44 protein-coding genes (2 of these 44 only partly in view) are annotated in these 57,265 nt (G+C 73.1%); 10 read left to right on the forward strand and 34 right to left on the reverse strand.

From position 1 onward, the window contains the following. The 4 genes in view from ACFZCP_RS09735 to ACFZCP_RS09750 are tightly spaced (at most 55 nt apart) and all read right to left on the reverse strand, a layout consistent with a single transcriptional unit that may run on beyond the window. A protein-coding gene (locus ACFZCP_RS09735) for a tetratricopeptide repeat protein (protein ID WP_391425679.1) crosses the window boundary here: on the reverse strand, positions 1-52 show its start. 2,210 nt of this gene lie to the left of the window's left edge; 52 of the gene's 2,262 nt are visible here — the first part of the coding sequence; it begins with the start codon at positions 50-52; the stop codon falls past the left edge of the window. Continuing rightward, positions 49-1,740, reverse strand: coding sequence for a trypsin-like peptidase domain-containing protein (locus ACFZCP_RS09740; RefSeq protein ID WP_391425681.1), 1,692 nt, complete (start codon positions 1,738-1,740; stop codon positions 49-51). Before ACFZCP_RS09740 ends, ACFZCP_RS09735 begins: the two co-directional genes overlap by 4 nt. Positions 1,741-1,795: 55 nt before the next feature. After that, the gene (locus ACFZCP_RS09745) at positions 1,796-2,287 is read right to left on the reverse strand and encodes a TIGR03668 family PPOX class F420-dependent oxidoreductase (protein WP_391425683.1); all 492 of its coding nucleotides are present in this window, start codon (positions 2,285-2,287) and stop codon (positions 1,796-1,798) included. Positions 2,288-2,304: 17 nt separating this feature from the next. Then, positions 2,305-2,955, reverse strand: a complete 651-nt coding sequence (locus ACFZCP_RS09750) for a phosphoribosyltransferase family protein (protein ID WP_391425684.1) — start codon at positions 2,953-2,955, stop codon at positions 2,305-2,307. A 172-nt stretch (positions 2,956-3,127) separates the two neighbouring features. Here ACFZCP_RS09750 and ACFZCP_RS09755 point away from each other — a divergent pair, with 172 nt between their 5' ends. After that, positions 3,128-3,895 (forward strand): polysaccharide deacetylase family protein, encoded by a 768-nt coding sequence (locus ACFZCP_RS09755; RefSeq protein WP_391426186.1) that lies wholly within the window; start codon positions 3,128-3,130, stop codon positions 3,893-3,895. An 11-nt stretch (positions 3,896-3,906) separates the two neighbouring features. On the opposite strand, the gene ACFZCP_RS09760 is transcribed toward ACFZCP_RS09755, so the two are convergent. Beyond that, complete coding sequence (locus ACFZCP_RS09760) at positions 3,907-4,920, reverse strand: DUF2278 family protein (protein ID WP_391426189.1); 1,014 nt, start codon at positions 4,918-4,920, stop codon at positions 3,907-3,909. A gap of 231 nt (positions 4,921-5,151) precedes the next feature. On the opposite strand from ACFZCP_RS09760, the gene ACFZCP_RS09765 reads away from it, so the two are divergent. After that, positions 5,152-5,553 (forward strand): SRPBCC family protein, encoded by a 402-nt coding sequence (locus ACFZCP_RS09765; RefSeq protein ID WP_391426190.1) that lies wholly within the window; start codon positions 5,152-5,154, stop codon positions 5,551-5,553. 274 nt (positions 5,554-5,827) lie between these two features. Here ACFZCP_RS09765 and ACFZCP_RS09770 read toward each other — a convergent pair whose 3' ends face one another. The 6 genes from ACFZCP_RS09770 to ACFZCP_RS09795 form a co-directional block, all read right to left on the reverse strand. Beyond that, positions 5,828-6,298 carry a VOC family protein gene (locus ACFZCP_RS09770; RefSeq protein ID WP_391425686.1) on the reverse strand — a complete coding sequence of 157 codons (471 nt, stop codon included), beginning with the start codon at positions 6,296-6,298 and terminating at the stop codon, positions 5,828-5,830. Between the two features lie 410 nt (positions 6,299-6,708). Continuing rightward, positions 6,709-7,860, reverse strand: a complete 1,152-nt coding sequence (locus ACFZCP_RS09775) for an XdhC/CoxI family protein (RefSeq protein WP_362684968.1) — start codon at positions 7,858-7,860, stop codon at positions 6,709-6,711. A gap of 48 nt (positions 7,861-7,908) precedes the next feature. Continuing rightward, a complete protein-coding gene (locus tag ACFZCP_RS09780) occupies positions 7,909-9,366 on the reverse strand; it encodes a solute carrier family 23 protein (protein WP_391425688.1) in 1,458 nt (485 codons plus the stop codon). Between the two features lie 207 nt (positions 9,367-9,573). Beyond that, on the reverse strand, positions 9,574-11,958 hold the full coding sequence (locus ACFZCP_RS09785) for a molybdopterin cofactor-binding domain-containing protein (protein WP_391425689.1): 2,385 nt from the start codon (positions 11,956-11,958) through the stop codon (positions 9,574-9,576). A gap of 1 nt (position 11,959) precedes the next feature. After that, complete coding sequence (locus ACFZCP_RS09790; RefSeq protein ID WP_391425691.1) at positions 11,960-12,541, reverse strand: 2Fe-2S iron-sulfur cluster-binding protein; 582 nt, start codon at positions 12,539-12,541, stop codon at positions 11,960-11,962. Continuing rightward, complete coding sequence (locus tag ACFZCP_RS09795) at positions 12,541-13,434, reverse strand: FAD binding domain-containing protein (protein ID WP_362684956.1); 894 nt, start codon at positions 13,432-13,434, stop codon at positions 12,541-12,543. The genes ACFZCP_RS09790 and ACFZCP_RS09795 overlap by 1 nt, the downstream gene beginning before the upstream one ends. Positions 13,435-13,781: 347 nt before the next feature. Between ACFZCP_RS09795 and ACFZCP_RS09800 the strand changes: the two genes are divergently transcribed. The 3 genes from ACFZCP_RS09800 (at position 13,782) to ACFZCP_RS09810 (ending at position 17,158) form a co-directional block, all read left to right on the forward strand. Further along, positions 13,782-15,455, forward strand: a complete 1,674-nt coding sequence (locus ACFZCP_RS09800; RefSeq protein WP_391425693.1) for a PucR family transcriptional regulator ligand-binding domain-containing protein — start codon at positions 13,782-13,784, stop codon at positions 15,453-15,455. A 151-nt stretch (positions 15,456-15,606) separates the two neighbouring features. Next, positions 15,607-16,389: a hypothetical protein gene (locus ACFZCP_RS09805; RefSeq protein WP_391425695.1), complete on the forward strand. Its 783-nt coding sequence runs from the start codon at positions 15,607-15,609 to the stop codon at positions 16,387-16,389. Positions 16,390-16,498: 109 nt separating this feature from the next. Next, positions 16,499-17,158 (forward strand): tetratricopeptide repeat protein, encoded by a 660-nt coding sequence (locus ACFZCP_RS09810; RefSeq protein ID WP_391425698.1) that lies wholly within the window; start codon positions 16,499-16,501, stop codon positions 17,156-17,158. A 169-nt stretch (positions 17,159-17,327) separates the two neighbouring features. Here ACFZCP_RS09810 and ACFZCP_RS09815 read toward each other — a convergent pair whose 3' ends face one another. Continuing rightward, positions 17,328-18,110 carry an FCD domain-containing protein gene (locus ACFZCP_RS09815; protein ID WP_391425700.1) on the reverse strand — a complete coding sequence of 261 codons (783 nt, stop codon included), beginning with the start codon at positions 18,108-18,110 and terminating at the stop codon, positions 17,328-17,330. A 1,182-nt stretch (positions 18,111-19,292) separates the two neighbouring features. Between ACFZCP_RS09815 and ACFZCP_RS09820 the strand changes: the two genes are divergently transcribed. Beyond that, positions 19,293-20,336, forward strand: a complete 1,044-nt coding sequence (locus ACFZCP_RS09820) for a DUF2637 domain-containing protein (protein WP_362684941.1) — start codon at positions 19,293-19,295, stop codon at positions 20,334-20,336. A 150-nt stretch (positions 20,337-20,486) separates the two neighbouring features. On the opposite strand, the gene ACFZCP_RS09825 is transcribed toward ACFZCP_RS09820, so the two are convergent. From ACFZCP_RS09825 to ACFZCP_RS09835, 3 genes are all read right to left on the reverse strand, one after another. Beyond that, positions 20,487-20,936 (reverse strand): ATP-binding protein, encoded by a 450-nt coding sequence (locus ACFZCP_RS09825; RefSeq protein ID WP_391425702.1) that lies wholly within the window; start codon positions 20,934-20,936, stop codon positions 20,487-20,489. Positions 20,937-21,264: 328 nt separating this feature from the next. After that, positions 21,265-23,007: a pyruvate dehydrogenase gene (locus ACFZCP_RS09830; RefSeq protein WP_391425704.1), complete on the reverse strand. Its 1,743-nt coding sequence runs from the start codon at positions 23,005-23,007 to the stop codon at positions 21,265-21,267. A gap of 69 nt (positions 23,008-23,076) precedes the next feature. Then, positions 23,077-24,753, reverse strand: coding sequence for a protein phosphatase 2C domain-containing protein (locus ACFZCP_RS09835; RefSeq protein WP_391425706.1), 1,677 nt, complete (start codon positions 24,751-24,753; stop codon positions 23,077-23,079). 463 nt (positions 24,754-25,216) lie between these two features. Here ACFZCP_RS09835 and ACFZCP_RS09840 point away from each other — a divergent pair, with 463 nt between their 5' ends. Together ACFZCP_RS09840 and ACFZCP_RS09845 are read left to right on the forward strand one after the other, a co-directional pair. Beyond that, positions 25,217-26,206: a helix-turn-helix domain-containing protein gene (locus ACFZCP_RS09840; RefSeq protein ID WP_391425708.1), complete on the forward strand. Its 990-nt coding sequence runs from the start codon at positions 25,217-25,219 to the stop codon at positions 26,204-26,206. 36 nt (positions 26,207-26,242) lie between these two features. After that, complete coding sequence (locus tag ACFZCP_RS09845; RefSeq protein WP_362684926.1) at positions 26,243-26,725, forward strand: DUF456 domain-containing protein; 483 nt, start codon at positions 26,243-26,245, stop codon at positions 26,723-26,725. 245 nt (positions 26,726-26,970) lie between these two features. On the opposite strand, the gene ACFZCP_RS09850 is transcribed toward ACFZCP_RS09845, so the two are convergent. From ACFZCP_RS09850 to ACFZCP_RS09865, 4 genes are all read right to left on the reverse strand, one after another. Further along, positions 26,971-28,185, reverse strand: coding sequence for a GDSL-type esterase/lipase family protein (locus tag ACFZCP_RS09850; RefSeq protein WP_391425710.1), 1,215 nt, complete (start codon positions 28,183-28,185; stop codon positions 26,971-26,973). Positions 28,186-28,619: 434 nt separating this feature from the next. After that, positions 28,620-29,120, reverse strand: coding sequence for a methylated-DNA--[protein]-cysteine S-methyltransferase (locus ACFZCP_RS09855; RefSeq protein ID WP_391426192.1), 501 nt, complete (start codon positions 29,118-29,120; stop codon positions 28,620-28,622). A 41-nt stretch (positions 29,121-29,161) separates the two neighbouring features. Further along, entirely contained in the window at positions 29,162-30,580 is a 1,419-nt protein-coding gene (locus ACFZCP_RS09860; protein ID WP_391426194.1) for an AlkA N-terminal domain-containing protein, read from the reverse strand. A gap of 290 nt (positions 30,581-30,870) precedes the next feature. Further along, positions 30,871-33,654, reverse strand: coding sequence for a SpoIIE family protein phosphatase (locus tag ACFZCP_RS09865; protein ID WP_391425713.1), 2,784 nt, complete (start codon positions 33,652-33,654; stop codon positions 30,871-30,873). 297 nt (positions 33,655-33,951) lie between these two features. Here ACFZCP_RS09865 and ACFZCP_RS09870 point away from each other — a divergent pair, with 297 nt between their 5' ends. Continuing rightward, entirely contained in the window at positions 33,952-35,112 is a 1,161-nt protein-coding gene (locus tag ACFZCP_RS09870) for a LuxR family transcriptional regulator (protein ID WP_391425715.1), read from the forward strand. On the opposite strand, the gene ACFZCP_RS09875 is transcribed toward ACFZCP_RS09870, so the two are convergent. The 11 genes from ACFZCP_RS09875 to rsgA all read right to left on the reverse strand — a co-directional run bounded on the left by ACFZCP_RS09875 (position 35,064) and on the right by rsgA (position 48,120). Beyond that, positions 35,064-36,308: an MFS transporter gene (locus ACFZCP_RS09875; RefSeq protein ID WP_391425717.1), complete on the reverse strand. Its 1,245-nt coding sequence runs from the start codon at positions 36,306-36,308 to the stop codon at positions 35,064-35,066. The genes ACFZCP_RS09870 and ACFZCP_RS09875 overlap by 49 nt on opposite strands. 44 nt (positions 36,309-36,352) lie before the next feature. Next, positions 36,353-37,231, reverse strand: coding sequence for an isocitrate lyase/phosphoenolpyruvate mutase family protein (locus ACFZCP_RS09880; protein ID WP_362684914.1), 879 nt, complete (start codon positions 37,229-37,231; stop codon positions 36,353-36,355). A gap of 48 nt (positions 37,232-37,279) precedes the next feature. Further along, a complete protein-coding gene (locus ACFZCP_RS09885) occupies positions 37,280-38,524 on the reverse strand; it encodes an ATP-grasp domain-containing protein (protein ID WP_391425719.1) in 1,245 nt (414 codons plus the stop codon). Next, positions 38,521-39,873 (reverse strand): ATP-grasp domain-containing protein, encoded by a 1,353-nt coding sequence (locus ACFZCP_RS09890; RefSeq protein ID WP_391425721.1) that lies wholly within the window; start codon positions 39,871-39,873, stop codon positions 38,521-38,523. Before ACFZCP_RS09890 ends, ACFZCP_RS09885 begins: the two co-directional genes overlap by 4 nt. After that, positions 39,863-41,059: an aminotransferase class I/II-fold pyridoxal phosphate-dependent enzyme gene (locus ACFZCP_RS09895; RefSeq protein ID WP_391425723.1), complete on the reverse strand. Its 1,197-nt coding sequence runs from the start codon at positions 41,057-41,059 to the stop codon at positions 39,863-39,865. Before ACFZCP_RS09895 ends, ACFZCP_RS09890 begins: the two co-directional genes overlap by 11 nt. 56 nt (positions 41,060-41,115) lie before the next feature. Then, on the reverse strand, positions 41,116-41,838 hold the full coding sequence (locus ACFZCP_RS09900; RefSeq protein ID WP_391425725.1) for a TSUP family transporter: 723 nt from the start codon (positions 41,836-41,838) through the stop codon (positions 41,116-41,118). Beyond that, entirely contained in the window at positions 41,835-42,635 is an 801-nt protein-coding gene (locus tag ACFZCP_RS09905; RefSeq protein ID WP_391425727.1) for a fumarylacetoacetate hydrolase family protein, read from the reverse strand. The genes ACFZCP_RS09900 and ACFZCP_RS09905 overlap by 4 nt, the downstream gene beginning before the upstream one ends. Positions 42,636-42,638: 3 nt before the next feature. Next, on the reverse strand, positions 42,639-45,515 hold the full coding sequence (locus ACFZCP_RS09910; protein ID WP_391425728.1) for an FAD-linked oxidase C-terminal domain-containing protein: 2,877 nt from the start codon (positions 45,513-45,515) through the stop codon (positions 42,639-42,641). Further along, positions 45,505-46,194 (reverse strand): 2OG-Fe dioxygenase family protein, encoded by a 690-nt coding sequence (locus tag ACFZCP_RS09915; protein ID WP_391425730.1) that lies wholly within the window; start codon positions 46,192-46,194, stop codon positions 45,505-45,507. Before ACFZCP_RS09915 ends, ACFZCP_RS09910 begins: the two co-directional genes overlap by 11 nt. Positions 46,195-46,320: 126 nt before the next feature. Continuing rightward, positions 46,321-46,527 carry a hypothetical protein gene (locus ACFZCP_RS09920; protein WP_391425732.1) on the reverse strand — a complete coding sequence of 69 codons (207 nt, stop codon included), beginning with the start codon at positions 46,525-46,527 and terminating at the stop codon, positions 46,321-46,323. Positions 46,528-47,007: 480 nt separating this feature from the next. Beyond that, on the reverse strand, positions 47,008-48,120 hold the full coding sequence (rsgA, locus tag ACFZCP_RS09925; RefSeq protein ID WP_391425734.1) for a ribosome small subunit-dependent GTPase A: 1,113 nt from the start codon (positions 48,118-48,120) through the stop codon (positions 47,008-47,010). A 502-nt stretch (positions 48,121-48,622) separates the two neighbouring features. Between rsgA and ACFZCP_RS09930 the strand changes: the two genes are divergently transcribed. Next, positions 48,623-50,761: a SpoIIE family protein phosphatase gene (locus tag ACFZCP_RS09930; RefSeq protein WP_391425736.1), complete on the forward strand. Its 2,139-nt coding sequence runs from the start codon at positions 48,623-48,625 to the stop codon at positions 50,759-50,761. Between the two features lie 57 nt (positions 50,762-50,818). Here ACFZCP_RS09930 and ACFZCP_RS09935 read toward each other — a convergent pair whose 3' ends face one another. From ACFZCP_RS09935 to ACFZCP_RS09950, 4 genes are all read right to left on the reverse strand, one after another. Then, on the reverse strand, positions 50,819-51,250 hold the full coding sequence (locus ACFZCP_RS09935) for an SWIM zinc finger domain-containing protein (protein ID WP_391425738.1): 432 nt from the start codon (positions 51,248-51,250) through the stop codon (positions 50,819-50,821). A gap of 424 nt (positions 51,251-51,674) precedes the next feature. Beyond that, positions 51,675-54,047, reverse strand: a complete 2,373-nt coding sequence (locus ACFZCP_RS09940) for a hypothetical protein (RefSeq protein WP_391425739.1) — start codon at positions 54,045-54,047, stop codon at positions 51,675-51,677. After that, positions 54,044-56,191, reverse strand: coding sequence for a hypothetical protein (locus ACFZCP_RS09945; RefSeq protein ID WP_391425740.1), 2,148 nt, complete (start codon positions 56,189-56,191; stop codon positions 54,044-54,046). The genes ACFZCP_RS09940 and ACFZCP_RS09945 overlap by 4 nt, the downstream gene beginning before the upstream one ends. Positions 56,192-56,261: 70 nt before the next feature. Beyond that, positions 56,262-57,265 carry the final stretch of a hypothetical protein gene (locus ACFZCP_RS09950; protein ID WP_391426196.1) on the reverse strand. 1,843 nt of this gene lie beyond the right edge of the window, so 1,004 of the gene's 2,847 nt are visible here — the last part of the coding sequence; the start codon falls outside the window, past its right edge; its stop codon occupies positions 56,262-56,264.

Consider the following 57,265-nt stretch of genomic DNA (forward strand, 5'->3'; position numbering starts at 1 on the left):
AGCCGGTGCCCATGATGCGGCCCGCGCAGCCGGGCCGGATGCACGAGGTCATGAGGCGCCCTCCTTCCCGGGTGCGGTGCCGGAGCAGAATGCGATGAACGCGTCGACGGCGCTCTCCGCCCGGTCGACGTCGCAGGGGGTCTGCCGCAGTCGGGACAGGGCGTCTTCATAGAGCCGGTAGGCCTCGATGACCGTCTCGCCCCGGCCGTCGGTCCGCTCCCTGCACAGCGGCCACTCGGCGGTGATGCGGCCGAGGAGTTCCCCGCGGCGGCGCAGCCGGGCGTCGAGGGCGGCGAGTGCCTGTTCCAGGCGCTGCCTGCGGCGCTCGGCGGCGTCCTCGAAGGTGAACATCAGGTCGGCCCGCCGGGGTTCGCGCTCGCGTTCGGGGGTGTGGGCGACCCAGGCGCGCAGCATCCGGGTGCGTCGTACGCCGGCTTCGGCCTGGTCGAGCAGGGGCCGGGAGCCGGGGTCCGGCAGGACGCGGTCGCGTCGCTCGTCGAGTGCGGGCCCCAGTTCGTCGACGATGTGGTCGAGTTCCTGGTGCAGCCGGGTCCAGCGGGTGCGCAGCGGGCTCTGCACGAAGGAGTCGGCGGCCCGGGCCGCGCGGCCGCCGCGGCGGCGGAAGACCAGGAGCAGACGGGCCCCCTGGCGGGCGAGCCGGTCCAGCATGCCGAGCAGGGCGTCGGGTTCGGCGGACTGGTCGATGCCGACCAGGACGGCGGCGAGCGGGATGCGCAGGGTGCCGAGCCGTTCGGGCCGGGGATCGCCGCGGATGCCCAGTCGCCCGGCGATCCGGTCGAGCACCTGGTCGGCCGTCATTCCCTTGACGTCCAGGGCGAGGTCGTGGCCGCCGGCCGGGGGCACGGTCTCGGGCGGGTCGTGGCTGAAGGCGCTGGTGTTCTGCTGGGTGCGCAGTTCGCGGTCGGCCAGGGTGATGGCACGGGTGAGCGTCCAGGCGCGGTGGCTGCGGGCGGGCACGACGGTGACGAGGACCGGCCAGCCCTCGCCCCGGAACCAGGAGGCGAGGTCGGTGGCGAACGGCACGTCGAGCCGGCCGGTGGCGCCCGTCGCGCCGGTGCGCAGCGCCGGGTCGACGGCTTCGGCGCCCTCGGCCCAGGCCGCGATCTGCGGCAGATGGCTCAGGATGGTCTCGGTGGGGCTCATGTAGCTGAAGACGGAGCCCGGACCCTCGTCGACGCTGAGGACGACGCCGATGACCTCGTCGGTGGCGTGGTCGACCACTCCCCCACCGCTGAAGCCGGGGGCGGCGCGTTCGTCCGGGGTCTGCGGGCGCAGTTGCACCTGGCTGTCCCGGCCGCGGGCGGCGACCAGGGTGGCGCCGTGCCAGCGGCCGCCGTCGTCGCCCTCGGGGAAGCCGTACATGCTGACCGGCCCGTGCGGCGCGGCGAGCCGGTAGAGCCGGGTGGTGTGCTCGGCGGGCAGCGGCTCGGCCAGCCGGAGCAGGGCCAGGTCGCCGCTGCGGTCGCCGAAGGCGTCCCTGCGCTGCGGTACGTGCTCGTCCGCGCCGGCGGTGGCGGCGATGCCGGGTACGCCTGCCACGCCGACGAAGTGGACGACGTAGGGCCGGCCGGGGCGCACGACATGGGCCGCGGTGAGGACCCGGTCGGGGGCGAGCAGCACCCCCGCGCCGAGGACCTGCCCGTCCGGCTCCTCGATGCGGGCGATCCAAGGTGGTGTCCGTAACCGCGACTTGACGGCTCGCTCCCCCGTGCGCGTCATGTCACCCGAGGTTACTCCGCGTGGCCTTCCGGTACTACTGGTGTGCACGGGGTTGTCACGGGGTGCCGGGGCGGTGATCGCCGTCCCGGGCGGCCCCACGGGCCTCCCATCCGGTCCACCGCCGCACCGTGACGGCGATCACCGCCCCGGCCGGCGGACGGTCCCGGTACTGCGGGTACTTCGCGCTCAGCAGTCCCACGGCGCTCTCGTACGCGTGCCGTACGGCGGGGTCGTCCGCTGCGGGCGGCAGGATGCGGGCCTCGCCGTCGACGCGGACCCACCACAGGCGGTCCCAGTTCTCGTCGTAGGCGTCCGCGAGCAGGCAGACCGGCGGGTGTGCCGCGATGTTGCGGAGCCGGGCGAGGCGGGTGGTGGTCTTGGGCTTGTGGTCGACGGCGGTCACGAGCCGGTCGGCGCCGTCGGCGGTGTGCACGGCGAAGACCACCGGCACCTGGTGGGGGCGGCCCGCCGGGCCGACGGTGGCGAGCCGGGCGACGCGGGCCGCGGTGAACCGGCGTCGTGCCTCCTCCTCGGCCAGTTCGGGCATCCTCGCTCCCCGGCCGTTCAGCGGGTGTGCAGCGCGTGGAGGACGTCGAGCACGTCGGCGTCGGTGAGCTGCTCGAATTCGTCGTACCACTGGCCGACGGCGCTGAAGGCGGCGGGCCGGTGCGGGCAGATGACCAGGTCGGCCTCGGCGGCGAGCCGGTCGAGGGAGTCGGGGGCACCGACCGGGACGGCCAGGACGATCCGGGCCGGGGCCCGGTTGCGCAGGTGGCGCAGGGCGGCGCGGGCGGTGGCGCCGGTGGCCAGGCCGTCGTCTACGACGATCACGGTACGGCCGGTCGGGTCCAGGGGCGGCCGGTCGCCGCGGTAGCGCTGCTCGCGCCGGGCCAGCTCGCGCCGTTCGCGCTCCACGACGGGGGCGAGCCGCTGCTCGGTCAGGCCCAGGTGGTCGAGGGTGTCCGGGTCGAAGAGGGGCGCGTCGCCCGGGGCGAGGGCTCCGACGGCGAACTCCTCGTGGTGCGGGGCGCCGATCTTGCGGACCACGAGGACGTCGAGCGGGGCGCCGAGGGCCCGTGCGACGGGTGCGGCGACGGCGATGCCGCCGCGGGGCAGGGCCAGGACAAGAGGGTCGGGCAGTTCACCCCGCCCGCTCAGGTCGCTCAGCAGGCCGGCCAGTACCCGTCCGGCCTCGGCACGGTCCCGGAAGCGCATGGGCTCGTCCTCTCTGCGGGGTCCTCTCCTCCCCCGTACCTCCATGGTGCTACGGCCTCCGGCCGGTCGCCGGGACATCCATGGGGCCTCGAACAGATGACCTATACACACTGTGTATAGTTCCGGCATGCCTTCTCCGACGTCGACCGGGACGAACCCGGCACCCAAGAAGATGCACCGAGGGCGCCGCAGGTTGCGTCCGGCCGTGCTCGCCGCTGCCGCCGCCTGCCTGGCGCTGACCGCCACCGGCTGTGCGCAGGTCGACACCACCGCACCCAGCTCGGTGCGCGCCGAGGCGGCGCACGGGGCACCGGCCCGGTTCGGGACCGTCGACTGCCGCGAGGCCAAGTGCATCGCGCTCACCTTCGACGCCGGGCCCAGCGAGAACTCCGCGCGGCTGCTGGACATCCTGAAGGAGAAGAAGGTCCCGGCCACCTTCTTCCTGCTCGGCAAGCGGCACATCGCGAAGTACCCGGAGCTGGTCAAGCGGATGGCGGCCGAGGGCCACGAGGTCGCGAACCACACCTGGGACCACAAGATCCTCACCCGGATCTCCGACGCCGAGATACGCGAGGAGCTCAAGCGGCCGAACGACGCGATAGAGCGGCTCATCGGGCGCAGGCCCACCCTGATGCGCCCGCCGCAGGGGCGCACCGACGCCGACGTGCACCGCATCGCCAAGGAGCAGGGCATGGCCGAGGTGCTGTGGAGCGTGACCGCGAGCGACTACGCGACCACCGACTCCGCCTTGATCAAGAAGCGGGTCCTGGAGCAGTCGTCCCGGGACGGGATCATCCTGCTCCACGACATCTACCAGGGCACCGTGCCCGCCGTACCCGGCATCATCGACGCCCTCAAGGCACGCGGATACGTCTTCGTGACGGTGCCTCAGCTGCTGGCGCCCGGCAAGGCGGAGCCGGGGAAGGTGTACCGGCCCTGACGCGCCGCGGCTCAGAACACCACGGACCAGCCCTCACGCGCGGCCTGTTCGGCGGTGTACGAGACGCCGTGCACCTTGAGGCCCGCCGCATCGAGGAGGGTGATCTCGCCGCCATGATTGCCGAGTCGGCTGCCGTCGGCGAGGGGGACGGCGCGAGAGTCGCCCGGCGCCAGGGGTGCCGCGGCGGGTACCGGCGCACCCCCGCCCTCACGGGCGACGACGCGCCAGCCGGTCAGGTCGACCGGCGCGGGCGAGGCGTTGAGGAGGGTCACGGTCTCCGCCTCGGGTGCGGGGCCCGTGGGGTTGACGAGCGCCGCCACGATCCGCACGGGCCGCGTGCCGGGCTCGGGCCGGGTGCCGTCGACCCCGCCGAGGGGGCGGCCGGTGGTGTCGTCGGTGTGCCAGGACTGGCTCTGGAAGGCGAGGAAGATCCCGACCCAGCGGGACTGGCCGGGGAAGTGCAGCAGCAGCCCGCCGTCCTGCCAGACCCCGTCGTCGCCGATGAAGCGCCCGCTGTTGCCCTGGTTCATGTGGATGTCGTGGACCCCGTTGCCGGGCAGGAACCCGAACACCTTGTCCTTGACGTGCGGTTCGGGGCCGAAGCGGGCGCCGAAGAGGTGCAGGCGTGCGTCCGCGTCGTCCACCGCGCGCCGCACATAGTGGTCGAGGAGGTCCGCGAGATCGTTGTCGGGGCCCACGACGTCCGGCGGCAGCGTGCGCAGGCCGGCCGGATCGAAGAGGTTGCCACGCACGAAGTCGAGGTTCGGGCCGCCTGGACCGGGCAGCAGCGGGTTCCAGCCGCTGGACAGCTCCTCCAGGCGGCCGGTCACCGGGTGCCGGAAGTCGTCGGCGACCAGGTAGAGCAGGTCGGCGGGTGCCTGCTGGGAGAGCACATTGACCGCGGCGCGGTAGTGCGTTCCGTGGTCGTCGGTGAGGTGGATCTGGTAATGCGGGGTTTCCTGCGCGCCCTCGCGCCGGGTACCGATGGCCCGGGCCGTCAGGACGCCGTAGGTCTTCAGTGGCATGTTGATCAACTCCCCCTGCGGGCGGGCGAATTGTCCGCCCATGGCAGGAAAGGTAAAGGGGCGACCGTCGTTCCTCCGCCTGGCGCACCGAGTGTTTCCGGATACGACTTCTCACGGACGTCCGGCTGCACCGAGTGGGTGATCCCGGGGCGAAGGCGCAGGTGACCGGCGCCCATTCCCTACGATCGTGCCGTGCCCACCTTCTCTTTCGAACGCACGGCCCCGCTTCCTATGGAAGAGGCGTGGCGTCGGCTCACGGAGTGGCCCCGCCACGGTGCCGTGGTTCCGCTGACCCGGGTCACCGTGATCACTCCTGCGCCGACCCGGGAGGGCACGCGCTTCGTGGCCCGTTCGGGCCTCGGCCCCCTTGCCTTCAACGATCCCATGGAAGTCACCATCTGGCATCCGCCGCTGGACGGCGAGCCCGGGCTGTGCCGGTTGGAGAAACGCGGCCGGATCGTCCTCGGCTGGGCCGAGATCGAGGTCGGGCCGGGGCCCGGCGGACGTACGCGGGTGGTGTGGCGGGAGGAGCTGCGCATCCGCTTCCTGCCGCGCCTGCTCGACGGCGTTTTGGAGGGCACGGCCCGCACGGTGTTCGGACGGGCGGTGAACCGCCTGCTCAGGCAGGCGTGATGGCCTCCGGAGCCGTGTGCGCAGGTTCGCATCCTGACAGGGTTCACGATCGCCCACGTCATGGTGCGGTCCCCTTCGCGGTACTGGGACGAACGCAGGTGAACGGCCCTGCCACGAGGCGTCGGGACCCATCAGCAGACCTGGTGGGCGAGTGGTACGTCGTGGTCGCGGACAAGGCCTACGACCACGACTACCTGCCCGATGACTTTGCCGAAGCGGCTCGCCGCTGCCCGTGCCGCGCGACGACGGCGCACGTGCGGAACGCGGTGGCGGGTCAGGCCGGGGCGTCGGTGTCCTGCCCGGAGGCCGCGAACGCCTCGGGGCCCTGCTCCACCGCCGCCGGGTCCATCCACATGACCTGCCAGCCGTGGCCGTCGAGGTCGAAGAAGCTGCGCGAGTACATGAAGCCGTGGTCCTCGGCGCCGTCCGCCTCGGAGCCGCCCGCCGCGAGTGCAGCGGCGCTGACAGCATCGACCTCATCGCGGGATGACACGCTGAAGCAGTACAGCGCCAGCGTGTGCGTGGTGGGATCGGCCATCGGCAGTTTCGCGAACTCCGCGAACTTCTCGCGGCCGAGCAGCATGACGAAGGCATGCTCGCCGACCAGCATGCAGGCGGCGGTCTCGTCGGTGAACATCGGGTTGAAGCTGAATCCGAGCTTGGCGAAGAACGCCTTGCTGCGCTCGAGGTCTGCCACGGGGATGTTCACGAACAGCATGCGGCCGGGGTGGGCGGGATGGGTCATGGTGGGTCTCCAGTCGGTGGCTCGATGGCGAACGTTCTGGTAGACCGGCACGGTCGGCGGAACTCATCGGTGGATCTCGGCCCACTCGCTGCCCAGTTCTTCTACGTCCTCGGGCGGCTCACAGCAGGCGCCCACGGGTGCCACCGCCCGATGCAACGACGGTACATGGACCCGACGTCCAGTGGCCGGTCAACGGTTGTGAAGCCGGATACACGACCGGGAAGCGCCACATCGTGGGCCACCCTGTTTCAGGACAGGGCGCGGCCTCATTCCCGCAAGTGGAATGGGGAGGAAGTCGTCGGTTGGCTACCCAAAGAAAATTGCACAAGGATGTGATCAATCATCCTCGTGCAACACCCTTCGAGCTGCCGCTCTCTGCATTCCCCACCTGCGTTCCGGGGCCCCGGCCCTCAGGCCACCGACCCGATCAGCCCCGCCGGACGCGAGGCCGGGTCGTGGTGGATCGGGGTGTGGGCACCGGTGAGGGCCACCCCGCTGCCGCCGCGCCGGTTCGCGACGATCTCCGCGGCGATCGACAGCGCCGTCTCCTCCGGCGTACGGGCGCCGAGGTCGAGGCCGATCGGGGACCGCAGTCGGGCCAGTTCGAGTTCGCCGAGCCCGACCGCGCGCAGGCGGTCGTTGCGGTCGAGGTGGGTGCGGCGGGAGCCCATCGCCCCGACGTAGGCGACCGGCAGGCGCAGGGCCAGCTGGAGGAGCGGCACGTCGAACTTGGCGTCGTGGGTGAGGACGCACAGGACCGTTCGGCCGTCGACCTCGGTGCGCTCCAGGTAGGTGTGGGGCCACTCGACGACGATCTCGTCGGCCTCGGGAAAGCGGGTGCGGGTGGCGAACACCGGACGGGCGTCGCACACCGTGACGTGGTAGCCCAGGAACTTGCCGACCCGCACCAGGGCCGAGGCGAAGTCGATCGCACCGAAGACGATCATCCGGGGAGCGGGGACGGAGGACTCCACCAGGACGGTGAGCGGCGCGCCGCAGCGCGAGCCCTGCTCGCCGATCTCCAGGGTGCCGGTGCGGCCCGCGTCCAGGAAGGCGCCGGCCTCGGCGGCCACCGTGCGGTCCAGCTCCGGGTGGGCGCCGAAGCCGCCCTCGTGGGAGCCGTCGGGCCGCACGAGCAGAGCCCGGCCCATCAGCTCGGACGGTCCCGTCACGACCCGCGCGACCGCCGCCGCCTCCCCACGCGCGGCGGCGGCCAGCGCGGCCGCGACCACCGGCCGGGCGGGACCGTCCGCCCGGACCGGCGTGACGAGGATGTCGATGATGCCGCCACAGGTCAGGCCGACGGCGAAGGCATCCTCGTCGCTGTACCCGAAGCGCTCCAGGACGGTCTCGCCGTCCTCCAGCGCCTGTCGGCACAGCTCGTACACGGCACCTTCCACACACCCGCCGGAGACCGAGCCGATGGCCGTGCCGTCGGCGTCCACCGCGAGGGCGGCGCCGGGCTGGCGCGGGGCGCTGCCGCCGACGGCCACCACGGTGGCCACGGCGAAGTCACGGCCCTGCTCGACCCACCGGTTGAGCTCTTCGGCGATGTCCAGCATCTCTCGGTCTCCTAACGGGGTGGTGGGGAAGGGGGTTCGGCGCGGCGGCTAGTGCACGCCGAGCCAGCCCTCGATGGGATGGAGCGCGAAGTACACCAGGAAGATGACCGTGAGCCCCCACATGAAGGCCCCGATCTCGCGGGCCTTGCCCTGGGCGGTCTTGATGGCCACGTAGGAGATGACGCCCGCGGCGACACCGGAGGTGATGGTGTACGTGAACGGCATCAGGACGACGGTCAGGAAGACCGGGACGGCGGTCGCCCGGTCGGCCCAGTCCACGTGCCGGGCGTTCATCAGCATCATGGCGCCGATGACGACCAGGGCGGCGGAGGCGACCTCCTGGGGGACGATCGCGGTGACCGGGGTGAAGAACAGACAGGCCGCGAAGAACAGACCGGTGACGACCGAGGCGAGACCGGTACGGGCGCCCTCGCCGACGCCCGTCGCCGACTCGATGAAGACGGTCTGGCCGGAGCCGCCCGCCACGCCGCCGATCGCACCGCCGGCACCGTCGATGAACAGCGCCTTGGACAGGCCCGGCATGCGGCCCTTGTCGTCGGCCAGTTCGGCCTCGGTGCCGACGCCGATGATGGTGGCCATCGCGTCGAAGAAGCCGGCGAGCACCAGGGTGAAGACGATCATGCCGACGGTCATCGCGCCGACCTTGCCCCAGCCGCCGAACTCGACGTGGCCGAAGAGCGAGAAGTCGGGCATCGAGACCGCGCCGCCGTGCAGTTCGGGGGCGCCGTTCGCCCACTGCTTGGGGTCGATGACGCCGGTGGCGTTGAGGACCGCGGCGACGACGGTGCCGGAGATGATGCCGATGAGGATGGCGCCGGGGATGTTCCGGGCCTGGAGCATGAAGATCAGCAGAAGGGTGCCGGCGAAGAGCAGCACCGGCCAGCCGGTGAGCTGGCCCGCGGGGCCGAGGCTGACCGGGGTGGCCTTGCCCTGGTGCACGAAGCCGGACTTGTAGAAACCGATGAGGGCGATGAACAGACCGATGCCCATGGTGATGCCGTGCTTGAGCGCGAGCGGGATCGCGTTCATGATCATCTCGCGCAGGCCGGTGACGACCAGCAGCATGATGACGACGCCGTACATCACGCACATGCCCATGGCCTGCGGCCAGGTCATCTGCGGGGCGACTTGCGAGGACAGCACGCCGGAGACGGAGAGGCCGGCGGCGAGGGCCAGTGGCACCTTGCCGACGAAGCCCATCAGAAGTGTGGTGAAGGCGGCCGCGAACGCGGTCGCGGTGATCAGGGCCTTCTGGCCCATCGTGTCCCCCGCCGCGTCCTTGCCGGACAGGATGAGGGGGTTGAGCAGGAGGATGTAGGCCATCGCCATGAAGGTGGTGATGCCGCCGCGGACCTCTCGCGAGACCGACGATCCTCTTCTGGATATGTGGAAGTACCGGTCGAGCCAGGACCGCCCTGCCGGGACGCGACTGCCATCGCCCGCGTCGTCGGCTGCGGTCCTGGGCTCCACTGACTGCTGGGTCATGGTGCCATCTCCCAAGGTTCACAGGGGCACCCGTGCAACCGCCCTGACGGTCACGGGATTTGGGAATGGACGACCCGGGGGACGGCCCGAGACGAACGAATTTCCTGGTACTTCAAGGACCGCGAGCGGAGCGGAACTCAAAGGGGTTCCTCCGGGCGGCGCGGCGGAGTGTGTGACGTTCCCTGCGCCGCCCGGAGAGCTGGGGTGTTACGCGGTCCCCGTCAGGTGCTCGGGCCGCACCGGAGTGCGGTTGAGCTCCAGCCCGGTCGCGTTCCGGATCGCCGCGAGGACGGCCGGGGTGGACGACAGGGTCGGGGCTTCGCCGATGCCGCGCAGCCCGTACGGGGCGTGGTCGTCGGCGAGTTCGAGGATGTCGACCGGGATGGTCGGCGTGTCGAGGATGGTCGGGATGAGGTAGTCCGTGAAGGAGGGGTTCCTGACCTTCGCGGTCTTCGGGTCGACGATGATCTCCTCCATCACCGCCACGCCCAGGCCCTGGGTCGTACCGCCCTGGATCTGGCCGATGACGGAGAGCGGGTTGAGCGCCTTGCCGACGTCCTGGGCGCAGGCCAGCTCGATGACCTTGACCAGGCCGAGTTCGGTGTCGACCTCGACGACCGCGCGGTGCGCGGCGAAGGAGTACTGGACGTGTCCGTTGCCCTGGCCGGTGTGCAGGTGGAAGGCCTCGGTGGGCCGGTGCCGCCACTCCGCCTCGATCTCGACGCTCTCGCCCTCCAGGACGTCGGCCAGGTCGCCGAGGACCTCGCCGCCGTCGGTGACGACCTTGCCGCCCTCCAGCAGGAGTTCGGCGGTGGCCCAGGCGGGGTGGTAGGTGCCGAACTTGCGGCGGCCGATCTCCAGGACCTTCTCGCGGACGAGTTCGCAGGTGTGCTTCACGGCGCCGCCGGTGACGTACGTCTGCCGGGAGGCCGAGGTCGAACCGGCGCTGCCCACCTGGGTGTCGGCCGGGTGGATGGTCACCTGGGTGACGCCCAGCTCGGTGCGGGCGATCTGCGCGTGGACGGTGACACCGCCCTGGCCGACCTCCGCCATCGCGGTGTGCACGGTGGCGACCGGCTCGCCGCCGACGACCTCCATGCGCACCTTGGCGGTGGAGTAGTCGTCGAAGCCCTCGGAGAAGCCGACGTTCTTGATGCCGACCGCGTAGCCCACACCGCGTACGACGCCCTCGCCATGCGTGGTGTTGGACAGACCGCCGGGCAGCTGCCGAACGTCGGCGCCCTCGCTGGACTCCCACTGGCGCTCGGGCGGCATCGGCATCGCCTTGATGCGGCGCAGCAGTTCGGCGACCGGGGCCGGGGAGTCGACCGGCTGCCCGGTCGGCATGATGGTCCCCTGCTCCATGGCGTTCAGCTGCCGGAACTCCACCGGGTCCATGCCGAGCTTCTTCGCCAGCTTGTCCATCTGGGCCTCGTAGGCGAAGCACGCCTGGACCGCGCCGAAGCCGCGCATGGCGCCGCAGGGCGGGTTGTTGGTGTAGAGGGCGATGGCCTCGATGTCGACGTCCTCGACGACGTACGGGCCGACGGCCAGCGAGGACGCGTTGCCGACGACCGCCGGGGAGGCGGACGCGTAGGCGCCGCCGTCCAGGACGATCCGGCACTTCAGGTGCGTGAGCTTGCCGTCCTTGGTGGCACCGTGCTCGTAGTACAGCTTCGCCGGGTGGCGGTGGACGTGCCCGAAGAACGACTCGAACCGGTTGTAGACGATCTTGACGGGCTTGCCGGTGCGCAGCGCCAGCAGGCAGGCGTGGATCTGCATCGACAGGTCCTCGCGGCCGCCGAACGCGCCGCCGACGCCGGCCAGCGTCATGCGCACCTTGTCCTCGGGCAGGCCGAGGACCGGGGCGATCTGCTTGAGGTCCGAGTGCAGCCACTGGGTGGCGATGTAGAGGTGGACGCCGCCGTCCTCCTCGGGCACGGCGAGGCCGGACTCGGGGCCGAGGAAGGCCTGGTCCTGCATGCCGAAGGTGTACTCGCCCCGGACGATCACGTCCGCCCGCTTCGCGGCCTCGTCCGCGTCGCCGCGGACGATGGGCTGGCGGTGCACGATGTTCGGGTGCGGGACGTGGCCGATGTGGTGGTCGTCGCGGCCCTCGTGGACGAGGATCGCGTCCGGCGCGGTGGCGGAGGCCTCGTCGGTGATGACGGGCAGTTCCCGGTACTCCACCTTGATCTTGGCGGCGGCGCGGCGGGCCGTCTCCGGGTGGTCGGCGGCGACGATCGCGACCGGCTCGCCGTGGTGGCGCACCTTGCCGTGGGCGAGGACCGGGGTGTCCTGGATCTCCAGGCCGTAGTTCTTCACCTCGGTGGGCAGGTCGTCGTAGGTCAGGACCGCGTAGACGCCGGGCGTGGCCAGGGCCTCGCCGGTGTCGATGGAGACGATCTCGGCGTGCGCGACGGTGGAGCGCAGGATCTGGCCCCAGAGCATGTCCTCGTGCCACATGTCGGACGAGTACGCGAACTCGCCAGTGACCTTGAGGGTGCCGTCCGGGCGGAGCGTGGACTCGCCGATGCCGCCCTTGGTCTGTGAGCCCTGCGTGATCTTCGTAGGAGCGCCGTTGGCCGGCATGTCAGACCCCCTCGGACTGGCGTGCGGCCGCCAGGCGGACCGCGTCCATGATCTTCTCGTAGCCCGTGCAGCGACACAGGTTGCCCGACAGTGCCTCGCGGATGTCCGCGTCGGTCGGGTTCGGGTTGTTCTCCAGCATCTCGTCGGCCGCCACCAGCAGACCCGGGGTGCAGAAGCCGCACTGGACGGCGCCGGCGTCGATGAACGCCTGCTGGATCGGGGAGAGTTCGGTGCCCTCGCCGGTCTGCGAGTCGGTGCCCTTGGCCTGCCATCCCTTGGCCGCGTCGAGCGAGGTGCCGCAGGCGCCGGTCGCGCAGCCGCCCTCGGCGCGCTGCTTGGCGAAGTCCGCGAGGCCCTCGACGGTGACGACCTCGCGGCCCTCGACCTGGCCGGCCGCGACGAGGCAGGAACAGACCGGGACGCCGTCCAGGCGGACCGTGCAGGAGCCGCACTCGCCCTGCTCGCAGGCGTTCTTGGAGCCGGGCAGGCCGAGCCGCTCGCGCAGGACGTACAGCAGGGACTCGCCCTCCCAGACGTCGTCTGCTTCCTGCGGACGTCCGTTGACGGTGAAGTTGACACGCATTACGCAGCTCCCTCCGAGGCGCGGCGGGTGCCGCGGTACGACTCCCAGGTCCAGGTGAGCGTCCGGCGGGCCATGACGCCGACCGCGTGACGGCGGTAGCTGGCGGTGCCCCGGACGTCGTCGATCGGGTTGCAGGCGGCGGAGCACAGGTCCGCGAACTGCTTGGCGACCGACGGGGTGATGATCTTTCCGTTGTCCCAGAAGCCGCCCTCTTCGAGCGCCGCGTTCAGGAAGTCCTCGGCCGTCTTGGCCCGCACGGGCGTCGGGGCGGCGGAGCCGATGCCGGTCCGGACGGTGCGGGTCTCGGGGTGCAGGGCGAGGCCGAACGCGCACACCGCGATGACCATGGCGTTGCGGGTGCCGACCTTGGAGTACTGCTGCGGGCCGTCCGCCTTCTCGATGTGCACGGCGCGGATCAGCTCGTCGGGCTGGAGCGCGTTGCGCTTGACGCCGGTGTAGAACTCGTCGATCGGGATCAGGCGGGTGCCGCGGGCCGCCGACTCCGCCTCGACCTGTGCGCCTGCCGCGAGGAGGGCGGGGTGGGCGTCACCGGCGGGCGAGGCCGTGCCGAGGTTGCCGCCGACGCCGCCGCGGTTGCGGATCTGCGGGGAGGCGACCGTGTGCGAGGCGAGCGCGAGACCAGGCAGCTCGGCACGGAGATTCTGCATGATCCTGGTGTACGGGACGGAGGCACCCAGCCGGACGGTGTCCTCGCCGACCTCCCACTCGGTGAGGTCGCCGATGCGGTTCAGGTCGAGCAGGTACTCGGGCCTGCGGTGGTCGAAGTTGATCTCGACCATCACATCGGTGCCACCCGCAATCGGCACAGCGGTGGGGTGCTCGGCCTTAGCGGCGAGCGCCTCCTCCCAGCTGGCGGGGCGAAGGAAGTCCATGACCGGCTCTCTTCTTCTTCGTCTCGTGGGTCGTACGTATTGAGCCAATCCGTGTGCGGCGGGCCCGGCTCGTTCATGTCCTGTTAACGCGGAGTGGACTTAGTACACCGCTCCGTGCTCCGGCGAGGTCAGTCACCGAAACCATGAAGGAGTTGGCTGGCCACGGTGACCATCTTGTAGATTCGTATGAACGGAGGTCATCGGTAACCTCTCCGTTTTCCTCGGGAAACGCAGGACACAGCCCCGACGACCCCGGAGTACGGCCTGTGCGCCTCCGCGCCGGGTCCCTCCCCCGTCACCCATCAAGATTCATCGTAGGTTTCGAGACATAGAACGGCGGCGACGAAATGCGGCTTCGCGCACTTCTGGACACCGATGCGCTGGGCCTGCGGCTGCTCGGCGGCGAGGACGAGCTGGACCGATCGGTACGCGGGGTGATGACCACCGACCTGCGCGACCCGAGCCGCTACCTCTCCGGTGGCGAGCTGGTGCTGACGGGCCTGGCCTGGCGCCGGGACGCGGACGACTCCGAGCCGTTCGTGCGCATCCTGGTCCAGAGCGGGGTGGCGGCGCTGGCGGCCGGCGAGGCGGAGCTGGGCGATGTGCCGGACGACCTGGTGCTGGCCTGCGTACGGCACCGGCTGCCACTGTTCGCGGTGCACGAGTCGGTGGCCTTCGCGACGATCACCGAGCACGTCGTGCGGCAGGTGTCCGGCGAGCGGGCCGGGGACCTGGCGGCCGTGGTGGACCGGCACCGCAGGATGATGACCTCGGGACCGGCGGGCGGCGGCCCGGACGTGGTCCTGGACCTGCTCGGCTCCGACCTGGACCTGCGGGCCTGGGTGCTCTCCCCCACCGGCCGGCTGATCGCCGGCCCCAAGGTCGCGGGCCCGGCCCTGCCGCCGGAGACCTGCGCGAAGCTCGCCGCCGAGCACTTGGCGGCCGCCCGCACGGGCCGCCGCGGACCTCACCGGGTGCTGCTGGGCGGCGCCCCCTACGCCCTCTTCCCGATCCGCTCCTCCGGCCGCTCCCCGCAGGCCGCCCGGGACGTCCGGGAGACGGTCCTGTCGGACTGGCTGCTGGCCGTCGAGGCGGACGCGGGCGACTGGCCGGACGAGCGCCTGGACCTGCTCCAGGGCGTGACCCAGCTGATCGCGGTCGAGCGGGACCGCCGGGACGCGGCGCGCACGGTGCGGCGCCGGCTCGCCCAGGAGGTGCTGGAGCTGGTGCAGACGGGCGCCGCTCCCGCCGAGATCGCCGCACGCCTCAGGGTGGCCGCGCCGGTGCTGCTGCCCGGGCTCGGGGCGGCCCCGCACTGGCAGGTGGTCGTGGCCCGCGTCGAGTGGGAGGGCAGCGACGAGGAGGCCGGCCCGGTCGCCCAGGCGCTGCTGGAGGAGGTCCTGGTCGATCCGCAGGCCACCGGCCCGGAGCCCCTGGACCGTATCGCCGTCGCGCACACGGGCGACGAGGCGATCGCCCTGGTACCCCTGCCCGCGGTCTCCACCGAGCACGACGGCTCGGAGACCGGCCTGCTGGCCGACGCGCTCCTGCAGGCGGTCCGCGAGCCGCTGTCGGCGGGCCTGAACGACGACGGGCGGCTCACCCTCGGCGTGAGTGCGGCCGTGCACTCCGCGGAGGGGCTGCGCGGCGCGCTGGAGGAGGCCCGGCACGCCCGCCGGGTGGCGGCGGCCCGTCCCGGCCGCGTGTGCGCGGCCGGCCACCAGGAACTGGCCTCGCACGTCCTGCTGCTCCCGTTCGTCCCGGACGACGTCCGCCGCGCCTTCACCGCCCGTCTGCTGGACCCCCTGACGGACTACGACCGCCGCCACCGGGCCGAGCTGATCCCGACCCTGGAGGCGTTCCTGGACTGCGACGGCTCCTGGACCCGCTGCGCCACCCGGCTCCACCTGCACGTCAACACGCTGCGCTACCGGGTCGGCCGTATCGAGCAGTTGACGGGACGGGACCTGTCGCGCCTGGAGGACAAGCTGGACTTCTTCCTGGCACTGCGCATGAGCTGAGCCGACACGGGTGTGGGGCGGCGAAACCAAGTCACGCCAATGCCCCACTACTTTGTGAAATCTTTCACCCACCCCCTTGGCCCGGCCCGGGCATTGGTGCTGGAATGCCGCCACCACTCAACAGCTCGATGGCGTGCTCGGGGAGGGCAACGTGGCGCATTCCGCCATGTCTGGTAACGGAACGACCGCCGGTGACGATCCTCTCCAGACCGCGGTGTGGCGGTTGCGCTCACGGGCCTGCTGGGCGGATGCGGCGGCCCTGCTGCCACCCGACACCCCGACGGCCTCGCTGCAGCGGGCCGCGCTCCTGGTCGAACGGTGCCTGTACACCGAGCGGGGCTGGGAGGAGGCCGAGGACGCACTGCGTACGGCCGAGGCGCTGGCACACACCGACGAGGAGCGCGGGGCCGCCGCCTGCGAGCGCGGTCAACTCGCCTACGCCGCCACGCTGCACACCGTCCGGGACCGGGCGGACGAGGCGCGGGCCGCGCTCGGACGGGCGGCGGCGCTGATCCCTCCGGGAGGTGCGACACGGGCGTTGCTGGACTTCCGCAGGGGGCTGCTGGCCGAGAACCTCACCCGCTCGCCGCAGGCGGCCCGCGCCGCCTACCGCCGGGCCCACGCGGGCGCCAGCGCGCACGCCGACCCGCTGCTCCTCTCCTTCACCTGGCGCCATCTGGCCGGACTCGCCCTACGGGACGGCGAGTTGGCCGAGGCTCGGCACGGATTCGCCGAGTCCCTGAGGATCCGGGAGGAGCTGGGCTATCTGGTGGGTACGGCCCCCGCGCTCGCGTCCTTGGCGGACACGGAGTCCGAGCCGGAGGCGTCGCGGCTGCGGGAGGAGGCCGGGCGGCTGTTCCGCCTGCTCGGGGGTGTCCCCACATGGCTGGCCCGCCAGTTGTCACCGCCGGCGGCCGGGGCGGCGACGGCCTAGCACCCGGGGCGAGGACGGTCCGGGAGCCGCGCCCGGGACATTCCCGGCTGCCCCCGGGAGCGCGGAGTTACCCTCGGCACGGTCATCGTCCGACGGGGAGGGGCAGGACATGCACGAGCAGGACTGGACCGGGCCTGCGGGAGAGCTGTTCGAAGCGGCGATGTTCGGCGGGGACGCGTCCGCGCTCGACAGGTCCGACGACCTGCTCGACGGGGTCGAGGCGCAGCTCGCCATGGCACGGGGCAAGGTGCTGCACGTCCGCTTCCTGAACGACCGCGAGGAGGACGGCCGGGAACTCGTGCTGTTCGAGCGCGCGGCCGAGCTGTACCGGCGTCTGGGGGACGTGTCGGGCGAGGCGAACGCGTTGTTCTGGGTCGGCTGCTGGCACCAGGTGGTCAAGGGCGACGGCGCCACCGGCATGCCGTACTTCGAGCGGTCGTACGCGCTGGCGCGGTCCGTCGACGACCGGATGACGATGTCCTACGCGATACGCCATCTCGCCTTCGCCGACAAGGACGCGGGCCGCTTCGACCAGGCGCGTGAGCGGTTCACCGCATCGGTGGCACTGCGCCGGGAGATCGGCTTCAGGCCCGGGGAGGCGGCCGGCCTGGTGGCGCTGGCCTACCTCGCGGCCGAGACCGGCGACCCTTCGACGGCGCTCCGCCGACTCGACGAGGCAGAGTCGGTCGCCGAGAGCTGCGGCGCCAAGGCCGTGTCGGGGTGGATCGAGGAGGCCCGCACGCACATCGGCGCCCAGAAGCCTAGGTGAAGACGCGGGCCACCACCCCTCACCGAGCCCCGGCAGCACTGCCATGGCAACGAGCCCAGGCACTGGAGGGGCGCGGGGAACTGCGCGAGCGGCCACGGCGGACCGCACCCGGCGGACGGGCCGCACCGGCAGACGCACCGCGCCCGGCGGCCCTCCCGGCAGGACCCGCTCAGCGCGCGCCCGCGAAGTGCTCGCCCACCAGCTTCCGCACGATGTCGAGATCCTGCGCGATCAGCGCCTCCAGCAACGCCGTGTGTTCCGCCGCGTCCGCCACCAGGTCCGCGCGGCCGTGCCGGACCGGGCCGTCCACGGGCGGCCACTGGGACCGCCGGTGCAGATCCTCCGCGACCTGCACCAGCTGCGCGTTGCCCGACAGGGTGAGCACCGCCCGGTGGAAGGCCCGGTCGGACTCCGCGTACGTCGCCGCGCAGCCGGTGGAGGCCGCACGTACCGTCGCCTCCGCGAGAGGCCGCAGCTCGGCCCATCGCTCGCCCGGCACCGTGTGGGCGAGCCGCAGCATCACCGGGACCTCGATCAGGGCCCGCACCTCGGCCAGCTCGGCCAGCTCCCGAGCCCCCCGCTCGACGACCCGGAAGCCGCGGTTGGGCACGACCTCGACCGCGCCCTCCAGAGCAAGCTGCTGCATGGCTTCGCGCACCGGCGTCGCCGAGACCCCGAAGCGTTCGCCGAGGACCGGCGCCGAGTAGACCTCCCCCGGCTGCAGCTCACCCGCCACCAGCGCCGTCCGCAGCGCGTCCAGGATCTGTCCGCGCACCGACGAGCGCTGCACGACGGCCCGCGGCCGTGGGATCGGCTGCTCGGCGTGCGTGTGCTCGCCCCGTGCGCCCGGCACGGCAGTGTCCCACTCCCGGGCCACGTCCCGCGCACGCTGCTGCGCAGGCACCCGGGCGGCGCCCTGTGCCCCGGCGGGGCTGTGCACGCCCTGCTTCACGGGGTCCTCCTCCGACCGGTCGGCACTTGGGTCATTAACGGCGGGTTGTCACTTGTCCGTCAAGCACCTTAGGCGCACAAGACGGCGGTTCAAACTCCCCGAAGAGAAGGTAAGGCTAGGCTTGCCTCTGAGATTTCACCCCCTCCTGGCGATCGGCGATCCGCCGTGCCCGCCACGGCCTGACCGCCCACCGCCGCGCATGCCCGACCCGCCGGAATCCATCCGGGCCCGGCCATGGTCGCCCTCGATCCGGTGGAGCCCAGGCCCGCAGGTGAGAGATGAGTCACCGCCGACGGGGCCCGCGGCGGGCGGCAGCGGCTCGACACCCTTACCGCCCGGGACGAGGCACAGCTGCTGTGCGACCACGGACCCCGAACCCACTCGGACCACCCGGACCCACCCGAACGTCGCCGCGGCCCTCGGGCCTCGGGCCGCACCGCCACACCCCACCGGCCGACTCGTCTCCCGAACACCGCGCGCCGAACACCGTCCGCCGAAGACCGTCCGTGGAACACCGTCCATGGTTGCCGCGCCGTCGGGCCACCCCCGGCCGCTCGCGGCGGACACGGAGACACGGAGACGCGGGCCCGGAGACGCGGACACGGAGACGAAGGCGCCGGCACGAAGACCCGGGCACGGAACCGCGAGGCGGACTCGTGGGCGCGGAGACGCGGACGCGCGCCGCTACGTGTGCCGCGCGCGCATCCGAGAGGCGCCTGCGCCCCACCTACCCCAACACCCGCACACCCGCACACCCGCACACCCGCACACCCGCACACCCGCACACCCGCACACCCGCACACCCGCACGACGATCACATGACCAATCCCGCAACGGTTGCCAAACTCCCGGCGCTGACTGCTTCTTGACGCTGTCTCAGGTCATGAACACGCCTCCGGTTCCTCTAGGATCTTCGGGGCCGGACCACCCACCCCGGACAACCCCCGGACTGGTCATTCACCATTCCCCCACCCGTCGCGGGAACTTTCCGAGGAACCATCCGTACGGGTAGTCTTATTCGAACTCAACTCCCGCCCCTCACGCGGCAGTTCGAGCAGAACGTCGTCGTGGGCATCCCCTTGCATATTTATGACGGCCTCTTGCCCCGAAACCCCCTGAGGGTCCTCGGGAGTGGGCCACTATGGCGGGCGTTACGCCCTATCCCAATGCAAGGGACCCCTGATGAGACTGACCGACATATCGCTGAACTGGCTGCTTCCCGGCGCCGTACTGCTCCTGGGCATGCTGGCGGCGGTGGCGGTGCTCGCGCGCGGCAAGCGCTCCTCCGGGGAGAACGCGAGCGCGGACGACTCCTGGGAGCGCAGCGAGGAGCGTCGCAGACGCAAAGAGGCCGTCTACGGCACCGCCTCCTACGTGTTGCTGTTCTGCTGTGCGGCCGTGGCGGCCGCGCTGTCCTTCCACGGCCTGGTCGGCTTCGGCGAGCAGAACCTCGGGCTGACCGGCGGATGGCAGTACCTGGTGCCGTTCGGCCTGGACGGCGCGGCGATGTTCTGCTCCGTCCTCGCCGTGCGCGAGGCAAGCCACGGTGACGCGGCCCTCGGTTCCCGGATACTGGTCTGGATGTTCGCGGCGGCCGCGGCCTGGTTCAACTGGGTGCACGCGCCGAGGGGCGCGGGTCACGACGGCGCCCCCCAGTTCTTCTCCGGCATGTCGCTGTCCGCGGCCGTCCTGTTCGACCGCGCGCTGAAGCAGACCCGCCGTGCCGCCCTGCGCGAGCAGGGACTGGTGCCGCGTCCGCTGCCGCAGATCCGCATCGTGCGCTGGCTGCGGGCTCCCCGCGAGACCTACCGGGCCTGGTCGCTGATGCTCCTGGAGGGCGTGCGCAGCCTGGACGAGGCCGTCGAGGAGGTCCGCGACGACCGTCGGCAGAAGGAGGAGGCGCGGCAGCGCCGGCGCGACCAGCAGCGGGTGGAGCGTGCCCAGCTGAAGGCCATCAGCCGGGGCCACCGCGGTTTCGTCGGCCGCACGGGCGCCCGCCAGGTCGAGATGCAGGCCGTGGAGCGCGGCCCCGCGCAGGCCACCGCGGAGCCTGCCATATCCGCGCCGGAGCCACTGCCCGTACGCTCTCGGCCGTCCCTTCAGCCGGTTCGCAAGGGGACTGAGCAGGTCACCGTCGACCTCACGGCCGAGGACGACACGATGGCCCTGCCGCGCCTGGACTCCCTGGAGCGCAAGCTCAAGGACCTGGAGCAGCAGTTCGGCTAGGCGCCCTGCGCCTGGGCCGGCGCCTCACCGCGGTTCCGCCGTGGCCGGCCGCCCGGTTCCCCGCGCCCCTTCGGGGCGCTCGACGTACCCCGGGGCGGGGGCGTGACCACACGGGTCACGCCCCCGCCCCGTTGCCGTCTCGGGTCCGCCTCAGGCGGCCTCGGCGCCGAGTTCGAACCACACCGACTTGCCCACCCCGTGCGGCCGTACGCCCCAGGCGTCCGCGAGGGACTCGACCAGGACCAGCCCCCGGCCGTGGGTGCCGTCCCCCGTGTCCGGTGCGCACGGGCGCGGCCTGCGGGCCACGAAGTCCCGTACCTCCACGCGCAGTCCGTGCGACGAGACGACGGCGGTCAGCACGGCGTCTTCGTCGGTGTGCACCAGCGCGTTGGTGACGAGTTCGCTGGTGAGCAGTTCGGCTATCTCCGAGCGGCCGGGCTTGCCCCAGTGCCGCAGCAGTTCGCGCAGTTCCCGGCGCGCCTCGGGCACCGCCCTGAGGTCCGCCCGTCCCAGCCTGCGCCTGAGCTGGGACGCGTACGCCCGATCCGTGATGGTGTCGGTCTCTTCCCCCGCCTTCGCCGAGGACGCCTCGACGGCCACGGGACCGCCCCCTCGCGCCTGCCTCTTCATGGCCCCCGCCCGCACGTTGCCGAACCTGCCCCTCCTGGTCGAACACGTTCACGGGAATCCATGCCCAACGCTCTTGTGGGCACGCATGCCCCCCCGCCGACGGCCGTCTGTTCGGCCACACCCGTACGGCCCCCCGGCCGGCCCCGTGGCACCCCCGCACCCGCCCCGGACCCGCCAGGACCGCCGTACCACGCCACGGGCGTCCCATCCCGGCAGGGCGCGGCCGTCCGCCGGCGGTGGTCGACGGGCCGTCACACGGCGTGAATCTGGCCGGAAACCACCGCTCCGGTCGGCTCGTTCAGGGCCGGGGGACGTTGCGCAGATTGGAGCGGGCCATCTGGACCATGCGGCCGACGCCGCCGTCCAGCACCATCTTCGAGGCGGACAGCGCGAACCCGGTGACCATCTCCTTGCTGATCTTCGGCGGGATGGACAGGGCGTTGGGGTCGGTGACGATGTCCACCAGGGCGGGACCCTTGTGCCGGAACGCGTCCTTGAGCGCCCCGGCGAGCTGCTTGGGTTTCTCCACCCGCACCCCGTGGGCACCGCAGGCCCGTGCGACGGCGGCGAAGTCGGGGTTGGTGTTGGCGGTGCCGTACGAGGGCAGTCCGGCCACCAGCATCTCCAGCTCCACCATGCCGAGGGAGGAGTTGTTGAACAGCACGACCTTGACGGGAAGGTCGTACTGCACCAGCGTCAGGAAGTCGCCCATCAGCATGGAGAATCCGCCGTCGCCGGACAGGGAGACGACCTGTCGGCGCCGGTCGGTGAACTGGGCGCCGATCGCCATGGGCAGCGCGTTCGCCATCGAGCCGTGCGAGAAGGAGCCGATGATCCTGCGGCGGCCGTTGGGCGAGATGTAGCGGGCGGCCCACACGTTGCACATGCCCGTGTCGACGGTGAAGACCGCGTCGTCGGCGGCGACCTCGTCCAGCACGGCGGCCACGTACTCCGGATGGATGGGCACGTGCTTCTCGACCTTGCGCGTGTACGCCTTGACCACGCCCTCCAGCGCGTCGGCGTGTTTCTTCAGCATCTTGTCGAGGAAGCGCCGGTCGGTCTTCTCCCGCACCCGCGGGATCAGACAGCGCAGCGTCTCGCGGACATCGCCCCACACGGCGAGGTCGAGCCGGGAGCGGCGGCCGAGCACCTCGGGCCGCACGTCGATCTGGGCGATCTGCACGTCGTCCGGCAGGAAGGCGTTGTACGGGAAGTCGGTGCCGAGCAGGATCAGCAGGTCGCACTCGTGGGTGGCCTCGTAGGCCGCGCCGTAGCCGAGCAGCCCGCTCATGCCGACGTCGTACGGGTTGTCGTACTGGATCCACTCCTTGCCGCGCAGCGCATGCCCCACGGGCGACTTGATCCGCCCGGCGAACTGCATGACCTCGGCGTGTGCGCCGGCCGTGCCGCTGCCGCAGAAGAGGGTGACCCGGCCGGCCTTGTCGATCATCTCCACGAGCCGGTCGAGCTCGGCGTCACCGGGCCGGACGGTGGGCCGGGAGGTGACGAGGGCACTCTCCAGGGGCTTGTCCGGGGCGGGTTCGGCGGCGATGTCGCCCGGCAGCGACACCACGCTCACCCCGCTCTGGCCGACCGCGTGCTGGATGGCGGTCTGCAGCAGCCGTGGCATCTGCTTCGGGCTGGAGATCAGCTCGCTGTAGTGGCTGCACTCCTGGAACAGCCGGTCCGGGTGGGTCTCCTGGAAGTAGCCGAGGCCGATCTCGCTGGAGGGGATGTGCGAGGCGAGGGCGAGCACGGGGGCCATGGAGCGGTGGGCGTCGTACAGGCCGTTGATGAGGTGCAGATTGCCGGGGCCGCAGGAGCCGGCGCAGGCGGCCAGCTTCCCGGTGACCTGGGCCTCCGCGCCGGCCGCGAAGGCGGCGGTCTCCTCGTGGCGCACATGGATCCAGTCGATGGCGGCGTTGCGGCGGACGGCGTCCACAACCGGGTTCAGGCTGTCCCCGACGACGCCGTAGAGGCGGCGCACGCCGGCGCGGACGAGGATGTCGACGAACTGTTCGGCGACGTTCTGTTTGGCCATGGCGGTCGTCTGCCCCTTCGATGTCCCGGGATGCGCGTCTCCCGTTCCATCAATCCACAGGGGCCGCGGTTACGCCTCCCACACGGCCGCCGCCGTACGGTCGTCGGCGTAGCCCTTGACCCGTACCTGGGCGTCCGCGAGGAACGCGGCCAGGCCCGGCGCCGCGCGGCGGGACCAGCGGCGGGCCAGGTAGGCACAGAGGGCGGCCTCCCCGCGCAGCGGATCGGCCAGGCCGCCGGTGCACATCACCAGCACATCACCCGGACGGGCTACCGAGGCGCGGAAGCGGAACGGCTCCCGGGGCGGTTCGGGGGCAGGCTCGTACGGGCTCGGCGGGGTCGGGATGCCGAGGTCCATGGTGAGCCGGTCGCCCTCCGGGGTCTCGGCGGGCGGCGAGCCGAAACCGAGGACGGGTCCGCCGGCCTCGGCGGCGGACACGCGCGGCTCGACGTCCTGCCACTCGCCGTCCCGCAGCCGGAACAGGCCCCCTTCGCCCGCGCCGAAGAACACCCGGGTCCGGCAGTCCGGGTCGGCGGGCAGCAGCAGGCAGCGCAGGCTCGCCGTGTACTCCTCGGCATCCAGGCCCTGTTCGAGCGCGCCGGCGCGCAGTCGGCCGAGGCTGCGGTCCGTCAGGCGGTGCAGTCCGGACTTCAGCTCGCCGCGCCGGGCGGCCCGGATGTCCGCGACCAGGCTTCGATGGCTGCGGCCCACGGCCCGTCCGATCAGCCGACAGGCCTCGGCCGCGGCCAGATGCGCGCCCGGTGCGGCCCGCGCGCCGGTCGCCATCGCGACGAGCAGCAGCGCCTGCTCCCCCGTCCCGAACCGCGCGGTGAGCAGTGCGTCCCGGCGCGGCTCGCCCCGGTACCGCCCCGAGTCCCCACGCAGCGACACCGCCCGCAGCGTGCAGGCCCCGTACCGGGCGCCGTCCAGGACGGTGTCGGCGACCAGTTCACCGAGGTCGTCGGGGTCGGCGGCGGGCAGTGCGGTGGGCTCGGGGTCGTAGGTCGGGGGGCCGGAACCGACGTAGTCGAGGGAGGAGGGCGGCGGGGGCGGGGGCGGCGGTGAGGACAGGGCCGCTGAGGGCGGGGCGGCTGGTGCGGGGGGCCGGTCCGCGGGGGGCGGGGCGGGGAATCCGTCCGCATGCGGCGGTGGGGAGGGCCGGTCCACGCGGGGCGGGGCGGCTGGTGCGGTGAGCCGGTCCGCACGGGGCGGGGCGGGGAATCCGTCCGCATGCGGCGGTGGGGAGGGCCGGTCCACGCGGGGCGGGGCAAAGGGCCTGCCCGCAGCGGGCGGGGCCTGCATCCGGTCCCCGTCCTCGGCCGGCGGGGGCGGGAAGGTCGCCGAGGACCCGGGCTCGTCGGCCGGAGGTTCCCAGGGGGCGCGCTGCCGGGGCGGTGCCGTGCCCGGGGGTGGTGCGGTGCCCTGTCCGGCCGGAGGCGGCGCGGCGTCCCGTCCCGTCGCGGCGGGCGGCGTCGCCGGTGACGCCGGTGACGCCGGTGACGCCGGTGACGCCGCCCGCTGCAGGGGGACCGCGGGCTCCCTGCGCGGTTCCGCACGCGGATCCCGGGGAGACGTGCCCCCCGTTGACCCGCCGGGCCGCCCCGTCACGGCGTTCCTCGCCGAGGTGAAGCGGTCGTCCAGGGAATCGGACCCGGCCGTGGGGCCGGTGTCCTCGGTGGCGTCGTCGTACAGCTGGCCCCACCAGTCGTCCTCGTGACGGGCGGGGCTGCCCCCCTGCTGGCTCATGCCCCTAATTGTCCACCGCACGGGCCGGTTGGAAACGGGGCATGGGGAAAATCCGGCGCACGAGCCCGCGTCGAACGACGTATCGGGGGACAGCCCGAACTCCCGTACGGGAGAAGGATGATGGCCGCCGGACGGCCCCACCCCCCACGGGAGGACCGCCCGGCGACATCCGGGGTGACCCGGCCCCGCATCCCCTTCGCGCGCGCCCGCGCACGTCCGGGCCCGAGTCACCGGCTCGCGCGACCGGTGCCGCCGAGGCACCGGCCGAGTGGCCCGATGGTGGCTTGGTTTCCTGGGAGGCGGCTGTGAGCCGTGCGCCCGGCCGTGCGTCCCAGGTGCTGCCACCTTGGCAGAGTCACCGCCGGTACGACGATGATGGGCGACGGCGGGTTTGCGCCATGGCCGTTTTCCGCCAGGGCGCCATCGCTCGGAGGGCTGGTTCTCAAGGGAGGGACGCGGGGCGATGCTGGCAGCGATAGGCCTGGACGGGACGCACGAGGCGGCGTACCGGGCGCTGGTGTCCGTGGGCGCCGCGGAGGTGGCCGATCTGGCACGGCGCCTGTCGCTGGCCGAGCCGGACACCGAGCGCGCGCTGCGCCGGCTGGAGCGGCAGGGCCTGGCGGCCCAGTCCCCGGCCCGCCCGGGCCGCTGGGTGGCCGCACCGCCCGGGGTGGCGCTGGGCGCGCTGCTCACCCGGCAGCGGCACGAGCTGGAGCAGGCGGAGCTGGCGGCAGCGCTGCTCGCCGAGGAGTACCGGGCCGCCGCCGCCGAGCCCGAGGTGCACGATCTGGTGGAGGTGGTGACCGGTGCGTCGGCGGTCGCGCAGCGCTTCCTCCAGCTCCAGCTGGGGGCCGCCGAGGAAGTGTGCGCGCTGGTCACCGGAAATCCGGTGGTGGTCTCCGGGACGGACAACGAGGCCGAGGAGCAGGCGGCCGGGCGCGGGGTCCGCTACCGCGTGGCGGTCGAGCGGTCGGTGCTGGACCTGCCGGACGGGCTCACCGAACTCACGGCGGCGCTCGGCCGGAACGAGCAGGTGCGGGTGGTGGACCGGGTGCCGACGAAACTGGTGATCGCCGACCGCTCCCTCGCCATGGTGCCGCTCACCTCGCGCTCGGCCGAGCCGGCCGCGCTCGTGGTGCACGCGAGCGGACTGCTGGAGCTGCTGGCCGGGCTGTTCGAGTCGGTGTGGCGCGAGGCGCTGCCGCTGAGACTGGGCGCGTCCGGGGTGACCGAACAGCGGCCCGACGGCCCGGACGCGACCGATCTGGAGGTGCTGTCGCTGCTGCTGGCCGGGCTGACCGACGCGAGCGTGGCCAAGCAGCTCGACCTGGGCCTGAGGACCGTGCAGCGGCGGGTGAAGCGGCTGATGGTGCTGACCGGGGTGACGACCCGGCTGCAGCTGGGCTGGCATGCCTACGAGCGGGGCTGGGTGTCCCGCGAGAGCTCTCGCTGACCTGCGGCTTCTTCGGTCCTCCGGCACTCTGGGCAGATGGGAGCGTGGGAACTCCTGCTGGTCGGCGTGGTGCTGGTGGTCGGCCTGTGCGGAGTGCTGGTGCCCGGGGTGCCGGGGTCCTGGCTGGTGTGGGCCGCGGTCCTGTGGTGGGCGCTGAAGGACCCGCGGCCGCTCGCCTGGGGTGTCCTGGTCGGGGCCACCGCGGTGCTGCTCCTGTCCCTGGTGGTGCGCTGGATGCTGCCGCCGCGCCGGCTGCGGGCGAGCGGTGCGACGCCCCGCATGGGGGTGTACGCCGGTGTCGGCGCGCTCCTCGGCTTCGTCCTGGTTCCGGTGCTGGGCGCGGTGCCGGGCTTCATGGCGGGCATCTACCTGCACGAGCGTCTGCGGCTCGGCAGGCACGGCGAGGCGATGGCCGCCCTGCGCACCACGATGCGCTCGGGCGGCTCCAGCGTGCTCGCCGAGCTGTTCGCCTGCCTGCTGATCGCGGGGGCGTGGCTGGGCGCGGTGGTGTGGGGCTGACGGGGGCGGCGGGGCGGCTCGGCGCCAGAGGGAAGGGCGGGCGTCGGGCGTCAGGCGTCAGGCGTCAGGCGTCAGGCGTCAGGCGTCAGGCGTCAGGCGTCAGGCGTCAGGCGTCAGGCGTCAGGCAAGCGCAGCACGCCGCACAGCGCTGGACAACCGGCCCACGGTCGAAGCGCTTCCCGGGACCCTGGGCAACCGGCGCACAACCGCAGCGCAGCCCGGTGGGTCGGGCAGTCGGCGGGTGGTCAGCGGGCGATCGGTGCCGGGCCTGCGGCCGCGGTCGGTTCGCGGACCAGGGCGGCTGCGACGGTGTCGGCGACCGCGCGCATGCCCGCGTCGTTGAAGTGCAGGTGGTCGCCCGGGTCGTAACCCGGCAGGATGCGCTCGGGGGCGGCCGGGTCACGGACGGCCGCGTCGGCGTCGGCGACCGCGTCGAAGGCGCCGCCGGTGCGGATGAACGCGTTGACCTGCTGCCGTACCGCCTCGCGAGCCGGCGTGTAGCCCGAGTAGCCGCCGTACGGGGTGAGGGTGACCCCGACGACCCGGATGCCGCGGGCGTGGGCGCGGGCGACGAGGGTGCGGTAGGCGGTGGCGAAGGCGGCGGGGTCGGTCGCCTCGGGGGATCCCTTGATGTCGTTGATGCCCTCCAGCACGACCAGGACCCGCACCCCGGCGCGGTCCAGGGCGTCGGCGTCCAGGCGGTTCAGGGCGCTCGGTCCGGTGCCGTCGCGCAGCAGCCGGTTGCCGGCGATGCCTGCGTTGAGGACGCCGAGCCGGGCGCCGCTCAGGCGCTGGGCGAGCCGGTCGGGCCAGCGGTGGTTGGTGTCGGGGGTGGAGCCGGTGCCGTCGGTGAGGGAGTCGCCGAAGGCGACGACGCTGCCGGCGGCGTCGCCGAGGACGTCGACGCCGGTGACGTAGTACCAGGAGCTGACCGCCGTCGTGTACGCGGAGCCGTTCTCGTCGGCCGCGTGGGCGGCGGAGGCCAGGTAGCTGGTCTGCAGGGCGCTGCGGTGGTAGGTGGCCGGGCCGCTGTCGACCGGGGTGAGCACGGTGACCAGCAGGTCCGCGCCGGCCGGCACGGACAGCGGGAGGGGGTCGGTGAACAGGTCCTGGCCCGCCGGGACCGTGACCGTCGGGGCGCCGCTGAAGGTGGCGGTGCGCAGGGTGCCGGGCACGGCGTCCGCCCCGGCGGCGCGGCGCAGCGCGACCGTGACCGCGCCGAGCTGCAGCGGTGCGATGCCGAACCGGTTGCTGATCCTGATCCGCACGGCGGTGCCGCCGACGCTGAGGTGGACGACGTTGCGGATGGCGGCACCGGGAAGGGCGGCCGTGGTGCCGTGGGGTGCGGTCTCCCAGCTGCCGGTCCACGGCGGCGGCGCGGGTTCGGCGACGGCGGCCGCGGTCGTCTCCGGCAGCAACGCGACCAGGAGCGCCACCAGGACCTGTCCGACCTTGACCATGTGTGCCTGCCCTTTCGTCGCCTGCCGGAGGCGACCGTCCCACACGGCGGGGACAGGGGGCCGGAACATCATTCGCGGTCCACCCGGTCGGCGTAGGCCCTCGGTCGGGGGCCACGAGCCGCCGTGCCGGACGGGCGGTACCGATCGGCGTCCCTCCGCCGCGGGGGGGGGCGGCAAGGAGGGGCCGGACAGGGAAGAGCGCCCTCCACGGATGCCGGACCGGGCAGCCCACGTTCCAGGGACACCGGCCCGGCAAGCCCACCTTCAGGCAGGCCCTCCCCGGTCACGGGAGCGGAAAGCCGGCTCTCCACGGTCACCGGACGGGTCGGCGCCCCCCCCGGGGTGGTCATGGGGCCGGCCGGCGTGCCTCCAGGGTCACCGGATCGGTCGGCGCACACGCCCCGGGGCACGGGCGGGACCGGTCGGCGTGCCTTTCAGGGGCAGCGGTCCGGGAGCGCGCCCTCCAGGGTCAGCAGCCGCACCTTCCGGTCCAGTCCGCCCGCGTAGCCGGTCAGTGAGCCGTCGGCGCCGATGACCCGGTGGCAGGGGCGCACGATGAGCAGGGGGTTGGCGCCGATCGCACCGCCGACGGCCCGGACGGCGGCACGGGACGCGCCGAGGCGCGCGGCGATCTCGCCGTAGGTGGTGGTCGCGCCGTACGGCACGGAGTCGAGCGCGGCCCACACCCGCTCCCGGAACGGGGTGCCGTGGGTGCTGAGCGGCAGACGGAAATCCTCGAGTTCGCCGGCGAAGTAGGCGGCGAGCTGTTCCCCCGCCGCCCGGAAGGGCCCGGGGTCCTGCCGCCAGCCGTCCTGGACGACCCGGCCGCCCTTCTGCCCGGGCACGGACAACGAGGTGAGCGCGCCGTCCGGTCCGGCGGTGAGCAGGAGCCGGCCGAGCGGGCCGTCCACGCCGGTCCAGTAGACCGTCTCCATCAGTCCCTCCACTCCCTCCATCAGTCCCTCTACTCCCTCCATCAGTTCCTCCACTCCCCTGCGACGCGCAGGTGCTGGACGGCGTACGACCGCCACGGCCGCCAGGCCTCCGGGACGTCCGCGCCGGGCGGGGCCACGTCGGGATCGCCGAGGGCGCGCACGCGGACGGCGGCGACGACGGCCGGGTCCATGCCGGGCAGGGCGAGCAGTGCGGCCTCGGCGCCGTCCCGGTCGGCGCCCGGGTCCAGGTGCACGGTCCCGTCGGCGAGGGCGGCGGCGAGCGCGCCCAGCGTGTGGCCGGACGGGGACTCGGACCCGTCCTCGCTCGCACTCCCCGCGAGGGCGGCGGGCTCCGGGAAGAGGTGTGTGAGGCTGCCGCAGGGGGCGTCGAGCGCCTTGCCGTACCGCCGGACCAGGCTCTCGGCTCCGGCCACCCCGACCAGCGCCCGTACGGCGGGCTCCAGCGGGTCGACGGTGCCGGGCGAGCGCAGGCCGGGCCGGGCCGTGACCAGCGGGGCGAGCTGCGGGTCGGCGCCGAGCCGTTCGTCCACCGCGTACGGGTCGGCGTCGAGGTCGAACAGCCGCCGCAGCCGCTGCACGGCGGTCGTCAGGTCCCGCGGATCGGTCAGGTGCAGCCGTGCGTCCAGCCACCCGCCGGGATGCGTGCCGCCGGTCGCCTTCGGTGTCCCGGTGCGCTCCTGGACGGCGACGATCGCGGTGCCGTACGGCAGCCGCAGGGTGCGCCGGTAGGTACGGCCGCCCGGGGTGCCGCTCACCTCCTCGACGCCGGGTACGGCCTCCCGCGCCAGCTGGTCGAAGACGGCGCCGACCTGGTAGGGGCCGCGGTGGGCGAGCCGCAGGGGGATGCCGGCGCCGGGGGTGGCCCGGCGGGCTCCCCTGCCCCGGGGTGCCGCGGCCCGTACGCCGGTCGGTGTCGCGTCGTACACCTCGCGGATCGTGTCGTTGAACTGCCGCACGCTGGCGAACCCGGACGCGAACGCGATCTCGGTGACCGGCAGGTCGGTGGTCTGCAGCAGCACCCGGGCGGTGTGCGCGCGCTGGGCGCGGGCCAGGGCCACGGGTCCGGCGCCGAGTTCGGCGGTGAGCTGCCGCTGCACCTGGCGTGCGCTGTAGCCGAGCCGGGAGGCGAGACCCGCGACGCCCTCGCGGTCGACGACGCCGTCGGCGATCAGGCGCACGGCCCGGCCGACGGCGTCCGCGCGCACGTTCCACTCGGCGGACCCCGGCACGGCGTCCGGCCGGCACCGGCGGCAGGCGCGGAAGCCGGAGCCCTGTGCGGCGGCGGCCGTGGGGTAGAACCGCACGTTCCGCCGTTTCGGGGTGACCGCCGGGCAGCTGGGCCGGCAGTAGATACCGGTCGTCTCGACGGCGAAGAAGAACGCGCCGTCGAACCGTCCGTCCCGGCTGCGCACTGCCTCGTACCTGGTGTCCTCGTCCATCACGTCTTCCAGTGTGGGACGTGCGCGCGGGGCGGGCTGGCGGAAATCGGACGTGCAGCCGGCACGCGGTCGTGTGGGCCCGCCACGGCGACGCGTCCCGCCCGGGTCCAGCCGACGCGTCCCGCCCGGGTCCACCATGGCAACGCGCCCCGCCCTGGGCCGCCACGGCAACGCATCCCGCCGTGACCGTGGTGCCCATAGGAGCCGGCGTGGCCGGCAAAGACGCCATGACCGGCAGGAACCGCCCGTGACCGGCAGGAAGCGGCGGCGCCAGGGAGGTGGCGGCGTGGCTAGGAGGTGGCGTCGTCCCACTCGTCGTCGTGCCACTGGTCCAGGAGGTCCTCGGCGGTGTCGGCGGCCGGTTCCCGGCGGTCGGCGTTCAGGGACTGCTCCGCCCAGATCACCTTGCCGCGCGCCGTGTAGCGGGTGCCCCAGCGGGCGGTGAGCCGGGCGACCAGGAAGAGGCCGCGGCCGCCCTCGTCGGTGTCCGCCGCGCGCCTGAGGTGCGGTGCGGTGCTGCTGCCGTCGCAGACCTCGCAGATCAGGTGGCGGTCACGCAGCAGCCGGACGCGGACGGGCGGGGAGCCGTAGCGGATCGCGTTGGTGATCAGTTCGCTGAGGATCAGCTCGGTGGTGTAGCCGAGGTCCGACAGCCCCCAGGTGTCCAGGGTGCGGGCGCACGCGGAGCGGACCGGGGCCACGGCCGCCGGCTCGGCGGGCACCTCCCACTCGGCGATCCGGTCGCGGTCCAGCAGCCGGGTGCGGGCCACCAGCAGGGCGACGTCGTCGCTCGGCCGGTCCGGCAGCACCGTGCGGAGGATGTCGGTGCAGGTCTCCTCCGGGGTACGGCCGGCGTTCCCGGCCAGCGCCGCGCGCAGCTGCGCCAGGCCCGAGTCGATGTCCCGGTCGCGGTCCTCGACGAGACCGTCGGTGTACAGCACCAGCCGCGAGCCTTCGGGCAGGGGCAGTTCGAGTGTCTCCACCGGCATGCCTTCGCCCAGGCCGAGCGGCGGGCAGACCGGTACGTCGGGGAAGGAGGCGGTGCCGTCGGGCAGGACCACGGCCGGTCCGGGGTGACCGGCCCGGGCGAGGGTGGCCCGCCCGGCGACCGGGTCGTAGAGGGCGTACAGGCAAGTGGCTCCGGCGATGCCCGCGCCGGCCTCGCTCGTCTCGTCGCTGTCGATCCGGCCGACCAGTTCGTCCAGGCGGGCCAGCAGTTCGTCGGGGCTCAGGTCGAGGGCGGAGAAGTTGAGGACGGCAGTGCGCAGCCGGCCCATGGTGGCCGCCGCGTGCAGACCGTGCCCGACCACGTCGCCGACGACCAGCGCCACCCGCGCCCCCGGCAGCGGGATGACGTCGAACCAGTCCCCGCCCACCCCGGCCCGGGCGGGCAGGTAGCGATGGGCCACGTCCAGGGCGGACTGCTCGGGCATGCGGCGCGGCAGCAGGCTGCGCTGCAGGGTGACGGCCGTGGTGTGCTCGCGCGTGTAGCGGCGGGCGTTGTCGACGGCGAGCGCGGCCCGGGCCACCAGTTCCTCGGCGACCGCCACGTCCTCCTCCTCGAAGGGTTCGGGCCGTTCGGAGCGCCAGAAGCTGGCCACGCCCATGAGGATGCCGCGGGCGCGCAGCGGGATCACCATCATCGAGTGGATGCCGTGGGCGATGATCCTGCGGGCGTTGACGGGGTCCTGGTCCTGCCATCCGCTCAGGGCGCGCATGTCGGCCTCCAGCACGGGCTCGCCGGTTCCGAAGCCGATCGCCTGCGGGGTCTCGGAGCCGAAGTCGGTGAGCGTGCCGACCGGGTAGAGCGGATGCTCCTCGTGGATGCCGGTGAGGGCGGTACGGCGCATCATCGTGCCCTCCGGCTCGCCGCCCCGCTGGATCGAGTCGACCAGGTCGACGCTGGCGTAGTCGGCGAACCGGGGGACCGTGAACCGGGTGAGTTCCTCGGCCGTGCGGGCCACGTCGAGGGTGGTGCCGATCCTGGTCATGGCGTCGTAGAGGAGCCGCAGCCGGTGCTCGGCCACGGCGGCCTTGCCGGCGACGGCCCGCAGTTCGGTGGTGTCCCGCAGCGTCACGACGCTGCCGGGCGGGCCGCCGTAGGGCGCGGTCGGCCGCAGGCTCACCGCCAGCAGCCGGTCACCGGCCTCGCACACCTCGTCCGTGACGGGCCGCCCGCCGGACAGCAGTGCGGTCAGGCCCGGTCCGAGGCCGAGGGCGGCGACGTGCTGCCCGGGCTCGTCCGCGGGCAGGCCGAGCAGGCGCCGTGCCTCGTCGTTGGCGAGCAGCAGCACGCCGTTCCGGTCGAGGATGAGCACGCCCTCGCGGGTGGCGTGCAGCACGGCGTCGTGGTGGTCGTACATCCGCCGCAGCTCGGCCGGTTCGAGGCCGTGGGTCTGGCGCCGCAGCCGCCGGCTCACCAGCGCCGATCCGGCGGTCGCCAGCACCAGGGCGCCCGCGCCGGCCCCCAGCAGGAGCGGCATCTGCCGCATCGCGCGCGCGTTCACGTTGCGGACCGTGATGCCGACGGAGACCAGCCCGGCGACCTTGCCGTGTCCGTCGAGGACCGGGACGGTCGTGTCCACGGCCTGCCCCACGGGGGTGCGGAAGGTGGAGGTGTACCGGTGCCCGGCAAGGCCTTGGCCGTAGGTGCCGGTCACATGCTTGCCGATCAGGTGGGGGTCGGGGTGCGACCACCGGTAGCCGGCCGGGCTGAAGGCGACGACGTAGTCGACCCCCGATGCCCTGCGGGAAGCCTCCGCCCGGGGCTGGAGCAGCGCGCTCGGGTGGGCGGAACGCATGGCGGCGAGCGTGCCCGGGGCGTTGGCGAAGGACTCGGCACCGGCGAGCGAGCGCGCCCGGGCCTCGGCCAGGCTCGCCTGCTGGGCCTGCAGGACCAGCGCCGTCACGGCCGCCGCGCCGAACAGAACCAGGATGACCAGCTGCAGGACGAACATCTGGCCCGCAACGCTGCGCAGGCCCGGCGGGAGGCGATGGCGGCCCTCGGCGGCCGGGAGCGCCTCGGCGCGTGCGGGGGCGGGCCGCGCACTGAACAGGCCGAACCGCCTCTTCATGGTCTATTTCTAGCATCAGCTGAAGAAATGGACGCGCTCGATGGGCACGGCACGCCGGTCCGGCCACCCCCGGGAGGGGCGGACTCCGGACCGACATGATCAAATCCCCATGGGAGCTCAGGACGGTAGACGGCGACGGACGCGCCTTCACCACCGCGCGCGACGCGTCGCCGGCGCACGCGACGAAGAGACCGTCGTCACAGGGCTGTCAAGTGTGGCGTGGCGTCACGGCGGATAACTTTTACCAAAGATGACGGGTCGATGACCGAATACGGGGGAAACGTGAAGGAATTGGGTGTGCCGACCAGCTCGCCGGACGGGGTGCCGCTGCGGCAGGAAGACATCGATGTCTACTCCTCGCTGCTGCCCCGGCTGCCGGGGCCCATCGACGGAACGGCACCGCCGGACGCGGTACGGCGGCTGGTGGCGAGCGGACTGCTGCACCGCAGCGGGGGCGACGACACGGCGGACACGGCCGGCGAGGGCACCGACCACGCGACGTACATGGCCGTCAATCCCGGCCTCGTCTGCGGCCGGCGTGCGAGCGAGATCCTCGGTGAGGCGCAGGAGGTACTCGGCCGGCTGCTGCACACCCAGGAGGCGCTGGCCCCGGCCGTGGAGGCGTACCGGCTGCACCGGGACTCCGGCGGGTACGAGGTGCACTCGGGTCTCGCCCACATCAACGCCGCCATCGAGATGGCCACTCGCGAGTGCAGCCAGGAGATCCTTACCTCGCAGCCGGGCGGCCCCCGCTCCGCGGAGGTGCTGGCGGCCTCGCTACCGCCGACGCTCGCCATGCTCGGCCGGGGAGCCCGGATGAAGACGATCTACCAGCACAACGCCCGCACCAGCGCCACCACGCGCGCCTTTGTCCGCACCGTCGAGGAGTACGGCGCCGAGGTGCGCACGCTGGACGAGAACTTCGACCGGCTGATCGTCTTCGACCGCAAGGTCGCGTTCATCCCCAGCACCGCGGACCGCACGGTCGCCGTGGAGGTGCGTATCCCGGCGGTCGTCTCCTTCCTCGCCCTGGCCTTCGAACGGTCCTGGATCCGTGCCGTTCCCTTCACGCCGCCGGGCCGGGACAAGGTGACGGCGCGGATCACCGACGAACTGGAGCTGGCCATCATGCGGCACGTGGTGGCCGGCGACAAGGACGCGGTGACGGCACAGCAGTTAGGGATCAGCGTCCGGCGCTGCCAGGAGTACATCGCCCGGCTCTCGGCGCGCTTCGGCAGCCGCAGCCGTGCGCAGCTCGGGTACCTCATCGCCAAGTCGGGGGTCCTGGAGGGGGACGCGGAGCCGGCCCGGACGGCGGAGAGCGTCCCCGCCACGGCTGTGGAGAGGGTCCCCGGCCCGGTTGCGGGGAGGGTCCGGGCCACGGTTGCGGAAAGGGTCCCCGGCCCGGATCAGGCGCACCGGGTCCCCTTCCTGTCGTCCCTCTGCTCGCCGGACTGATCCGGTGGCTCCGCGCCCCGGCCACGCCCCGCAGTCTCCCTCCCGGCCCGCCGGGCGTACCCGGCGTAGGCGGTCACCACCCCCACTCCCAGCACCAGGCATCCCGTCCACAGCACGTCCCCGCCGTACGCGTCGCGCACGGTCATGCCGAGCGGGGCGCCCAGCACCAGGCCCAGGTTCCACACGAACTGGTACGCGCCCTGGTAGGAACCCGCCCGGCCCTCGGGGGCGTGCCGCACCAGGAACGCGGACGCCTGCGGCACCAGCAGGATCTCGCCCAGGGTCCACACGGTGAGCGCGGCGGCGTACGACCACGCGCTCCCGGCGACGGAGTTGGCGCCGAAGCCGATCGCTATCAGCAGCCCGGCGAGGACGAACTGGGCGTCCATGCCGAGCCGTTCGGCCACCCGGGACAGGACGGGCTGGAGCACGATGATCAGCAGGCCGTTGAGGGAGACGACCAGGCCGTAGGTGTGGGGCGCCAGCCCGTGCCCGGCCATGTCCAGGGGCAGCGTCGACTGCTTCTGGAGGTAGATCAGGGCGAGGCAGAAGGACAGGAACAGGAAGCGGGCGACGGGCCCGGAGCAAAAGGGTGCGAGCAGGCCCCGCCCGGGGGAACGCGCCTCGCCGGCCCCCGCCCCGCCGCCCGTCCCCGCCTCCCGACCCGGCAGCCGCAGCGCGATCAGGCAGTAGCCCACCGCGGTCGCGGCATTGAGGGCGACCAGCCAGAGCGCGCCCCGCTCCAGCAGCACTCCGGAGACCGCCGGCGACACGGCGGCCCCGATGTTGGAGGCCCAGTAGAGCAGACCGAACGCCCGCACATGGCCGGCCCCGGGCAGCGCTCCGGAGACGACCACCGCGCCGGCCGGCTTGTGCACGGTGGAGGCGCAGCCGGACAGCACCACGACCCCGGCCAGCACCGCGGCCCGCTGGGTGCAGGCCAGGGCGGCGGAGGCGGCCAGCGATACCGCCTGCGACACCAGCACCGCCGCCCGCGGGCCCAGCCGGTCGGCCAGCACCCCGCCCAGCAGCGAGCCCGCCACCGACCCGGCCCCCCACAACCCGACCAGCACGCCGATGGCGTTCGTGGACAGCCCCGTCTCGGCGGCCAGGAACAGGGAGAGGAAGGCGGGGACGAGAATGCCGAGCCGGTTCAGCAGCGTGCCGGCGAACAGCAGCCAGAACACCGGCGGCATGGGTCCCCGCCCTCCCGGGCGCCCGGACGGGGAGCGCACGGCCGTCATGCCGATTCCAGCTCCTGCCAGTCGGCCAGGCTCTGCAGGGCGAAGATGTCCTTCACGGAGGCGATGCGGTCCTCGAGATCGGTGGTGGCGCCCCGCTCGACGATCGTGCCGTAGGTCTCGCGCAGCGCGCGGATGGTGGCGCGCAGGCCCTGGTTGGCGTAGATGACGGTGGACACGCCGGCCTTGACGGCGTCGTCGATGTGCCAGTCGGGGTAGGTCGTCGGGACGACCACCACCGGTGCCCGGTCGCCCCACTCCGCGAGGAAGGCCAGCACCTGCTCGTTGGTGGGCTTCTTGGAGTGCACGAGCACACCGTCGGCGCCCGCGTCGACGTACGCGTGGCAGCGCTCCAGGGCGACCTCCACGCCGAGTCCGTCGATCAGCGCCTCGGTGCGGGCGATGACGAAGAAGTCCTCGGTGCGCTGGGCCTGCTTGGCGACCCGCAGCTTCGAGCTGAAGGTCCCGGTGTCCAGGAGGGTGTGGCTGGTGGCGACGAAGCTGTTCATCTTCGGGTACTGCTTGTCCTCGATGGCGACGGCGGTGATCCCGGCGGCCTCGTACTCGCGGACCATGTGGGCCACGTTCAGGTTGTTGCCGTAGCCGGTGTCGACGTCGGCGACGACCGGGATGCCGAGCGCCTTCTGGGTGTGGGCCGCGGCCTCCAGGTACTCGGTCATGGTCAGCACGCTCGCGTCGGGCAGGCAGCGCGCGGCGGACACCTCCAGGCTGGACGCCCAGACGGCGTCGAACCCTGCGGCCTCGGCCAGCCGGCCGCCCAGCGCGTCGTGCGCGCCGGCGACCCGTACCGCGCTCCCGGCGGCACGACGGGCGGCGAGGACCGTACGGAAGGAGGGGTGTGGAGTGGACTTGAGCATGGCGGTGCTCCTCCGGGTGAGATGGGACGGGTGGAACGGGGTGGGGCGTCAGACGGATGCGCTCACGCTGACGGCTTGTGCCGCCGTACGGGCCCGCCGCAGTGCCTCCCGCCCGCTGGGGGCGACGGCGACGACGTGCCCGTAGCGGGCGGTGTTGTTGGGCAGCGCGGGCACGCGGGTGCCCGGCTCGACGTACAGGCCGACGTCGACCACTCCGGGCTGCCGGGCCGCCGTGGCGGCTCCGGCGACGGCGGTCACGACGCCCTGCTGGGCGGGCAGGAAGGCGACGGCGGCGGCCCCGTGGCGGCCCGGCACGGGCAGGGGGCGGGGGTCGTTCCCCTCCAGGTACATCGCCACCAGTTCGGCGGGGATGTCCACACCGGTGCTGAGCGCGACGAGCCGGGTGATCCGGTCGCCGGCCGGGCGGCAGTTGATCTCGATGAGGCGGGGTCCGGCGGCGGCCAGCCGCAGTTCGACGTGGGCGGCGCCGAAGTCGAATCCGACGGCGCGCAGCGACCGCACGGCCACGTCCGCACACTGCTCGTCCAGGCCGGAGCCCAGGGCGGCGGGAACCTGGTGTCCCGTCTCGCAGAAGTACGGCAGTTCGCCCAGTTCCTTGGCGGTGACGGCGAGGACGGCCGCCTCCTCGCCGCGCACCAGCATCTCGACGCTGACCTCGGGCCCGTCGACGTACTCCTCGACGAGCACCGCGGGGATCTTGCGCTGGCCGCGCTCGTTGTGGGTGTCCTTCAGCAGCAGCCGTACGTGATCGGCGGCCTCGTCCATGTCGCGGCACAGGCGTACGCCGTTGCTGCCGCCGTCGTCGAGGGGTTTGACCACGCACGGGTACGCCAGGGCGAGGCCGTACACCTCTTCCGGCCGCTCGACGCGGGCGAAGCCCGGCACCGGCACGCCTGCCGACGCGCACCGCAGGCGGGTGGCGGACTTGTCGCGGGCCGCGCGGACGCCGTCCGGGTCGGGGCCGGGCAGCCCGAGGGCGCGGGAGGCCACGGCGCCGCTGATCATGTGCCATTCGCCGACGGCGACGATCGCGTCCGCCGGACGGCCGAGGCCCCGCACGGCGGCGACGACGGCGTCCGGGTCGTTGGTCTCGCAGGTGACGACCTCGTCGACGAGGGAGAGGTCCAGGCGCTCGTGCCCCGGCGCCAGGTACATCGGCAGGTCCCGGGTGAGGAACGTGATCCGGTGCCCGGCCCGACGGGCGGCGGCGATCGCCTCGTAGCCGCTGCCGGTGAGGTTGCTCTCCAGGAACACCACATGCCGCACGCTCATCCGCCGGCCTCCGGGCATCCGGCCGACTCCGGGTCCGTACCCGCCGGGCCGGCACCCGTCAAACCGGCCTCCCGGGCCCCGCCGTCCTGCACCTCCCGCACCACGAACAGGTCCTCGCACAGTCTGCGCAACTCGTCCAGATCGGCGAGGAGTTGCCGGGGCGAGTCGGCGCGCAGCTCGATCCGCAGCGGTGATCCGGCGCCCTCGTGACGGGGCTGGACCAGATCGCCGGGGTGCTTGTACACGTCGACCTGCGCGGTGGACGTCAGGGCGTGCACCCGTTCCAGGCCGGCGTACTCGACCAGCGTCCCGGCCCGTTCGGGGTAGGGCGTGACGACCGCGGCGGCGCCGTCCCGCACCGGCTCGACCGAGGGTTCCACGCCGCGCAGGACGTCCCGGTAGCCGGCGATGAGGTTGATGCCGTAGGCCTCGCGCAGCAGCGGGGCACGGTTGGCGCCGGGGCGGCCGGCCACCTCGATCAGACGGGGGCCGGTGGGGCCGTGGACGAACTCGACATGGGCGAGACCCCGGCGGATGCCCAGGGCGCGCACCGCGTCGGCGGCCAGGGCCCGCATCCGCTCCCGCTCGGCGGGCGTGAGGCGGGTGGCGGTGACCCGGGCGAAGTGGTGGAAGTCGGTGCCGCCGAGGTCGGTGCCGGTGACGACGTCGACCACGGGGGTCGTCCACACCCGCTCGTCGAGGACGAGGCACTCCACGGAGTGGTTGGTGCCGGTGAGGAACTCCTCGACGAGGATCTCCGCCGGGGTGTCCGTGACCCGCTGTCCGGCACTGAACTCCGGGAGGGTGGCGGCAAGTTCGCGGTAGGCGGCGGTCAGCTCGGCGGCGTTCTCGCAGCGGGAGACGAAGTAGCTGCCCCACAGGTTGCCGGGCTTGAGCACCACCGGGTAGCCGGTGCCGGCGGCGAACGCCAGCACCTGTTCCTCGCTCGTGACGACGGCCGAGCGGGCCGAGGCGTGCTCCCCGATGTGCTCGGCGAACCGCCGCCGCATCTCGCTCTTGCTGCGCACGGCCGCCGCGGCCTCGCCGCTCATCGCCGGCAGCCCGAGCCGTGCGCAGACCTCGGCCCACAGCTGCACGAGTGTCTCGTCGACGTTCAGCACGGCCTCGATCCGCCACCGCCGGCCGATCTGCTCGATGCACCGGGCGACCGCGTCGGCGCCGTCGGCGAACCGCGTCCGCTCGACGAGGGCGAACTCCTCCGGTTCGAGGGTGTGCACGCTGTCGGAGTCCCGCAGCACGCCGAGCGCGACGCCGGAGTCGAGCAGCCCCGAGTAGAACTCGGGCCGCTGGACGGCACCGAAGTACAGCACGAGGGGTTCATTCGACATGGGTCATCACCTCCCGCAGCGCGTCGAGCCCTTCGGCGATCCGGTCCTCGGCGATCGCGTACGACAGCCGCACGAACCCCTCGGCGCCGAAGGCGGTGCCCGGGGTGACGGCGATGCGGGCCTGTTCCATGAGGACGCCCGTGAGGGTGTCGGTGTCCGGGACGGGGACGCCGCCGATCTTGCGGCCGAGGACCTGGCGGACGTCGAGGAAGTAGTAGAAGGCGCCCTGGGGTGTGGCGGCGGGGCGGATGTGGCCGATCGTGGTCAGAGCCTCGGCGACGCGGGCGTGACGGCGGGCGAGGATGTCGCGGGCCTGCGCGGTGAAGCCGTCGAGTTCGCCGCGGGCGGCGGGCAGCAGCGCGTGCTGGACGACGCTGGTGACGTTCGACGCGGTGTGGCTCTGCAGGTTCTTCAGGACGTCGATCAGCGGGCGCGGTCCGTGCACATGGCCGGCCCGCCAGCCGGTGACGGCGAAGCTCTTGGAGAACGAGCCGATGCCGATGGTCAGTTCGCGAGCCTCGGGGACCAGGGCGGCGGGGTGGGCGTGGGTGACGCCGGGCAGGACGAGTTCGCCGTAGCACTCGTCGAAGACGATCCACACCCGGTGGGCGACGGCCCAGGCGGCGATGCGGGCGAGCTGCTCCGGCGGGCAGACGGCGCCGGTGGGGTTGTTCGGGGTGTTGAGGACGAGCATCCGGGTGCGCGGTGTGCGCAGCGCCTCCAGGCGGTCCACGTCCGGCACGAACCCGGTGTCGGAGGTATCCACCGCCACCGGCTCGCCACCCGCGATACGGATCTGGGCGGCGAAGGTGCCCCAGCCCGGGTTCGGGACCAGTGCCTGGTCGCCCGGGTCGAGCAGGGCGAGCGCGGCGAGGTGCAGGCCGTGCTTGGCTCCGGTGGTGACGATCACCTCGCCCGCCTCGTACGGCACCGCGGACAGGCGGCTGATGCGTTCGGCGAGGGCCGTGCGCAGAGCGGGCAGTCCGGCGGTGTCGGTGTAGCGGTGCGTGTCGCCGTCGGCGGCCGTGTGCAGGGCGCGCAGGACCTCGGCGGGCGGGGCGAGGTCCAGTTCACCTGCGGCGAAGTTGATGATCTCGACGCCCTGGGCGCGCAGGGCCTCGGCCTTGTTGCGGGTACCGGAGGTCTTGGATCCGGACACGGAGTGTGCGCGTGCGGCCAGGCGCATGCGGGGCTCCCATCTGTCTGAAAGGTCGTGCGAAGAGAGGACGGCGGGGGGTCCGGTCAGCCTGCGACCACCCCCGCCAGCACCGACACCGAGCTGACGACGAGCAGTCCGAGGACGGCCTGCCGGAAGCGTTCGGAGTCGAAGCGGGCGAAGATGCGCTCGCCGACGAAGATCCCGATGAACAGGGCGGGCACACCGGCGAGCAGCGCCCACCCGACCTGGGCGGTGAGCTGTCCGCTGAGCCCGAAGCCGGCCAGCGACGCCGTGCTCGTGCCGGAGAAGACCACACCGAGCGTGGCCCGCTGGACGCGCGGCTCCAGCCGCAGGCTCTGCATCGCGGCGACCATCGGCGGGCCGTCGATACCGGTCGAGGCGAAGGAGGCGCCGGAGAACGCGCTGATCCAGGCGACGGCGCCGAGCCCGCCGCGCACGCTGACGCGGCGCCACACCATGAACGTGCACAGCAGCACGACGGCGGCGATGACCAGCGACAGGGCGCGCGCGGGAAGCTCGTGCAGCAGCCACACCCCGAACGGCACGCCCGCCAGGCCCGCGCCGAGCGAGACGGCGGTGATCCGCTTGTCCACGTGCCGCCAGTCCCGTACCGCGATCCACAGGCTCAGCGGCAGCGCCATGATCGCGGCCACGACGACGGCGGTCACCGGGTCGAGCAGCAGCGTCAGCGGCGGCACCGCGACCAGGGAGAAACCGAAACCCGCGGTGGTGCGGATGACGGAGGCCAGGGTGAGGACGAGGAAGACCCCGAGGACGGCGGTCATACGGCCTCCACCACGGGATTGGTGAGCTCGCCCAGGCCCTCGACCGCGACCGTCACGACGTCGCCGGGGTGCATCCGGGAGACGCCCGCCGGGGTGCCGGTGAGGATCACGTCGCCGGGCAGCAGGGTCATGGCCGCACTGATGTGGGCGACCAGCTCGTTCACCGGGCGGACCATCTGGTGGGTGCCGCCCTCCTGGCGGAGTTCGCCGTTGACGGTGGCGGTGATGCGCAGTGCGGCCGTGTCCAGTTCGGTCTCCACCCAGGGGCCGAGGGGGCAGAAGGTGTCCGAACCCTTGGCCCGCCACCACTGTCCGTCCGGCTTTTGCAGGTCGCGTGCGGTGACGTCGTTGGCGCAGGTGTAGCCGAGCAGGGCGGCCGGCACCTCCTCGGGCTGCAGATCGCGGCAGCGCACGCCGATGACGGCCGCCAGCTCCGCCTCGTGGTGGAGTTCCTCGGTGTACCCGGGGAAGACGATGTCCGCCCCCGGGCCGATCACGCTGGTGGACGGCTTGAGGAAGATCAGCGGCCGCTCCGGCACCTGGTTGCCCAGTTCGGCCGCGTGCGCGGCGAAGTTGCGGCCGACCGCGATGACCTTGGTGGGCTCCACGGGGGCGAGCAGCGTCACCGCGTCCGCGGTCAGGACGGGACCGGCGCCGGGGCGGCGGTCCCCGTAGGGACCGCCGTCCAGCGGGGTGATCAGCCCGTCGGTGCCGAGGATGCCGTACGAGACGCCTCCCGTGCCGGGAGCGCCCGGGCGCTCTCCGGACTCCGTCTCCTGGTACCTCACGATGCGCATGCGTCACCCGTTCTTTCGCTGTGCTGGTGTGGTGCGTCCGGTCGTCAGGGCCTTGCGCAGCAGCGCGGCCAGATGCGTCGCCCGGCGGTCCGTGCCCTGGGAGATCTGGGTACGGCAGGAGAATCCGTCGGCGACGATCGCGGTGCCGTCGTCGGCGGCCCTCACCTTCGGGTACAGCTCGCGCTCCGCCGAGGACCGGGAAACCTCCCAGTGGCCGGGCTCGTAGCCGAAGTTGCCGGCGAGGCCGCAGCAGCCCGCGGTGACCACGTCCGTGTCCACGCCGAGCCGCTTCAGGACCTCCAGCTCGGCGCCGTGGCCGGGGCCTGCCTCGGTGTGGCAGTGCGGCTGGAGCACGGCCTCGGTGTCCAGGGTGCCGAAGGGCCAGTCGCCGTCGTGCCGGGCGACGAGTTCGGCGAGCGTGGTGGTCTGCTGCGCCAGACGGCGCGCCGTCGGCGAATCGGGCAGCAGTTCCACGGACTCCTCGCGCAGCGCCTGGGTGCAGGACGGCTCGACGCCGACCACGGTACGGCCTGCCGCCAGATGCCGCTCCAGCGACTTCAGGGAGCGATCCAACACGCCGCGGGCCACGCCCAGTTGACCGGTGGAGTACCAGGTCAGGCCGCAGCAGACCGGGCCGTCGGGCAGGACGACCTCGTAGCCGAGGGCCTCCAGCACCTCGACGGTGTCCTGCGCGCCGGACGGGTCGAGGAAGTTGGAGAAGGTGTCCGGCCACAGCACGACCGTCTCCCGCGTGGGGCCGGTCGGCTTCCTGCGGGCACGGAACCACTGGCGGAACGTGCGGGGCGCGACACCGAGCAGTCCCCGCCGTGTCTCCAGCCCGGCGAGCCGGGACAGCCCCCGGGCGATCCGCGGCCGCCTTGCGAGCGCGTTGACCGCCCCCGGCACGAGGGAGGCGAGCCGGCCGAGCAGCGGCAGCCAGCCCAGCACGTAGTGGGCCCGGGGCCGCAGCCGTCCCTTGTAGTGCTGGTGCAGGAACTCCGCCTTGTACGCGGCCATGTCGACGTTGACCGGGCACTCGCTCTTGCACGCCTTGCAGGAAAGGCACAGATCGAGCGCCTCGCGGACCTCGTCGGAACGCCAGGCGTCCGGGAGGGTCTCGCCGCGCAGCATCTCGCCCAGCACCCGGGACCGGCCGCGGGTGGAGTGCACCTCGTCGCCGGTGGCCTGGAAGGACGGGCACATCGCGCCGGTGGCGTTGCGGCAGCTGCCGACGCCGATGCAGCGGCGCACGGCGCCCGCCATCGAGCCGCGGTCGGCGGAGAGGGTGAGCAGCGGCAGGGAGTGCCGGTCGTGGCCGGGCCCGGGGCGCACGGAGGCGTCCAGGGGGGCGGGGTCGACCAGGATGCCCGGGTTGAGCAGCCCCTGCGGGTCCCAGATGTTCTTGAACTCCTTGAAGGCCGCGAGGAGTTCGGGTGAATAGGTGCGGGTGAGCAGCTCGGAGCGGGCCCGCCCGTCCCCGTGCTCGCCCGAGGCACAGCCGCCGTGCTTCACGGCGATGTCGGCGGCCGTCTCGATGAAGGTGCGGTAGTCGGCGATGCCGGCCTCGCTGGTGAGGTCCCAGTCGACGCGCAGGTGCAGACAGCCCTCGCCGAAGTGGCCGGTGATGGTGCCCTGCCGCTTGCGCTCGTCCATCAGGGCGTGCAGGTCCTTCAGGTATCCGGCGAGGTTCTCGGCGGGTACGGCGGAGTCCTCCCAGCCGGGCCAGGCCTCCCGCCCGTCGGCCATGCGGGTGGCGATGCCGGCGCCGTTGCGCCGGATGCTCCACAGGGCGTCGGTGCGTGCGGAGTCCGCGAACACCTCCCAACGGGCTCCGGTCTCCCGTCCGATGCGCCGGGCCCGGGCCTCGGCGTCCGCCGGGTCGGTGCCCTCGATCTCGCAGTACAGCCAGGCTCCTCCGGGCGGGAGCAGGTCGACGCCCTCGGCCCGGCCCGGCCGCGAGCGCAGCGCGTCCACCAGGGCGGCGTCCATGCCCTCGACGGTCAGCGCACCGGTGCGCGCCAGGGCGGGGGCGGCAGCGGCGGCGTCGTACACGTCCGGGAAGCCGAGGACCAGCAGCACCCGGGCGGCGGGCACCGGCACCAGGCCGACGGTCGCGCCGAGGACGATGCCGCAGGTGCCCTCGGAGCCGACCAGGGAGCGGGCCACGTGGAAGCCCTGCTCGGGCAGCAGCCGGTGCAGCCCGTAGCCGGAGACCTGCCGGCTGAACCGCCCCAGCTCGGTGCGGATCGTGGCGAGACGGGCGTCCCGCAGGTCGCGCAGCCGGGCGTCCAGCTCCTGGTCGCCGGTGGTGCCCGCGCCCAGGCTGAGCAGCCGTCCGTCGGCGCGCAGCACGTCGATGCGTTCGGTGATGTCGGCGGTGGTGCCCCAGGCCACGGAGTGCGGACCGCAGGCGTGGTTGCCGATCATCCCGCCGATGGTGCAGCGCGAGTACGTCGACGGGTCCGGGCCGACGGTGAGCCCGTGCTCGGCGGCGCGGGCCCGCACGGCGCCGAGCACCGCGCCGGGCTGGACGGTCGCCGTACGGGCGTCCGGGTCGATCTCCAGGACCTGGTTCATGTGCCGGGAGAAGTCCAGCACCAGGCCGGGGCCGATGGCATTGCCGGCGATGGAGGTGCCGCCGCCGCGCGAGGTGACCCCGACTCCGTGGGCCGCGGCGACCGCCACGGCGGTGGCGGCCTCCTCGGCGTCCCGGGGTTCGACGACCGCGGCCGGCACGACCCGGTAGATCGACGCGTCGGCGGTGTACGCGGACCTGGTCAGGGCGTCGGTGCGGGCGGCGGGCAGGCGCTCGGCGAGTTCACGCAGAAAGCCGTCGGGGACAGCCCCCGCCCCTGCCCGGGGCGAGACGTCAGCGGTCATCGCGCGGGAAGAAGTCGACGAGCAGCATGTCGCGGATGCCGAAGCGGTGCCCGTCGGCGGGTTCGATCGCGTCGACGCCGTGGAAGACGCGCCGGTCGTCGATGACGATCGTCTCGAACGGCTCGGTGAGCGTGGTGCGCAGCAGCGGACGGTGCTCGCGGTCGTAGATCTGCGAGGCACCGCCCTGGACACCGCTGCGGCCCATGAAGACCTGGGCGACGAAGTGGTGGCCGTCCTCGTGGACGCCCTCCGGGGCGGGCAGGCCCTGGGCGTCGCGGGTGGCGACGATGCGGATCTGGTGGATGCCGACGCCGCCCGTCTCCCGGTCGAACGCGCCGGGCAGCCGGTCGGCGAGGGCCGAGACGAGGGTGCGCAGCACGCCGGAGGACGCGAACTCCTCGGCGAGCGGCGGGAAGTGCCGGTCGACACCGCCGTGCAGTGCGTTGACCTCGACGGACTGGTGGAAGGCGCCCTGTGTGTCGGGCGCCAGGCGGTCCACGCCGCGGAACGAGCCGTAGCGGCGGCGCCGGTAGTCGGCACCGTCCTTCAGATAGGCGTCCACGGGCAGGTCCTCCCAGGCCTCCCGGAAGACCTTCAGGTCCTCTTCGGTGTGGGACGCCAGCGCCTGGAGCAGGTCGGCGGCGGGTATGTGCAGGAACGGCTGGGCGGTGGTGGTCATCAGTTTCCCCCTCAGGTCGGCGAACTCGGGCGACGCACACGGATGCCGGGCTCGGCGGCGGGCTCGGCGTTCGAGTCCGGCGACGGGGCCGGGCGACCGGCTCGGGCATCGGGTCCAGCGATGGACTCAGGCGACGGACGGTGCGATCGGCCGGCCGACGTCCCAGCCGATGTCGGTGGTCAGCGCGTGGGCGGTGGGGAGGAGGACGGCCCCGAGGACGGTGGCCGGTATCAGAAGGCGGCGGAGCACGGTGGTACTGCCTCTCTGGATGGCGGTGCGGATGAGCTCTGCGGTGGCGGCCTCGGCGGACCGCTCGGGCCACGCTTCGCGCACTGGTGTTCACAGCGGGTTCACGGGGCCTTTCACAGCGTGTCCCACCCGTCGCAGCCGTTTCAAGATCACTAAGGGGGCCGGAACCCGCACTGCGGAAACATGACGGGGCGCGCGCCACGCGCAGGGATGCGTTCGGCGACGCATGCGCGTGTTGGGTTGACATGGCCGGGGCATCGCCTTCCACTTCACTCACGGCGAGGCGGGAGCACGCCGGACCGGACCGGCCGACGCGTGGTGGAAGGCGCCCGGCGGGGCCTCGACACGGGCTTGCCCGGCAGGGCGAGGGCCGCATCCGAACGCCACATGATGTTCCGTCAGAAGACGGACCCTGCGTACACAACACGGCACCACACCTGCGGAGGGCGCCGGAGCGGCCCGCCGGAGGTGTGGTGCCGTGCGGGTGTGGTGCCGTGGGCGGGGTGACGTCAGCGGGGTGACGTCAGCGGGGTGACGTCAGCGGGGTGCTACGGGAGACACTGCCTAGGCCCAGCGGCCCCGCTTGGCCTCCATCGCCGCCTTCCCCTCCGCGCCCCTCCGCTTCCAGTCCTTCTTGATCTCGGACCGCAGACGGGCGTCGGTCTTGGCGACGATCCACTGGTTCTCCCGCATCAGCTTGCGGTAGCTCTCCAGTCGACGGGCCGGGAGTTCCCCGCTCTCAAGGGCCTGACGCACCGCGCAACCCGGCTCGGTCTCGTGTGCGCAGTCCTGGAAGCGGCACTGCCCGGCCAGGTCCTCGATCTCGGAGAACACCTGCCCGACCCCGCTCTCGGCGTCGAACAGGCCGACACCCCGCAGCCCGGGGGTGTCGATGAGCACGCCCCCGGAGGGCAGGGGCAGCAGGTTGCGGGTGGTCGTGGTGTGCCGGCCCTTGCCGTCGACGTCGCGCGCGGCCTGCACATCCATCACGTCCTCGCCGACCAGGGCGTTGGCGAGGGTGGACTTGCCCGCGCCGGACTGGCCGAGCAGTACGGTCGTGCCGGAGCCGACGAGGGCGGCGAGCACGTCGAGGCCCTCGCCGTGCAGGGCGCTGACGGTGAGCACGGGCACGCCGGGCGATGCCGTCTCGACGTCCTCGACGAGATGGGCGAGCGTCACCGGGTCCGGCACGAGGTCGGCCTTGGTGAGCACGACCACGGGCTGCGCACCCGATTCCCAGGCCAGGGCCAGGAACCGCTCGACGCGCCCGAGGTCGAGCTCCAGGGCGAGCGAGACGGCGACGACGGCGTGGTCGACGTTGGCGGCGAGGATCTGCCCCTCGGACCGCTTGGAGGAGGTGGAGCGCACGAAGGCGGTGCGGCGCGGCAGATACGCGCGCACATAGCGGGGGTTGCCACCGGGTTCGACGGCGACCCAGTCGCCCGTGCACACGACCCGCAGCGGGTCGTGCGGGGTGACGAAGGCCGTGTCGGCCCGCAGCACACCGGCGGCGGTGGCCACGTCGCACTGGCCGCGGTCGACCCGTACGACACGGCCGGGCAGGAAGCCCTGCTCGGCGTAGGGAGCGAACCCGGCTTCCCAGCCCTCGTCCCAGCCGTACGGGGCGAGAGGATGCGAGGAGGACGAGGACGGACCCACGAGAGAAGAGAAAGACAAGGGGTGACCCTTCACAAGGGTGGCCCCGGCACCGCGCTCATGAGCGCGGGAAAAGGATGAGGTCAGCCGGAGGCCACGGAAGTGGACTGAATGAACTTCCGGATGTGGGCAGCGCCCGTCTCAACGACAGCCATCGGTCACACCTCCCGTTTCTCCACACGACTGACCGCGGCAGCCGGCGGCCACCGCGAGGAGCAAGCCCCACCCTAGAGGGGCTCGCTCTGCGGCACCATCGAATTTCCCCCGTCGTTCCTCGGGGAGACGGCCGGGCCGGCTCCGGTGGGCGACGGACTCGGCGCCCCATGTGCCGCCGGTCCTCCTGGAGGGCGAGCCGTCAGGCACCCCCCGGTCATGAAGCGCCGCTGTGACCGGCTCGGCTGCGGCCCGGAAACAGCGGAGACATGTGTCAAAGTGGAGGGGCGAGACGACGCCGTCCGCGGACGGCGGAGACAGGAGAGGGCGGCCTGTCATGTCCACATATTTCGATCCCCACAGTTCGGCCATGGCCCGCTCCGTCCCCGTCGACCGGCGGAGCGAGGAGTACGCGGACCTCTTCGGGCAGGCCCCGGTGATCTTCGCTGCGCTCAGTGGCCCGAGACACCTTCTGGAAGTGGCGAACTCGGCGTTCTTCGAGGCCGTGGGGTGCGACCGCGGGCGCATCGGCGAGCCGCTCGGAGAGGTGATTCCGGAATTGGCTCCGCAAGGCGTCCTCGACCGGCTCGACGAGGTCTACCGCACCGGCGTCGCCTACCGGGCCCGGGACGGGCGGCTGATGCTGGGAGAGCCGGGCAGGCAGCGGGAGGGGTTCTTCGACTTCACCTACGAGCCCCGTTGGGACGAGGCCGGCCGGATCGACGGGGTCGTGGTGATCGCGGTCGAGACCACCGCGTACCACGACGCGCATCTCCTGGCCTCGCAGCAGCGCGTGTTGCTGGAGCAGATCGCACGCGACGCCCCTCTCGCCGAGATCCTCGACGGCATGGCCACGGCGATCGAGGAGTGTTCCCCGGACATGATCGTCTCGGTACTGCTCATCGATCCCGACGGGCAACGCCTGCGGCACGGCGCCGCACCGCGCCTGCCCGACTTCTACAACGAGGCGATCGACGGGACGGTCATCGGCGAGGGTGTCGGCTCGTGCGGCACGGCCGCCTTCCGGCACGAACCGGTGATCGTCACGGACATCGCCACCGACCCCCTGTGGAAGGACTACCGCGACCTGGCGCTGCGGGCCGGGGTCGCGGCGTGCTGGTCCACGCCGATCCAGGACGCGGACGGCCGGCTGCTGGGCACCTTCGCGATGTACCACCGCACCCCCAAGGCTCCCGCGGACAGGGATGTGACGCTCAGCGTTGCGTTCGCACGCATAGCCGCGCTGGCCATCGAACGCCACTACGCGGTGGAGGCGAGGCACGTCGCCCAGGAGCGTGAGAAGGCAGTCCGTGAGGATCTGGCCTTCCTGCTGGAAGCGAGCACCGCCATCACGGGCGAGACGCACTATTCGGACAGCCTGCAGCGCATGGCCATGCTGACCGTTCCGGCCCTGGCACCGTTGTGTGCCGTGCATGTGGTCGAACGCGGCCGGACCCACCGCATCGCCGTCGCCGCCTCGACCCGGGAGGGGGAACAGCTCCTCTCCTCCCCGGCGCTGTGCGACGACGTGGACGCCGCCGTCGCCCGCGTGCTGGCCTCCGGCGCCATCGAGACGGCCCACATGGGCAGCCCCTGCGCGCAGCCCGGCGTCACGGGTTACGTGTGCGTGCCGCTGGCCACCCGGGGCCGTACCTTCGGCACGCTGACTCTCCTCGCCACCGATCTGCCCCTGGACGGCCACACGATCGCCCTGGCCCAGGAGCTCGCCCGCCGGGCCGCTTCGAGTGCCGACAACGCCCACCAGTTCACCGACCGCGTCCGGCTGGCCCACGATCTGCAGGCAGGCCTGCTGCCTCCCGAGTTGCCCAGGATTCCCGGCGTGACCTTGGCCGCCTCGTACCATCCGGCCGGCGAAGGACTCGACGTCGGCGGCGACTTCTACGACGTCTTCCCGCTGTCCGACGAGCGCTGGGCGTTCATGATCGGCGATGTGTCGGGGCGCGGCGCGCTGGCAGCCACCACCACCGGAATGGTCCGCCACACCGCACGTGCCGCCGCCCGCCTCCTGAACGACCCGGCGGCGGTGGTCGCCGCCATCAACGACGCGCTGACGGCAGGCACCGCCGATGAGGACCAGTTCGTTTCACTCGTCTACGGCGAGCTGCGGCGCTCTGCGTCCCACCTCGCGCTCAACCTGATTCGAGCAGGCCATGTACCGCCCCTCGTGCGCCGAGCCGACGGCACGGTCGAGGAACTCACACCACCAGGACTGCTGTTGGGTATCCGTCCGGACCCCGGCTTCTGCCCGTGCGACCTCGACCTGCGCCCCGGCGACAGCCTGGTCCTGGTCACCGACGGCATCACCGAGGCCCGCGCCGCCGACGGCGAATTCTTCGGCGAGGACCGCTTGGCCGACGCGCTCGTCGCCGACCGGACCACGGCGCCCACCGCCGCCACCCTCATCGAGTCCATCACCGCCGCAGTCACCACGTTCGCAGGCAGTGCCGCCCTCGACGACCGGGCCGCGCTGGTGGTCACCGCCGGCTGACGGTCACGACGGCGCAGCGGCCATTGCTGCGCCACGGCGCGCAGGAGGCAGGAAAGGTCAGCCTGAGACCGCACAGGTGGAGTGGATGGACTTCCGGATACGGGCAGCGCCCGTCACAGGCCGTGCTGGTCGAGGAGCCGCATCAGGTTCCGCCTGCGTTTCTGGCCGGCCCGTCGTCGAGCAGGGCATCGACCAGGACCGGGCCGCCGTACCAGGACTGCTGCCGCTGCCCGGCGTCGGCGCGCAGCGTTGCTTGCAGAAGTTGCCCTGCATGCCGTACGGGCAGTCGCACTCCCCGGCAAGTCCGTCGGGCCCGTCCAGGGCCAGCTCCACCTGGTAGGCGTCCGTCCCGTGGACGGTGGCCGTGATCCACCCGTCGCCGACCTCCACCGCGGTCACCGCGGCCAGATTGTTTTGCACCCGCTCGAAGGAACGCGGGCCGGCCAGCGCCCGCAGGTCGTCCTCGTCGAAGCCCAAGTCCTGTGCCACAGAGGCATTCAACCGGAGGAGAGGAGCCGTGGCCTCCGCAGTACCCGTATCGCTGTGTTGCCTGGCACGCACACCCACATGCGCGTGCCAGGCACCCACGGCTCACGACCGCAACGAGGTCCAACCGCCGACAGGCCGGACCTCGGACTCTCGCAGCTTCGGCGTCGCCTACTACGAACTTGACGTATCCCCCGATGCCGAGCATGCGCCGCGTCTCCGCCTGGGTGGCAGCGAGCTCACCAGCCACCCGGACCCGCTTCGCCTCGGCACCGGTCGGCTGCTTTCTGGCGTTGCAGCAGCTCGGCCCGCTTGCGCTGGGACTCCACGCTGTGTTGCGGCGGCCACCGGCCACCGCCTGGTCTGCATCCCACCTCAGAGAACCGCGTCCCGGACGCCACGGAATATTGCTCCTCGCCCTACGACGTCATACGAAGAACAGCGCGACGATGAGCACGACCAGCAGACCGAAGGCCGTCCCGATGACGCAGCCCGGGTTGACCAGCAGCTCGGCGAACCGGTCGCCGAGGCCGGGCCGTTCGGCCGTGAAGACCGAGGAAACCGAAGAAGCCGAGGAGGCCGAAGAAGCCGTGTGCGCCTGGGGGTGCGCGGGAGCCGAGGGCAGCGGGGTCGTGACCGGTGCCGGCGGGACGGCGGGCGGTCTGCTGCTCCGGCTGATGGCGTCCTGCAGGATCTGGCGCCACAGGGCGGGCGGAAGATCGGGAACCCGGCCGTCCGGCGGTTCGACGATGGTCTGCCAGAGCCAGTTGCCCGTGGTGGGGTGGCGGTCCCGGCTCATCCGGTACTGCAGCTCCAGCAGTTCGTTCAGGTAGCGCTCGTCCCGGGCCAGCGGGGCCACCGCCCAGTGGAAGAGCACGGCCGCCCGCTCGGCCATGGCGGCCCTGGAGGCCCCTTCCGCGCCGAGTTTCTGCGGCGTGAAGTACAGGTCGTTGCCGAGCATCTGCGCGCACAGGGCGTGCCGCATCTCCGGATCGCGCACCTTGTCGCGGTCGGGCCTTCCCAGCTCGCTCAGCACCAGATCCAGTGAGTCCTGGGACAGTTGGCCGGAGCGCAGCTCGCCGAGGAGAAACACGTCGGACTGCTCGGCCAGCTGCGCCATCAGGCGGCCGCGCAGCATGTGGTCGCCGCGCCGGTACTCGCGCAGCTGCCGCTGGAGGGCGTACGGGTCACGCGCGGGGGTGCCTTTCGGCCCGGCCTGCACGGTCGGACCGCTCGGACCGCCAGGCCCGCCCAGTCCGCCAGGCCCGCCCGGTCCGCCCATTCCGCCAGGTCCGCCCGGTCCGCTCGGTCCGCTCGGAGCGCTGAGCCCGGTCGGGCCGCTCGGCCCGGTCCGGGGAAGGCCGCTGTCGGGTGCGGGCCCCTGGGGCGCACCCGAACCCGGCCTCCTCGGTTCGTATCCGGGCTTGTGCGGGGTCTGCCAGCCGGTCTCGTACCCGCTCTCGTGAGCCGGGCCTTGTGCGGTCCCCTGGGCAGGCTCGTGCGCGGGCGGCTGGTAGGTCCGCGCCTGCGGTGGTGCGGCCGCGGGCTCCGACCGCAGCTCCGGGCCGGCCGTGGCCCGGAGCTGCCCCTGCCCCTGTCCCTGTCCCTGCTCGTGCTCGTGCCCCTGGCCCTGTTCGGGGGCCCGCTCCTGTCCCCCGTACCGCCTCGGCTCGGCGCTCCGGTCGAGGTCGCGGTCCCGGTCGCGGTCCAGTTCCAGGTCCGGATCCCGCTGAAGAGCCCGGTCCGTGTCCCGGTCCCTGTCGAGATCCGGACCCACGTCCAGGTCCAGGTCCCTGTCGCGCGCCGGGTCCCGGTCGCGGTCCGGTGCCTGGCCCCCTCCCGCCGGGCGGGACGAGGGCGCCGCGGCGTCGTACCCCGTCGGGCGGCCGGTGGCGAGGATGTCCTGGAGCCGGGCGCGCCGCCGCTCCCAGTCGAGGGCCGCGCCGTCGGCGAGGTCCTCGACCAGGTGCGGCACGCCTGCGGGCGCCTTGCGGTGCGCGAGGACGTGGTGCACCAGCCGCTGCGCCGCCCGGTGCTCCAGCCCGGGCCGGGCCGGCCGGCGGCCCATGACCCGGGCGAGCGGGCCGGACCCGCCCGTGTCCGGTTCCCAGCGCGGGACGGACATCAGCCGCAGGGGATGGGTGTCCACCGTGTCGTAGGTGGCGAAGGTCCACTCGTGGCGCAGCCAGGACCCGAAGATCAGGAACAGCCCGAGATAGACCAGCGGCACCCCGTCCGGGTCCGGCCAGTCCCGCGGCGGCTTCTCCTCCAGGAGCAGCGACACCCGCTGTGCGGGGTCGCGCAGCAGCTCCGCGGTGACGAGGATCAGCGCGTGCTCGACGGTGTGCAGCCCGTCCAGCATGTCCGGCAGCCGGGTGCGCGCCAGTTCGTCGAGCCTGCGGCAGTCGATCTCCGACAGGCTGCCGGATTCCCCCTCGGCCTTCTCCTGCTTGCGCCAGCCGCCCCACGCGAGGCCGAGGCACTGGCGTGTCTTCAGAACCGCGGGGGAACCGACGAGGACGTGGCTGACCGTGCTCGGCCGGCCTGCCCGGTCGGTGGTCGGCCAGCGCTGTACGAGCATGACGTCGCCGTCCCGGGACAGGGTGCGCACGACGCTCGGCCGGGCCGCCGCCGCGCCGGACACCCACAGCAACGGGCCGAGGTCCCGGCCCAGTTCCTCGGCACGCCCGGCCGGACAGGAGTGGGCGACGGCGTTCATGCCGGTGCCCTGGCGGCCGTGGTTGCCGTCCCAGCGGAAGACGACCTGATGCACCGAGTCCCGGTCCTGGAAGCCGTTCACTGAAGTTCCTCTCCCCCGGATCCCTCTGCGTCTTCTCTGTCCTCAGTGCCCTCTGCGCCCCCTGCGCCCGGCCACGGCACCGCCTCGACGACGGGCGTCTGGCCCACCGCGAACGTCTCGGCGCCGCCCGGCACGTCGATCAGCCCGTGCATCGCCAGCAGCGCCAGCAACGGTTCCAGCACCCTGCGGGGGCCCGCGCCCGCCGGATAGCGGCCGTGGGCCTCCTGGCCGCCGGTGGCCGACGCGATGTGCAGGGTGCAGCGCCGGATCGCGTCGAAGGGGCGCAGCCACGCCTGCCCGGCGTGCCGGCGCAGCAGCCCGTACACGTCGCGGCTCTCCTGGTGCATCAGCACGGGGTCGAGCGCGGTGGCCTGCGGCCGGCTCAGCCACCGGTCGACCGGCGGCTGGAACCGGAGGAGGTCCGCCTTGCCGAGCACCATCGCGGCCGGCACCTCCAGGTAGGGGCCGCTCTTGCGCAGCCGGTCCAGGACGGTGCCGAAGGCGAGGTCGCCGTCCCGGTTCACCTCCACCCCCCAGCGCTCCCTGACATGCTCCAGCTGGGGCAGCGGCAGGGCCAGCGCCGGGTCGACGACGAAGATCAGGGCATCGACCCCGAGCAGGAACCGCAGCGCCGCATCGGTGCGTACGAGGTCCTCGCCGCCGAGGTCGAAGAAGGCGACCGGGCGCACCTGCCCACGGGCGTCGGTGATCAGCAACGACTCCACGAAGCGTGCGAAGTCGTCCCGGCCCAGGGCGGCCGTGTGGTCCAGGACCTTGCCGCTGCGCAGCGGCTGGACCCGTTCGCGCACAAAGCGCGCGTGCTGCTCCGGGTTGACGGACTGCCACTTCACGCCGAACGGCTCCAGGCCGCCGTCGGTGACGGCCGCGATCATCTGCGTGAGCAGATGGCTCTTGCCGGTGGAGGACTGGCCGACCATGGCGACGGTCAGCGGGCGGCCGTACATCAGGTAGGGCACCGGGATGAAGTGCTCGGGGAAGTCCGCGTCCGCCGTGCACTTCTGGACGGCGCCGCGCATGACGTCGTGCCGCCGCACCGGGTTCTTGATGCCGCCGAGGTCCAGCGGCTGGTACTGCATCCTGCTGTCGGTGACGAAGAGCTTGGTGAGGTCGAGCTGTATGGTCTCCAGGCAGTACGGGCAGAGCACCTCGCCGGTGCCGTTCCCGGCCGCCGTCCCGGACGCGTCCTCGGAACGGACGACGGGGGCCTGCCGCTTGAGGCGCAGCGACTCCTCGAAGGCCTCCCGGTGCGAGCGCATCTCGTCGGCGGGCAGGGTGAGCCGGACGCGGCGGGCGGCTCCCGGTGCCACGAGGTCGAGCACCTGGGCGGGTGTCGGCCGGTCGGCCGCCCGCGGGGCGAAGGCGTGCCGCAGCGTCTGGTCGAGCACACGGTGCTCACCGAGGTCGGCGGGGGCCCGGTCGGCGGGTCCGGGCCGGCCCGTCACCAGCCGGTAGAGCACCTGGGCCGCGCTCCACACCGCGTCCCGCGCGTCGGCGAGCCCTTCGCCCTGGCGCTGTTCGGGCGAGCAGAAGGGCTGCCTGCCCCACGGGCTCCTCGGCCGTCCCGTCCTCGCCACCCCCTCCAGCCCCCACAGCTGGACCCGGGCACCGTCCCAGAGCACGGTGGCGGGCGAGACACCGCGCGGCACCAGGCCCTGGCCGTCGAGCAGGCACAGGGCGAGCATCAGGTCCCGGGTGAGGCGCTGCTGGTCGCTCGCGGCCATCACATGGGTCCGCGCGGCGGCGGTGCCGCGCGGTGCGGCGTACAGCAGGAACGGCTCGGCCGCGTCCAGTTCGTAGCCGATGATCCTCGGGAAGAGCGTCGCGTACTCCGTGTCGGCGAGCACGCGGTGCAGGTGCAGGGCGGTGCCCGCCTCGCTGTCCAGCAAGGCGCGCGCCGCGGGGTTGCCCGCGTCGGCGGCGGTCAGGCGCACCTGGACGCACTGCTCCGCGTCGTCGTCGAGCAGGCAGTTGCGGATCAGCTGGGGCAGCAGCGGGTCGCGGCGGGACTCGCGGCCGAAGCGGGCCGGGGTGACACGACGCCAGCCCGAGGGCACGGTGAACACGAGCTTGTCCGGGGACGTTCCGCCCGGTCCGGGCCGAGGGGGATGCACAGAGCTGGTCACCGACGGTCCTCTCCTTCGTACATGTGCGCCGGGCCGCAGGGGTGCACGCGGCCGGGACGAGAAGTGCAGGTCACCAGGAATCACCGTCCCCTCGGCGATCCGGGTCCGGCCGGCTGCCGGGGCCGGGCGGGTCGTACCCGTCCGCACGGTCGTAGCCGTCCGTGCCGTCGTAACCGCTCGCGCGCTCGGAGCCGTCCCTGCGGTCGTCGCGGTCCGGGCGGTCGTAGGAACGCGGCCGGTCGGACGATTCCGGGCGGTCGTAGGAACCGGACCGGTCGTAGGAACCGGCGCCGCCGTACGAGCGCGGCCCGTCGTACGGGTCCGCCCGGCCGTAGGGATGTCCCGGCCCGTCGTACGGGTTGCGCGGTTCGTCGGGTCCGGAGCCGTATCGGGGCCGGATCGTGTCCACGACGCCCATCCGCAGCGGGGTGAGCCGGACCAGGCCGGCGTAGCGTCCGGACGACGTCCACAGGACCTCCTCCGGCTGGACCGAACCGTTCGACCGCCAGGCCTTCTCGACCTCGTCGCGCACGGCCGTCGGCGCGAACCTGATCCAGACCGCGGCCGCCGGGTCGCGGCTGAGCAGCGCGCCCTGTTCGGGTGAGGACAGCTGGACCACGGACTGCCGGTCGGCCTCGGCACCGACCAGCTCGGCCGGCCCGTACGGGTCGGTGCCGAGCAGGTTCGCCGAGGTGGCACGGACCCGGCGGGCGGCGGCGAACGGGGGCGGGGCCAGCACGCCGTTGTGCTCCAGATGACGGCGGGCGGTCGACAGCAGCTCGTGGACCCGCTCCTCGGTGCGCCGGATGGCGAGGGTGCCGGCCTGGCCGCGTTCGACGGCACCCCAGTACGGCTTCATGGCCTCCAGGGCGGCGTCCGTCAGATCCGCGGCCAGGGTGGCGACCAGCTCCGGCCCCCCTTCGCCGTTCTCCCGCTCCAGCCAGCGCGGCACGCCCTTGGTGCGCTCCCCCCTGGCGGTCGCGGCGCTCTTCTGCCGGCCCTCCCCCGGTCCCCTCTCCCGCTCGTGAGGAGCCGCGGGTTCGTCCCAGGACGGCCCGTCCTGCCAGGCGTACA

The sequence above is a fragment of the Streptomyces sp. NPDC007971 genome (assembly GCF_042958635.1).
Taxonomy (GTDB): Bacteria; Actinomycetota; Actinomycetes; order Streptomycetales; family Streptomycetaceae; genus Streptomyces.

Excerpts from the sequence above, each read along its gene's own strand:
- ACFZCP_RS09885 (WP_391425719.1), bottom strand. The coding sequence starts at position 38,524 with ATGAGCGTGCGGCATGTGGTGTTCCTGGAGAGCAACCTCACCGGCAGC.
- ACFZCP_RS09930 (WP_391425736.1), top strand. The coding sequence starts at position 48,623 with ATGGCCCGCTCCGTCCCCGTCGACCGGCGGAGCGAGGAGTACGCGGAC.
- ACFZCP_RS09785 (WP_391425689.1), bottom strand. The coding sequence starts at position 11,958 with ATGCCGGCCAACGGCGCTCCTACGAAGATCACGCAGGGCTCACAGACC.
- ACFZCP_RS09840 (WP_391425708.1), top strand. The coding sequence starts at position 25,217 with ATGCTGGCAGCGATAGGCCTGGACGGGACGCACGAGGCGGCGTACCGG.
- ACFZCP_RS09820 (WP_362684941.1), top strand. The coding sequence starts at position 19,293 with ATGAGACTGACCGACATATCGCTGAACTGGCTGCTTCCCGGCGCCGTA.
- ACFZCP_RS09790 (WP_391425691.1), bottom strand. The coding sequence starts at position 12,541 with ATGCGTGTCAACTTCACCGTCAACGGACGTCCGCAGGAAGCAGACGAC.
- ACFZCP_RS09910 (WP_391425728.1), bottom strand. The coding sequence starts at position 45,515 with ATGACCGCTGACGTCTCGCCCCGGGCAGGGGCGGGGGCTGTCCCCGAC.
- ACFZCP_RS09780 (WP_391425688.1), bottom strand. The coding sequence starts at position 9,366 with ATGACCCAGCAGTCAGTGGAGCCCAGGACCGCAGCCGACGACGCGGGC.
- ACFZCP_RS09895 (WP_391425723.1), bottom strand. The coding sequence starts at position 41,059 with ATGCGCCTGGCCGCACGCGCACACTCCGTGTCCGGATCCAAGACCTCC.
- ACFZCP_RS09830 (WP_391425704.1), bottom strand. The coding sequence starts at position 23,007 with ATGGCCAAACAGAACGTCGCCGAACAGTTCGTCGACATCCTCGTCCGC.
- ACFZCP_RS09810 (WP_391425698.1), top strand. The coding sequence starts at position 16,499 with ATGCACGAGCAGGACTGGACCGGGCCTGCGGGAGAGCTGTTCGAAGCG.
- ACFZCP_RS09845 (WP_362684926.1), top strand. The coding sequence starts at position 26,243 with ATGGGAGCGTGGGAACTCCTGCTGGTCGGCGTGGTGCTGGTGGTCGGC.
- ACFZCP_RS09765 (WP_391426190.1), top strand. The coding sequence starts at position 5,152 with ATGGAAGAGGCGTGGCGTCGGCTCACGGAGTGGCCCCGCCACGGTGCC.
- ACFZCP_RS09745 (WP_391425683.1), bottom strand. The coding sequence starts at position 2,287 with ATGCCCGAACTGGCCGAGGAGGAGGCACGACGCCGGTTCACCGCGGCC.
- ACFZCP_RS09850 (WP_391425710.1), bottom strand. The coding sequence starts at position 28,185 with ATGGTCAAGGTCGGACAGGTCCTGGTGGCGCTCCTGGTCGCGTTGCTG.
- ACFZCP_RS09905 (WP_391425727.1), bottom strand. The coding sequence starts at position 42,635 with ATGCGCATCGTGAGGTACCAGGAGACGGAGTCCGGAGAGCGCCCGGGC.
- ACFZCP_RS09900 (WP_391425725.1), bottom strand. The coding sequence starts at position 41,838 with ATGACCGCCGTCCTCGGGGTCTTCCTCGTCCTCACCCTGGCCTCCGTC.
- ACFZCP_RS09890 (WP_391425721.1), bottom strand. The coding sequence starts at position 39,873 with ATGTCGAATGAACCCCTCGTGCTGTACTTCGGTGCCGTCCAGCGGCCC.
- ACFZCP_RS09755 (WP_391426186.1), top strand. The coding sequence starts at position 3,128 with ATGCACCGAGGGCGCCGCAGGTTGCGTCCGGCCGTGCTCGCCGCTGCC.
- ACFZCP_RS09740 (WP_391425681.1), bottom strand. The coding sequence starts at position 1,740 with ATGACGCGCACGGGGGAGCGAGCCGTCAAGTCGCGGTTACGGACACCA.
- ACFZCP_RS09750 (WP_391425684.1), bottom strand. The coding sequence starts at position 2,955 with ATGCGCTTCCGGGACCGTGCCGAGGCCGGACGGGTACTGGCCGGCCTG.
- ACFZCP_RS09760 (WP_391426189.1), bottom strand. The coding sequence starts at position 4,920 with ATGCCACTGAAGACCTACGGCGTCCTGACGGCCCGGGCCATCGGTACC.
- ACFZCP_RS09860 (WP_391426194.1), bottom strand. The coding sequence starts at position 30,580 with ATGGACGAGGACACCAGGTACGAGGCAGTGCGCAGCCGGGACGGACGG.
- ACFZCP_RS09865 (WP_391425713.1), bottom strand. The coding sequence starts at position 33,654 with ATGAAGAGGCGGTTCGGCCTGTTCAGTGCGCGGCCCGCCCCCGCACGC.
- ACFZCP_RS09915 (WP_391425730.1), bottom strand. The coding sequence starts at position 46,194 with ATGACCACCACCGCCCAGCCGTTCCTGCACATACCCGCCGCCGACCTG.
- ACFZCP_RS09800 (WP_391425693.1), top strand. The coding sequence starts at position 13,782 with ATGCGGCTTCGCGCACTTCTGGACACCGATGCGCTGGGCCTGCGGCTG.
- ACFZCP_RS09835 (WP_391425706.1), bottom strand. The coding sequence starts at position 24,753 with ATGAGCCAGCAGGGGGGCAGCCCCGCCCGTCACGAGGACGACTGGTGG.
- ACFZCP_RS09770 (WP_391425686.1), bottom strand. The coding sequence starts at position 6,298 with ATGACCCATCCCGCCCACCCCGGCCGCATGCTGTTCGTGAACATCCCC.
- ACFZCP_RS09880 (WP_362684914.1), bottom strand. The coding sequence starts at position 37,231 with ATGCTCAAGTCCACTCCACACCCCTCCTTCCGTACGGTCCTCGCCGCC.
- ACFZCP_RS09775 (WP_362684968.1), bottom strand. The coding sequence starts at position 7,860 with ATGCTGGACATCGCCGAAGAGCTCAACCGGTGGGTCGAGCAGGGCCGT.
- ACFZCP_RS09875 (WP_391425717.1), bottom strand. The coding sequence starts at position 36,308 with ATGCCGCCGGTGTTCTGGCTGCTGTTCGCCGGCACGCTGCTGAACCGG.
- ACFZCP_RS09795 (WP_362684956.1), bottom strand. The coding sequence starts at position 13,434 with ATGGACTTCCTTCGCCCCGCCAGCTGGGAGGAGGCGCTCGCCGCTAAG.
- ACFZCP_RS09855 (WP_391426192.1), bottom strand. The coding sequence starts at position 29,120 with ATGGAGACGGTCTACTGGACCGGCGTGGACGGCCCGCTCGGCCGGCTC.